At 63.9% G+C, this 56348-nt stretch carries 55 protein-coding genes, 1 tRNA gene and 1 pseudogene (1 of these 57 running past the window's edge); 13 read left to right on the forward strand and 44 right to left on the reverse strand.

Going from position 1 to position 56348, the window contains the following annotated elements:
- From AABA84_RS17485 to AABA84_RS17505, 5 genes and pseudogenes are all read right to left on the reverse strand, one after another.
- A pseudogene (locus tag AABA84_RS17485) lies at window positions 1–305 on the reverse strand (hypothetical protein); the annotation flags it as partial.
- A gap of 86 nt (window positions 306–391) precedes the next feature.
- On the reverse strand, window positions 392–1216 hold the full coding sequence (locus tag AABA84_RS17490) for an AfsR/SARP family transcriptional regulator (RefSeq protein ID WP_212248865.1): 825 nt from the start codon (window positions 1214–1216) through the stop codon (window positions 392–394).
- Window positions 1217–1878: 662 nt separating this feature from the next.
- A complete protein-coding gene (locus tag AABA84_RS17495) occupies window positions 1879–2166 on the reverse strand; it encodes a DUF2934 domain-containing protein (protein ID WP_212248864.1) in 288 nt (95 codons plus the stop codon).
- Between the two features lie 202 nt (window positions 2167–2368).
- On the reverse strand, window positions 2369–2554 hold the full coding sequence (locus tag AABA84_RS17500; protein ID WP_338312603.1) for a hypothetical protein: 186 nt from the start codon (window positions 2552–2554) through the stop codon (window positions 2369–2371).
- Window positions 2551–2712 (reverse strand): DUF2934 domain-containing protein, encoded by a 162-nt coding sequence (locus AABA84_RS17505; RefSeq protein ID WP_212248862.1) that lies wholly within the window; start codon window positions 2710–2712, stop codon window positions 2551–2553. The genes AABA84_RS17500 and AABA84_RS17505 overlap by 4 nt, the downstream gene beginning before the upstream one ends.
- Window positions 2713–3262: 550 nt before the next feature.
- Between AABA84_RS17505 and AABA84_RS17510 the strand changes: the two genes are divergently transcribed.
- Window positions 3263–3466, forward strand: a complete 204-nt coding sequence (locus tag AABA84_RS17510) for a hypothetical protein (RefSeq protein WP_246550346.1) — start codon at window positions 3263–3265, stop codon at window positions 3464–3466.
- 31 nt (window positions 3467–3497) lie between these two features.
- On the opposite strand, the gene AABA84_RS17515 is transcribed toward AABA84_RS17510, so the two are convergent.
- From AABA84_RS17515 to AABA84_RS17560, 10 genes are all read right to left on the reverse strand, one after another.
- Entirely contained in the window at window positions 3498–4499 is a 1002-nt protein-coding gene (locus AABA84_RS17515; protein WP_338312604.1) for a formate dehydrogenase subunit gamma, read from the reverse strand.
- A 39-nt stretch (window positions 4500–4538) separates the two neighbouring features.
- Window positions 4539–5135, reverse strand: coding sequence for a formate dehydrogenase FDH3 subunit beta (fdh3B, locus tag AABA84_RS17520; RefSeq protein ID WP_007592757.1), 597 nt, complete (start codon window positions 5133–5135; stop codon window positions 4539–4541).
- Window positions 5136–5147: 12 nt separating this feature from the next.
- On the reverse strand, window positions 5148–8090 hold the full coding sequence (locus tag AABA84_RS17525) for a formate dehydrogenase subunit alpha (protein WP_338312605.1): 2943 nt from the start codon (window positions 8088–8090) through the stop codon (window positions 5148–5150).
- Window positions 8091–8104: 14 nt separating this feature from the next.
- The gene (locus tag AABA84_RS17530; protein ID WP_212248858.1) at window positions 8105–8314 is read right to left on the reverse strand and encodes a twin-arginine translocation signal domain-containing protein; all 210 of its coding nucleotides are present in this window, start codon (window positions 8312–8314) and stop codon (window positions 8105–8107) included.
- Window positions 8315–8343: 29 nt separating this feature from the next.
- On the reverse strand, window positions 8344–9123 hold the full coding sequence (locus AABA84_RS17535) for a molecular chaperone TorD family protein (protein WP_338312606.1): 780 nt from the start codon (window positions 9121–9123) through the stop codon (window positions 8344–8346).
- A 137-nt stretch (window positions 9124–9260) separates the two neighbouring features.
- Window positions 9261–9872: a DUF3306 domain-containing protein gene (locus AABA84_RS17540; RefSeq protein WP_338312607.1), complete on the reverse strand. Its 612-nt coding sequence runs from the start codon at window positions 9870–9872 to the stop codon at window positions 9261–9263.
- Window positions 9869–10384, reverse strand: a complete 516-nt coding sequence (locus AABA84_RS17545) for a DUF3305 domain-containing protein (RefSeq protein ID WP_338312608.1) — start codon at window positions 10382–10384, stop codon at window positions 9869–9871. Before AABA84_RS17545 ends, AABA84_RS17540 begins: the two co-directional genes overlap by 4 nt.
- On the reverse strand, window positions 10381–11388 hold the full coding sequence (locus AABA84_RS17550) for a DUF6352 family protein (protein ID WP_338312609.1): 1008 nt from the start codon (window positions 11386–11388) through the stop codon (window positions 10381–10383). The genes AABA84_RS17545 and AABA84_RS17550 overlap by 4 nt, the downstream gene beginning before the upstream one ends.
- On the reverse strand, window positions 11385–11924 hold the full coding sequence (locus AABA84_RS17555; protein ID WP_212248853.1) for a DUF6505 family protein: 540 nt from the start codon (window positions 11922–11924) through the stop codon (window positions 11385–11387). The genes AABA84_RS17550 and AABA84_RS17555 overlap by 4 nt, the downstream gene beginning before the upstream one ends.
- The gene (locus tag AABA84_RS17560) at window positions 11921–12607 is read right to left on the reverse strand and encodes a biotin/lipoate--protein ligase family protein (protein ID WP_338312610.1); all 687 of its coding nucleotides are present in this window, start codon (window positions 12605–12607) and stop codon (window positions 11921–11923) included. Before AABA84_RS17560 ends, AABA84_RS17555 begins: the two co-directional genes overlap by 4 nt.
- A gap of 218 nt (window positions 12608–12825) precedes the next feature.
- Here AABA84_RS17560 and AABA84_RS17565 point away from each other — a divergent pair, with 218 nt between their 5' ends.
- Window positions 12826–14796, forward strand: a complete 1971-nt coding sequence (locus AABA84_RS17565; RefSeq protein WP_338312611.1) for a 4Fe-4S binding protein — start codon at window positions 12826–12828, stop codon at window positions 14794–14796.
- A 64-nt stretch (window positions 14797–14860) separates the two neighbouring features.
- On the forward strand, window positions 14861–15160 hold the full coding sequence (locus AABA84_RS17570) for a hypothetical protein (RefSeq protein WP_246550342.1): 300 nt from the start codon (window positions 14861–14863) through the stop codon (window positions 15158–15160).
- 5 nt (window positions 15161–15165) lie between these two features.
- On the opposite strand, the gene AABA84_RS17575 is transcribed toward AABA84_RS17570, so the two are convergent.
- From AABA84_RS17575 to mnmA, 20 genes are all read right to left on the reverse strand, one after another.
- Window positions 15166–16455: a c-type cytochrome gene (locus AABA84_RS17575; RefSeq protein WP_338312684.1), complete on the reverse strand. Its 1290-nt coding sequence runs from the start codon at window positions 16453–16455 to the stop codon at window positions 15166–15168.
- 468 nt (window positions 16456–16923) lie between these two features.
- A complete protein-coding gene (locus AABA84_RS17580; protein WP_338312612.1) occupies window positions 16924–17301 on the reverse strand; it encodes a hypothetical protein in 378 nt (125 codons plus the stop codon).
- A gap of 357 nt (window positions 17302–17658) precedes the next feature.
- Window positions 17659–17841 (reverse strand): hypothetical protein, encoded by a 183-nt coding sequence (locus AABA84_RS17585; RefSeq protein WP_338312613.1) that lies wholly within the window; start codon window positions 17839–17841, stop codon window positions 17659–17661.
- Between the two features lie 47 nt (window positions 17842–17888).
- Window positions 17889–19004, reverse strand: coding sequence for a WD40 repeat domain-containing protein (locus AABA84_RS17590; protein WP_338312614.1), 1116 nt, complete (start codon window positions 19002–19004; stop codon window positions 17889–17891).
- An 8-nt stretch (window positions 19005–19012) separates the two neighbouring features.
- Window positions 19013–19321 carry a hypothetical protein gene (locus AABA84_RS17595; protein ID WP_338312615.1) on the reverse strand — a complete coding sequence of 103 codons (309 nt, stop codon included), beginning with the start codon at window positions 19319–19321 and terminating at the stop codon, window positions 19013–19015.
- Window positions 19318–19767 carry a hypothetical protein gene (locus tag AABA84_RS17600; RefSeq protein ID WP_338312616.1) on the reverse strand — a complete coding sequence of 150 codons (450 nt, stop codon included), beginning with the start codon at window positions 19765–19767 and terminating at the stop codon, window positions 19318–19320. Before AABA84_RS17600 ends, AABA84_RS17595 begins: the two co-directional genes overlap by 4 nt.
- 15 nt (window positions 19768–19782) lie before the next feature.
- Window positions 19783–21837: a sigma-54-dependent Fis family transcriptional regulator gene (locus AABA84_RS17605; protein ID WP_338312617.1), complete on the reverse strand. Its 2055-nt coding sequence runs from the start codon at window positions 21835–21837 to the stop codon at window positions 19783–19785.
- 100 nt (window positions 21838–21937) lie between these two features.
- A complete protein-coding gene (locus tag AABA84_RS17610) occupies window positions 21938–22432 on the reverse strand; it encodes a hypothetical protein (RefSeq protein WP_338312618.1) in 495 nt (164 codons plus the stop codon).
- A gap of 212 nt (window positions 22433–22644) precedes the next feature.
- The gene (locus AABA84_RS17615; RefSeq protein WP_338312619.1) at window positions 22645–24276 is read right to left on the reverse strand and encodes a molecular chaperone GroEL; all 1632 of its coding nucleotides are present in this window, start codon (window positions 24274–24276) and stop codon (window positions 22645–22647) included.
- Between the two features lie 106 nt (window positions 24277–24382).
- Window positions 24383–25216 carry an iron-sulfur cluster assembly protein gene (locus AABA84_RS17620; protein ID WP_338312620.1) on the reverse strand — a complete coding sequence of 278 codons (834 nt, stop codon included), beginning with the start codon at window positions 25214–25216 and terminating at the stop codon, window positions 24383–24385.
- Window positions 25217–25221: 5 nt separating this feature from the next.
- The gene (locus AABA84_RS17625) at window positions 25222–26244 is read right to left on the reverse strand and encodes an amidohydrolase family protein (protein WP_338305478.1); all 1023 of its coding nucleotides are present in this window, start codon (window positions 26242–26244) and stop codon (window positions 25222–25224) included.
- 135 nt (window positions 26245–26379) lie between these two features.
- The gene (locus AABA84_RS17630) at window positions 26380–26751 is read right to left on the reverse strand and encodes an MmoB/DmpM family protein (RefSeq protein ID WP_212248840.1); all 372 of its coding nucleotides are present in this window, start codon (window positions 26749–26751) and stop codon (window positions 26380–26382) included.
- Between the two features lie 6 nt (window positions 26752–26757).
- A complete protein-coding gene (locus AABA84_RS17635) occupies window positions 26758–27828 on the reverse strand; it encodes an aromatic/alkene monooxygenase hydroxylase subunit beta (protein WP_212248839.1) in 1071 nt (356 codons plus the stop codon).
- Window positions 27829–27883: 55 nt separating this feature from the next.
- Entirely contained in the window at window positions 27884–28924 is a 1041-nt protein-coding gene (locus AABA84_RS17640; RefSeq protein ID WP_338305481.1) for a 2Fe-2S iron-sulfur cluster-binding protein, read from the reverse strand.
- Between the two features lie 84 nt (window positions 28925–29008).
- Window positions 29009–30679, reverse strand: coding sequence for an aromatic/alkene/methane monooxygenase hydroxylase/oxygenase subunit alpha (locus AABA84_RS17645; RefSeq protein WP_338312621.1), 1671 nt, complete (start codon window positions 30677–30679; stop codon window positions 29009–29011).
- A 1152-nt stretch (window positions 30680–31831) separates the two neighbouring features.
- Window positions 31832–32884, reverse strand: coding sequence for an NAD(P)-dependent alcohol dehydrogenase (locus AABA84_RS17650; protein ID WP_338312685.1), 1053 nt, complete (start codon window positions 32882–32884; stop codon window positions 31832–31834).
- Between the two features lie 917 nt (window positions 32885–33801).
- Window positions 33802–33878 (reverse strand) — tRNA-Met (locus AABA84_RS17655).
- Between the two features lie 194 nt (window positions 33879–34072).
- A complete protein-coding gene (locus tag AABA84_RS17660; protein WP_338305482.1) occupies window positions 34073–34429 on the reverse strand; it encodes a hypothetical protein in 357 nt (118 codons plus the stop codon).
- A 44-nt stretch (window positions 34430–34473) separates the two neighbouring features.
- Window positions 34474–35112, reverse strand: coding sequence for a class I SAM-dependent methyltransferase (locus tag AABA84_RS17665; protein WP_212248834.1), 639 nt, complete (start codon window positions 35110–35112; stop codon window positions 34474–34476).
- 19 nt (window positions 35113–35131) lie between these two features.
- Window positions 35132–36313, reverse strand: a complete 1182-nt coding sequence (mnmA, locus tag AABA84_RS17670) for a tRNA 2-thiouridine(34) synthase MnmA (RefSeq protein WP_338312622.1) — start codon at window positions 36311–36313, stop codon at window positions 35132–35134.
- A gap of 347 nt (window positions 36314–36660) precedes the next feature.
- On the opposite strand from mnmA, the gene AABA84_RS17675 reads away from it, so the two are divergent.
- The 10 genes from AABA84_RS17675 (at window position 36661) to AABA84_RS17720 (ending at window position 48179) form a co-directional block, all read left to right on the forward strand.
- Window positions 36661–38289, forward strand: coding sequence for a flagellar hook-length control protein FliK (locus AABA84_RS17675; RefSeq protein WP_338312623.1), 1629 nt, complete (start codon window positions 36661–36663; stop codon window positions 38287–38289).
- A 13-nt stretch (window positions 38290–38302) separates the two neighbouring features.
- Window positions 38303–39010, forward strand: coding sequence for a flagellar hook assembly protein FlgD (locus AABA84_RS17680; protein WP_212248831.1), 708 nt, complete (start codon window positions 38303–38305; stop codon window positions 39008–39010).
- 407 nt (window positions 39011–39417) lie between these two features.
- Complete coding sequence (gene sciP, locus AABA84_RS17685) at window positions 39418–39693, forward strand: CtrA inhibitor SciP (RefSeq protein ID WP_002714638.1); 276 nt, start codon at window positions 39418–39420, stop codon at window positions 39691–39693.
- Between the two features lie 192 nt (window positions 39694–39885).
- Window positions 39886–41496, forward strand: coding sequence for a flagellar basal-body MS-ring/collar protein FliF (fliF, locus tag AABA84_RS17690; protein ID WP_212248830.1), 1611 nt, complete (start codon window positions 39886–39888; stop codon window positions 41494–41496).
- Between the two features lie 46 nt (window positions 41497–41542).
- Window positions 41543–42634, forward strand: a complete 1092-nt coding sequence (gene fliG / locus AABA84_RS17695) for a flagellar motor switch protein FliG (RefSeq protein ID WP_212248829.1) — start codon at window positions 41543–41545, stop codon at window positions 42632–42634.
- Window positions 42634–43257, forward strand: a complete 624-nt coding sequence (locus AABA84_RS17700; protein WP_212248828.1) for a FliH/SctL family protein — start codon at window positions 42634–42636, stop codon at window positions 43255–43257. Before fliG ends, AABA84_RS17700 begins: the two co-directional genes overlap by 1 nt.
- 3 nt (window positions 43258–43260) lie before the next feature.
- The gene (gene fliN, locus AABA84_RS17705; protein WP_212248827.1) at window positions 43261–43611 is read left to right on the forward strand and encodes a flagellar motor switch protein FliN; all 351 of its coding nucleotides are present in this window, start codon (window positions 43261–43263) and stop codon (window positions 43609–43611) included.
- 33 nt (window positions 43612–43644) lie between these two features.
- Complete coding sequence (flbD, locus tag AABA84_RS17710) at window positions 43645–45030, forward strand: sigma-54-dependent transcriptional regulator FlbD (protein WP_338312624.1); 1386 nt, start codon at window positions 43645–43647, stop codon at window positions 45028–45030.
- Window positions 45031–45495: 465 nt separating this feature from the next.
- On the forward strand, window positions 45496–46746 hold the full coding sequence (locus AABA84_RS17715) for a vanadium-dependent haloperoxidase (RefSeq protein WP_212248825.1): 1251 nt from the start codon (window positions 45496–45498) through the stop codon (window positions 46744–46746).
- 284 nt (window positions 46747–47030) lie between these two features.
- Window positions 47031–48179: a M20 family metallopeptidase gene (locus AABA84_RS17720; RefSeq protein ID WP_212248824.1), complete on the forward strand. Its 1149-nt coding sequence runs from the start codon at window positions 47031–47033 to the stop codon at window positions 48177–48179.
- A 149-nt stretch (window positions 48180–48328) separates the two neighbouring features.
- Here AABA84_RS17720 and AABA84_RS17725 read toward each other — a convergent pair whose 3' ends face one another.
- The 9 genes from AABA84_RS17725 to AABA84_RS17765 all read right to left on the reverse strand — a co-directional run.
- Window positions 48329–48487 carry a hypothetical protein gene (locus AABA84_RS17725; RefSeq protein WP_212248823.1) on the reverse strand — a complete coding sequence of 53 codons (159 nt, stop codon included), beginning with the start codon at window positions 48485–48487 and terminating at the stop codon, window positions 48329–48331.
- Window positions 48488–48581: 94 nt separating this feature from the next.
- Window positions 48582–49163 (reverse strand): flavin reductase family protein, encoded by a 582-nt coding sequence (locus AABA84_RS17730; RefSeq protein WP_212248822.1) that lies wholly within the window; start codon window positions 49161–49163, stop codon window positions 48582–48584.
- Between the two features lie 32 nt (window positions 49164–49195).
- Window positions 49196–50059, reverse strand: a complete 864-nt coding sequence (locus AABA84_RS17735; protein ID WP_338312625.1) for an ATP-binding cassette domain-containing protein — start codon at window positions 50057–50059, stop codon at window positions 49196–49198.
- A 20-nt stretch (window positions 50060–50079) separates the two neighbouring features.
- Window positions 50080–50886: an ABC transporter permease subunit gene (locus tag AABA84_RS17740; protein WP_212248820.1), complete on the reverse strand. Its 807-nt coding sequence runs from the start codon at window positions 50884–50886 to the stop codon at window positions 50080–50082.
- Window positions 50883–52049: an FMNH2-dependent alkanesulfonate monooxygenase gene (ssuD, locus tag AABA84_RS17745; RefSeq protein ID WP_338312626.1), complete on the reverse strand. Its 1167-nt coding sequence runs from the start codon at window positions 52047–52049 to the stop codon at window positions 50883–50885. Before ssuD ends, AABA84_RS17740 begins: the two co-directional genes overlap by 4 nt.
- An 8-nt stretch (window positions 52050–52057) precedes the next feature.
- Window positions 52058–53011: a sulfonate ABC transporter substrate-binding protein gene (locus AABA84_RS17750; protein ID WP_338312627.1), complete on the reverse strand. Its 954-nt coding sequence runs from the start codon at window positions 53009–53011 to the stop codon at window positions 52058–52060.
- A 38-nt stretch (window positions 53012–53049) separates the two neighbouring features.
- Window positions 53050–54000 carry a sulfonate ABC transporter substrate-binding protein gene (locus tag AABA84_RS17755; protein ID WP_338312628.1) on the reverse strand — a complete coding sequence of 317 codons (951 nt, stop codon included), beginning with the start codon at window positions 53998–54000 and terminating at the stop codon, window positions 53050–53052.
- A gap of 317 nt (window positions 54001–54317) precedes the next feature.
- Window positions 54318–55481, reverse strand: a complete 1164-nt coding sequence (locus tag AABA84_RS17760) for a cytochrome P450 (RefSeq protein WP_212248816.1) — start codon at window positions 55479–55481, stop codon at window positions 54318–54320.
- Window positions 55482–55569: 88 nt separating this feature from the next.
- Window positions 55570–56348, reverse strand: partial view of a L,D-transpeptidase gene (locus tag AABA84_RS17765; RefSeq protein ID WP_338305498.1) — the 3' portion only. The gene runs 106 nt beyond the window's last position; 779 of the gene's 885 nt are visible here — the last part of the coding sequence; the start codon falls outside the window, past its right edge; its stop codon occupies window positions 55570–55572.

Here is a 56348-nt window from a genome sequence, read left to right on the forward strand (position 1 = left end):
ACGCCGAGCTGGTGACCGATGTTCACACCGGTCTGCACGCCCTGGCCGATCTTCTTCAGCACGCTCCAGAAGCTCTGCAGCTCCATCTCGGAGACCTGCGCCGCCCCTTGCGGCATGTCCGGACCGGCGGAAAACGGCAGGAAACCTCCGCCGATATTGCCGACGACACCGCCGATGGTCTTTCCCTTCTTGCCGCCGAGCAGACCACCGATAACGCGTCCGGCCGCACCGCCGAGGATGGAGCCGAAAATCCCCTGCGGGTCCAGTTGGCCGTAATCCTCGTACTGCTGCTGTGTTCCAGTCATGATCAAAATCTCCTGATGAAGTGCCTGACCCGCGAGCGACACGCGCTTCCCGAAGGGAGTCGGGATCACTGTGCGGGCGGCTAGAGCTACGACAGGGATCGTGATGCAGGCGTCACGTCGAGCGTGAAAGTTGCGTCAAAGTTCTTGGCGCGGGGCAATTTGAGTGAGGCAGATCGCGGGGACGCGCAGAACATGCGGCGAATCTCGCGCTGCAGCTGTTCGGTCTCCTGCTCCGGCACTGCGCGAACGTCCCGCCACAGCACGGAGCGGCACAGGTCATACTGGCGCAACGCGTCGGCACGGCGACCTTGCTGCGCATAACAGCGCATCAATATGCGATGGACCCCCTCCTGAAGCGGGTCGATCGCGAGAATGCGCAGCGCGAGCGCGATCGCGATATCCATGTGTTCGCGCTCGTCGGCGTCCAGCAGGCCCGCAAGCGCCTGCATCGCTAGTGTTCTCAGTCGCTGGCGCTCGGCAGACAGCCAGGCCTCGAATTGGCAAGACGTCGAGCCGAGGCCCTCGAGAAGGTCGCCTCGATAAAGCGCCGCCGCACGGGCCAACCGCTCGGGATGGCCCTCCCTCAGCAGGCGCTCGAATTCCCAGACATCGGTACTTATCGTGGTCGGGCAGATACGGATGTCGTCGCGATCGGCCGAGATCACATCGGAATATTGCGGCAGCACGCGCCGCAATGTGAGCAGAGCTTGTCGAAGGCTGGCGCGCGCGCGATCGCTGAAGTGACCGTCCCATAACAGGGTGGCGAGCTTGCCGCGTGAAATGGCCCGTGGGGAACTGAGGGCGACATAGCCCAGAAGAGTCGCAGCCTTGCGGCTGGGGATCGATACCGATTCACCGGAAGCAGAAACTACTTCGACACCGCCGAAGAGATTGATCTGGAGCAGCGACATTGTCCTAATCCTTCGGTCATTGTCCTCTGTCCCTCATTTCATCCACTGGCAAACATTTTTTTCTGATCTTCTGATCTTCCGATCTTCTGATCACGATCACCAACGATGTGGACAGCACCCACCGCCCACACGTCATCGACCAAGTCGAAATGCTCTCGCGGCCACCATACAACCTGAATTAGACAAAGCAACGGATGACGCCTGGCATCGTGTCAGCAAATTGTGAGACCGCTCATTTTCAATGTGTGAGGTAGCCCATAGGCAGAATGGGAATTGTAGGCGCGGCGATTGCTCGCATTTGATGCGTTCGGTGATTGCGAACACGGAACAGCTGCGCGAGCTTGCATGATATGTCACGCCAAACGTTGTGCAAATGTCGTCCCGTCGCTGCGAAGGTTGCGTCAATCGTTCCACAAATGCGTGTGTCGTGCACTTGGCCGCGCTCAAAGCCGGAACCGCAGGGACGCAACCTCGCACCAGGGCGTGCGTCAGAGAGTCGCTGCGTGTGCGTCAGCCACAGTCACCGATTTCTTCTGGATGGAAATTCGGACGACGGCGGAGAGGGAGGGGTTCCCCCTCGCGCTGCGCCGCAGGCGGGACACGAGCCCGGGCATGACGGCCTTGCAAAGGCCCGGATGGGTGCCCCTCCATCGCGCCGGCAGCTATCGTTTCGAGGACGTATCGGAGCCCCTCCGCTCCTCGCGCTCCTCCTCGAACTGCCGCTCCGCTTCGAGCCAGAACTCCAGCTCGCGATGGCTTGGCCGTCCCGCCTGCTCCCAGAGCTCGTAGGCGCGTGCGCGTACCTGGCCGCGGCGCATCATGCGGCGGAGCTTTCGTTTCAGCTCCTCGGCAAAACTCCGGAAGCGCTGGCCGGTGGTTTCGTCCCTGACGAGCGCGGCCGCTCGCGTGGCGAGTTCGATCTGGTGCTCTATCTTTTTCTGCTCGTCCACCACCGACACTGCCGTGGGAAAGGATTGTTGTCAGAGCCCGTACTGTTCGGAGATTGAATTCCTTTCGGGGATAGTCTGTTCCCAACGCAGCAGCGCGTCGGATGGCTCGGGCTGGCAGGAGGGTCGAGCGAAGCGGCAGCCGTCTGGTTTCGCAAGGGCTCACCCATCCTGCGCACCATCACGTCGAGAACGCCGACGCAGCTCAATGCCACGTCGTGTCGGCTTCGACGATCACCACGCGCGTTTCCGGATCCTCGGTCGTGTTGCAGGTGCAGGGCATGCCCTCACCGCAGCGGCAGCCGCCGAGCTTCTCGCTCCAGGCCCGGAGCGGATGGTTCTCACAGACCCATCCCAGGCCCTGGCAAAATGGGCACTTCTTGTCGGTCACAGCGTATCCGGCGTCCGCAACGTGTTCGACTTATCCTCGTTGCGCAGCTCTTGCTCGGCCGCGTTCCAAAATTCCTCTTCACGGCCTTCGGGCTTGCCGTCTTGCTCCCACAAGCGGTGCGCGCGTTCTCTGATCTCTTGCTCGGTCGGCTCGGACAATTGCATCTCCTCTCGTGAAGCACGGCCCCACCCTGGGGGGTATGGGGGGCTTGGAGGCGGGGCCGTGCAGGCCAGCGATCGGCGGCGAGGCTGGTCCGCGGATTCAAGCTTTGATCGTGCCCGGGAGTTCCTAGTCGCGCGCGCCAGGCGACGCGGCGCGCCAGCGCGGCGTGGGCCCAAACCTTGTGGTCCAAGCCTTGTGGTCGAAGCCTTGTGGTCGAAGCCTTGCGTCGAAGCCTTGCGCGACAGATATCGGGAGCGGGTTGAAATTGTTGGTAGCGGGAGAGCGCGACTGCCTTTCCCCACACCCATCGGAGCTGCGATACCCTATTCAGTCTTCGGCGTGAGGGCCCTCTCAAGGTTGAGCCGAGTTTTGCGCTGGAGGGGTCTGCTCCGAGGCCAGGCCTGAGCTGACGCCGGCATTCGGCGCCCATCCACCGCCGGGTTCCTTCAACAATTGTGGAACCGCCGGCTGTGAAGTGGCTCACATCGCGCGCGACAATCCAGGTGTATCCGTTGTGCCGGGTGGAAATGGCAGACGGAGATGCGCATGAAACGCCTCATGCTCTCGCTCATTGCAGCCTTGTTTCTCGCCGGCACCGCCACGGGCGTGCTCAGATCGCACGCATTGCTCCATTTCGGTCAAAGCGGCATGCCATCCATCCAGGACATGCAGACGGCTCAGTCCGGCAAGCTCCCCGAACAGGAGATGCAGGACCGCTCCGTCCTGTTTGCGAGAGAACCGGCTCAGTAGAGCGCACCGTCCGCTCTCAGGCTGTCCCGCTCTACTCCGCCGCCGCGGTTGCGGGGTGCGGCCGTCCGTCGTTCGGTCCCGTTCGCGCCCTCTGCTCGTCGAGCCAGAGGCTGTGGTGTTCGCGCGCCCAGTTGACGTCGACCTCGCCTGAGCCCATCGCCTCGAACGCACCTTCCATTCCGATGGTGCCAATATAGATGTGCCCGATCATCGCCGCGACAAACAGGACGGCCACAATGGAGTGGACGATCTGGGCCATCTGCATGGCCTCGATCCCGGTCATATAGAACGGGAACATCAGCGCGTACCCCGTGGTTGCAACCAGACCGCCGCCGATCACGACGATCCAGTAGATCATCTTCTGGCCGGCATTGAAGCGATAGGCCGGCGGATGATCGTGACCGATCAGGCCGCCGCCGCGCCTGGCCCAATCGACATCCACCTTGTTCGGGATATTGCCGCCGACCCACATCAGGAAGATCAGGACGACGCCGATGGTGAACGGGAAGCTCAGATAGTTGTGGGCGTACTTTGCCCATTGCGACCATTCGGAGAAGGCTTCGAAGCCGATCAGCGGCAGCAGCAATGGCCGGCCGAACGTGATGTTCAGCCCGGAAATGGCCAGAACGATGAAGCAGGTTGCCGTCATCCAGTGCACGAACCGTTCAAACATGTTGAAGCGCACGATGGTGCGGCCCGACCGTCCGGCTTCGAGACGGACCATCCCGACGGAGAGATAGAAGATGACGATGGCCGCGATCATGCCGAGGATGGCAATGCCGCCAATCCAGCGCAATGTCACGTTGCGGAATTCCCGCCATTCCCGACCCTGCGGCTGCTCGAGAACGCCCGACCGCTGATCGGGAATGCTGACGCGACCCTGGATCCGGTTGAGCTCCTGCAAAAGCTGCTGCTCCTTGACCGCACTCGCGGTCGGATTGACCTGCTGGGCACTTGCGGGCGCCGCCATGACCAAGAGGAGCAGCGCGCACGCGCCGAAAGCCAGGCGAATGATCCTTTCAAATGACGCCATCACGTCCTCCCGGTGTTGTGCGCCCTTCGGCCGTCCATTTCAGGACTCGATCGTTTCGCGATACGCGGTTTTCCAGCCCCACGCGCCCGAGCCGTAGCCGCGCTTCATGACGCGCTCCTTGTAGATCTGGGCAATGATCTCGCCGTCGCCCGCAAGCAACGACTTGGTCGAGCACATTTCGGCACACAGCGGCAGCTTGCCCTCGGCCAGGCGGTTGGCGCCGTACTTCTCGTATTCCTCCTTGCTTCCGTCGGCCTCCGGGCCGCCGGCGCAATAGGTGCATTTGTCCATCTTGCCGCGCGAGCCGAAGTTTCCGACCTTCGGATATTGCGGCGCGCCGAACGGACAGGCGTAGAAGCAATACCCGCAGCCGATGCAGAGATCCTTGGAATGCAGCACCACGCCATCGGCGGTGGTGTAGAAGCAGTTCACCGGGCACACCGCCGCGCAAGGCGCGTCGGTGCAATGCATGCAGGCCATCGAGATCGAGCGCTCGCCCGGCTTGCCGTCATTGATGGTGACCACGCGGCGCCGATTGATGCCCCAGGGCACCTCATGCTCGTTCTTGCAGGCAGTGACGCAGGCATTGCATTCGATGCAACGGTCGGCGTCGCAGAGGAATTTCATACGTGCCATCGTCGTTGCTCCTTATGCCGCTGCGATCTGGCAAAGCGTGACCTTGGGCTCCTGCATACCGGTCGCGGGATCGTATCCGTAGGTTGTGATGGTGTTCGCGCTTTCGCCAAGAACGATCGGATCGGTCCCCTTCGGGTAGGCGCTGCGAAGATCCTTGCCTCCCAGCCAGCCGCCGAAATGGAAAGGCATCCAGGCGACGCCCTTGCCGACGCGCTCGGTGACGAGCGCCTTCATCCTCGCCCTGGAATTGTTCTCCGCGCCCGTGACCCAGACCCAGCCGCCGTCCTTGACGCCGCGATCGGCAGCATCGGCCGGATTGATCTCGATGAACATGTCCTGCTGCAGTTCGGCAAGCCACGGATTGGTACGCGTCTCCTCGCCACCGCCCTCATACTCGACCAGACGGCCCGAGGAGAGGATGAGCGGGAACTGCTTGGCAATCCCCTTCTCCACGGCGGCCTTCTGCACCGAGAAGCCGATATTGGGCATGCGGAACTGCTTGGCGTCGGGCAGCGTCGGATATTTCTCGACGAGGTCGACGCGTGGCGTGTAGATCGGCTCGCGATGGACCGGAATCGGATCAGGCAGGCCGAATGCGTTCATGCGAGCCTTGCCATTGCCATAAGGCACGCAGCCATGCTTGAGCGCAACCCGCTGGATGCCGCCCGAGAGATCGAGCGACCACGACACCGAATCCGGATTGGTCGGATTGACCTTCATGATCGTGGCCATCTCCGCTTCGGTGAGATCAGTGTCCCAGCCGAGCTTCTTCAGGCTCGCCAGCGTGAATTCGGGGTAGCCGTCCTGGATCTCGGAATCCTTTGAATAGGATTTGTCGGCCAGCATGCTGACCTTGCGCGTGGTTCCGTCCGGCAGCTTCTCCTCGCGCTCGATACCGAAGCGTGGTCGGAACGTGCCGCCGCCGTCCATCACCGCGAGATTGGTGTTGTAGAGCAGCGGCGTGCCGGGATGCTTGACCTCCGGCGAGCCCCAGCACGGCCACGGCAGGCCGTAATAATCGCCGCCGACCTCGGGATCGTCCTTGGGCGCGCGCATCGTCAGCATGTCGAACTTCGCCTGGTTCTTCATGTGCGCCTTGAGCCGCTCCGGCGACTGGCCGCAATAGCCGGTCGACCAGCTGCCGCGGTTCATCTCGCGCAGCACATCTTCCGCTTCAGGCAGGTTGTTTTCGACCTTGATCTTCTTGAACATCTGGTCGGCGAAGCCGAGCTTCCTGGCCACCAGATAGATGACCTCGAGGTCGTCCTTGGATTCGAAGATCGGCTTCACGATCTGCTCGCCCCATTGCAGCGAGCGGTTCGAGGCGACGCGAGATCCCTTGCACTCGAATTGCGTGGCCACCGGGAGAATGTAGATGCCATCGTTGCGGCCAGCCTCCACCGCCAGCGACGCCCAGGTCGTGGGATGCGGGTCGGCAATGACGAGCAGGTCCAGCGCCTTCAGGCCCTTGAGAGACTCCGGAATGCGCGTGATGCTGTTGCTGGCGTGGCCCTGAACGAACACGGCCCGCACGTTGTCCTTCTGGGCGATTTGATCTTTCGGCAGCGTCACCGCCTCGAACCAGCGCGTCAGCGGAATGCCGGGAGTTTCCATGATCTGCTTGGAATCAAAGCGCGACTTCAGGAACTCGTAGTCGACTTCCCAGACCCGCGACCAGTGCTTCCAGGCGCCCTCGGCAAGGCCGTAGTAGAACGGTAACGTCACGATATCGAGCCCGACATCGGTCGCGCCCTGCACGTTGTCGTGGCCGCGGAAGATGTTGGCGCCCATGCCCCGTCCGCCGACATTGCCGGTCATGAGCAGCAGGATGCAGCTCGCCCGCACATTGGCGGTGCCGACGGTCTTCTGGGTCTGGCCCATGGCCCAGATCAGCGTCGACGGCTTCTCGGTGGCGAACATCTTGGCCACCCGCTTGAGCTGTTCGCCGGGAATGCCGGTGACGCGCTCGACCTCTTGCGGATTCCATTTCTCCACTTCCTTGCGGAGATCGTCGAAGCCGTAGACGCGCTGCTTGATGAATTCCTTGTCCTCCCAGCCGTTCTGGAGGATGTGCCACATGATGCCATAGAGCACCGGAATGTCGGTGCCCGGACGCATCCGCACGAATTCCGTCGCGTGCGCGGCGGTGCGCGTCATGCGCGGATCAATGACGATGAAGTTGGCCTTTTGCAGCTCCTTGCCCTCGAGCAGATGCTGCAACGAAACCGGATGCGCCTCCGCCGGATTGCCACCCATGATCATCTGGGTCTTGGCATTGCGAATATCGTTGTAGCTATTGGTCATCGCGCCGTAGCCCCAGGTGTTGGCGACGCCGGTGACGGTGGTGGAATGGCAGATGCGGGCCTGATGATCGGTGTTATTGGTGCCCCAGAACGCCCCGAGCTTGCGGAACAGATACGAGCCTTCATTGGTCATCTTGGCCGAGCCGAGCCAATAGACGGAATCCGGTCCCGATTTTTCGCGAATCTCGAGGATCTTGTCGCCGATCTCGTTGATCGCGGTGTCCCAGGAGACGCGCGTCCATTGCCCGTTCACGAGCTTCATCGGATAGCGCAGACGCCGCTCGCTGTGCACCAGCTCGCGCACGGAAGCGCCCTTCGCGCAATGAGATCCGCGATTGATGGGGGACTCCCAGCTCGGCTCCTGGCCGATCCAGACCCCGTTCAAGACCTCCGCGGTCACGGTGCATCCGACCGAGCAATGCGTGCAGATGCTCTTCTTGACGGCGGCGCCGACGGTCAGCGGCCCCGCAGCGGCCGCTTCCGCCTTGCGCACGCCTGAAACCGGCATGGTGCCGAGTGCTGCGAGCGCGCCACCCGCAAGACCGGACCGAAGGAGGAAGGTGCGGCGATCGAGACCGGTGGTCTGGCCTGCCAGGGTGTTCGCGACGGAGCCGCGGCGATCGGAACGCTGGTGTGTTCGCTTGATAAGCACGGGCGGCCTCCCTCTCAAGCCGGGTAGCGATTGACGCGGTAATAGGCCTTCACGTGGTCGGATTCCTTGTAGCGCGCCTTGCGCTTCTCATCGTCCTTCTCGCTGTCCGCTTGCGCGGAGCCGACCAGCGGCGTCGCGAGCGTCGCGCCGGCGCCGACCGTGCCGACGCCGACCTTGCGCAAGAAATCGCGGCGTCCGACCTTGGCTTTGGTTTCCTCACTCATCGCATCTCTCCCGGACCGACGCGCGTCGATCAGTTGGCGAATGTGAATGCTTCCGTCTCGATCCCGATGAAGGTGCGACCGAGCGCGCCGACCGCCCGATAGAAACGGGCGGTCCCGGCACTCTCGATGTCGGCGAACAGCCGCCCCATCCAGGGCGACACATGTTTTTCGAAGAAGGCGCGCTGGGCATCGGGCGAGACGCCGAAATGCCCGCCGGCAAGGCCCGACATGATCTCGCACAGGATGGCGGCGGAATCCTCGGGCTCGGGATTGTTGGCAACCCGCTCGATGCCGAGCCCCGCCAGGTCCGCACGCAGGCGCGACAATGGCCGTTCGTTGAGGAAGCCGGTGAGATAATAGGAGGCGTAAGGCAGCAATTCGCCGCGACCGAGCCCCACGAACAGATCGAAATATTCGCGCTCGACCTTCGCTGCGACGGCGCTCGAGGCGGCGTCGGCCAGCATCGCGTGCGCGCGCCCGAGCGGCGTCGCGTCACCGGTCAATGCGGCGAGCTGGTCGAGCAATCGTCTCGACGGCGGCGCGGACAGCAGCATTGCCAGCAGCGCGTATTCCTGTGCACGCGCAGCATCGACGGGATCGACGAGCTCCGAGGAAACGGCTTGTTCGCTGTAGAGATCGGGCCGCAGGTCGTTGCGAGGAACGCCAGTGGCGGTTTCGACTGCAATCACCCGTTGTGCGGGCACGCGAGTCCAGTTCGAGACGGACGGCTGGCTGATACCTATTTTGCGCGCAAGCGGAGCGATGCCGCCTGCGGCATCGATCGCGCGATCAAGCCCGTCATCACGCACGTGGACCTCCCATCCAAGAGTCCCGTCTGCTTGATTTTTGCTTTTCTAACAAAGCACTAAGGAGAAGCGTAATCCCGGTTCCACGAACCGTCAATCGCCCGCCCATAGCCCCGGCCTATAGTCTTTGGTCGTGCTACTCAGTGCGGCAGTGCACCACCGTGCGTACGCGGCCTGACGGGCTCGGCAAAATCCGCAGATCTGTCCGCCACCGTCGGTTGCGCTGCAGCAGGGATCGCCTTGTATTCCGCCTCGACCGGCGGCTCGACGATATCGGATACGGCGGTCGCATCGGCCTGATGCAATTGCGCTGAAGAATCCGCGGTTTCAATCGTCGCCTCGGGGAGAGACCGGACTGCCTCACGCACCCCGCCGACGATGCGATCGACGAGCGCGGCCAGTTCCTCCGAGGAGCAATCGAGCGGCCCAAAACCCGGCATCGCGGTCGGATCGTTGAAGTCCCACGCATTCTCCGCGAGCCCGACGAAGTCGCGAATGGCGGGATCGGCCGCCCAGGCGCGGCGAAGCGCCGCACGGCTCAACTCCTGCGGAATACCCTTGCTCAGGAAGGCGGTGACGTCGGTCGTAGCGTTGATCTCGTCGATCGACGGCAGGCTCGAGAGACCGACCTCGCTCTCGTCGTCCTTTGCCTCGGACGGAGGCGTGGGCTGCGCCCCGACAGGCTTCGCCGGTTCCGCCTGCGACTCACGCTTGCGGCGTGACCAGCGTGCAAGGAACTCCTCGTCGCTCATTCCTGTCCGCCTTCATGTTCGCGGCGCGCCAGCGCCTCCGGGTCGGCGCGGCGCCGCTTGCGCTTGACGAATTCCCGCTCGACATGGTGCTCGGCCACGAACCTTTCAATGATTTCGCGCAGCACCTCCGGCATCGGCACGGCCTCGACGAGATTGTCGGCGGCTTCGGTAAAACCCTCGCCCTCCGCGGGATCGGCGGTCACCGCGGTGATGGCATAGGGCCAGGCGCCTTCCGAGGGCGATAGCACGGTCCAGATGCTCGGACTGCCGGAGGCGAGATTGTCGCGATAGCGCGCCGTCTCGGACGGATAGAGATCGACGGCCGCGCTTCCGGCATAGAACAGCGTCGTGCCGTCCTGCTCGCGAAGCACGGTCCAGGGTCTCGTGGCCGGCTCGTCCGGCAGGACGGCGATCCCGCGCCAGACGAAATCGACCCAGGGCGAGTCAGCCTTGCGCCGCTCGACCACGACGCCGATCGCAATGGACAGCAATGGCAGCGCTGCAGGGCTCATGTCACCATCTCCAGGCGTTTCACCGGCAGCCCGGTCAGCAGATTCTGCGGCTTCAACCGCAGCTTCTGATCCGCCGTCATCGACAAGATCAGGTAGACCGGCTCGTCCCTGACATCGTCGAGCGCGCGGCTTGCATCCGCAAGGGTCAGCCGGAACAATGCGAGTAATCGATCGGCGCTGGGCTGATCGAGTTCCTCGCCATGCCAAAGGCGGTCGCCGAGCCTGGTGGCGTCGGCATCGAGCCCGACATACCAGCTGAGCTTAGCATCCTGCAACGCGCGCAGTGGCTCGATCACGACGTCGATGCCAAGCAGATGGGAGATCCAGCGCGTCATCGCCTGCGCCAGCGCGGCTGGTCCGCGTCCGCCGGCCGTGAGGTCGAGGGCCATGTCGAACTGGTCGCTGCGCTGCCAATAGGTCCCGAGATTCTCCTCGCTCAACACGTCGACCACCGCATCGGTCGTGGCGCCCAGCATCGACATCAGCGAGAGCACCGGGGTCGGGTTCCGGCCGCCGACGATCTCCTCGTCTCCGAGCAGCAGGGCCTGCTCATGCGGCAGGATCCGCTGCATCCGGAAGAACAGCTCGGCCGCACGCAGCACGAACGGGTCGTCGCAACCATCAAGCGCATTGCGCAGGATGACATGCACGAGCTGATTGACGAACAGCGGCGGCAGATCGTTTGCGCCCGATCGCACCGATGCAAGATAGGCGGCTTCGAGCGTCGGGTGCCGCAACAGGAGATCGCGAAAGGCCAGCACGAACTGCCAGTTCTCCCGGGCGTCGGGATCGGCAATTCCGGCGATGTCGCCGACGCCGACCGGTTGGCGCGGGTCGGCGAGCAATTCACGGTGCAGCCTGCGTTCGACCGGGCACGCATCCTCCGGCGGCATCAGTTCGGGACGGGCAATATAGGCCTTGAGGAATTCGTCGGTGACGCACAGTCCACCGCCCTCGCCGCGCTCGAGCAGATGATGGCCGCAGGCGATCCAGAAATCGTTCATCCGACGGTTGGCCCCCGACCCAGATGCGCAAGCTTGAGATTGCTGTCGGGCTCGATGTCATCCTCCATTTCCATGAACGAGAACGCCTTGCCATGCCTATCCCCTTCGCGGAGCTGCAGTCGGCGGAAGGACTCGCGGACCTCGCCGTCGTTTGCCGTCCGGTGCACTGCAATAAGTGAGCTGATCGGATGACTGCAGAGCGACTGCGAAAATGCCACCTCTTCTTCCGCGGCCGTCTTCGCGGTCGCCACGTCCGGCGCTCCGAAACGATCGACGAGTTGCCTGGCAAGGAGATCGACCAGGCTGCGGCAATCCTCCTCGGTCGCCGGAACGATCTGCGCCAGTGTCGACCAGCCCCAGGATTGCACCCCGAGGAAACCGCCGCGAAACGCCGCGCGCTCCTTGCCTTCGAGCTCTCCTCCACCGCGATCCCAGAAGCGAAAAGCGCCGGAGACGGCCCATTCGCCCGGCTCCGCCGCCACGTCGAACACGAAGGTGTCGGAGGGATCGAGCGCGATGGTACGCAGAAGCTTCACAGCCGCGGCCCTCCGCGTACCGGATCGAGCCAGGATGGCGCCGCGAGCGCCTGCACGAGGTCGCCACGTTCGATCGCGCCCATCCCGATCCGGCGCGTGAGGAGATCGCCGCGATCGTCGATCCGCCGCACGGTCTGCCGTTCACGGGGCATGCGGGAAAGATATTCGCGCGCGACGCCGTCAAAACCGTCCGCCTGCCAGCCATCGAATGCCAGCATCAGGTGCCGGGCAAAGCTCTCCGTGACCTGCGCCGCGCCGGCCTCGCCAAAGCCTTCCTGGTCGAGCGCCGAGGCGAGCGGATGAACCCCCGGCTCATCGTCATTCATGGCAATCGTCCGGATCATCGCTCCGAACACCAGCCACGGCGGCGGCTCCTCCTCAACGGCCGCGAGAGGCCATCCCATGCGGCCGCCGCCGACCAGACCTCCGTTGATCCTGACGGCGTCCGGCCAGCCGATCGCGATCGGCTTGCTCGGCGGCGCGCAGGCGCGCAGGGCATCGGTGAGCGCGACCATGCCGGCGTAGAACGCGCGCCGCGCGCTATGCAGCGGCTCGGCCGGCTCGAGCACCACGGCGAACTCCGCCAGGTCAAAGCGCCCAACATAGACGAGCGTGCCGGCGCCACTCTCCGGTGCAATGCGGCATGCGTGGGCAAAAGCGTCGCCACTCTCGCGCAACCGCACCAATGTGAACGGCGGCGGGAGCTGGATCGGTTCTGCCAGGGAAACGTGGCTCACTGGGATCGACGGCAGGCCGTCCTCCGCTTTCCTTTTCTTCCCGATGGATAATGTCTATACGAGGCGAGGGGCCGGCGCGAGTCCGTCGTCGGCGCCCGAATGGCGGAGGGGTCAACCTGGAACAGCCATCGAAGACCGTCCTGATCTGCTCGTGCGAAGACACGATGCGTCTCGACGTGGCCACGATCCGGCGAGGATGCCCCAACAGCGAGATCAAGGGCTTTCGCCATCTCTGCGGCGCCGAGCTCGATCACTTCCGCACGGCGGCCGCCGCTGGCGGCGCGCTGACGGTGGCTTGCACGCAGCAGGCGGCGCAGTTTGCTGAGGAGGCCGGCGAACGGCCTGATGCGATCAGCTTCGTCAACATTCGCGAAACGGCCGGATGGTCGCGAGACGGCGTACGGGCCGGTGCGAAAATGGCCGCCCTGCTCGCATCCGCCTCCATCCCGGCCCCGGACTATCCGCTCGTCACCTTGTCGAGCGAGGGCGTGGTCCTGGTCTACGGGCGCGATGAGGCTGCGATCGAGGCAGGCCGCCTGCTTGCGGATCACCTCGACGTCACGGTGATGCTGAAGCAACTCGATGAGATGGTGCCACCCGTTGCAACGGCCTTCCCGATCGTGAAGGGGACGATCCGCTCCGCGAAGGGACATTTCGGCGCCTTCGAGCTTGCGATCGACGATTATGCGCGTCCCCGCCCGTCTTCGCGCGATCGCTTCGTGCTGGACGCGCCGAGAAGCGGGGTCACCTCGCGCTGCGACATCGTGCTCGACCTTTCCGGCGGAATGCCGCTGTTTCCTGCACATGAGTTACGCGACGGCTATCTTCGCGCAGATCCGAACGATCCCGCCGCGGTGCTTCGCGCCGTGCTGACCGCGCGTGATCTCGTCGGCAGCTTCGACAAGCCGAGATATGTTGACGTTACGCCCGGTCTTTGCGCCCATTCGCGCTCGAACCGCACGGGGTGCCATCGCTGCCTCGATCTCTGCCCGACCGGGGCGATCACGCCCGTCGGCAATCACGTCGAAATCGATCCGAACATCTGCGCGGGCTGCGGCCAATGCGCCGCCGCCTGCCCGACCGGCGCGGCATCCTATGCGCTTCCGCCCGCCGATACGCAGCTACAGAGAATTCGAGCCATGCTGCTCACGTACCACAATGCCGGTGGCACGAATGCAGTTCTGCTCTTTCATGACAGCCCGCACGGCACACCGTTGATCGAGGCCCTGGCGCGTCATGGCGACGGTTTGCCGGCGAACGTGCTTCCCTTTGCCGTCAACGAACTCACGCAACTCGGGCTGGAGGCGATCGTCGGCGCCCTTGCCTATGGCGCATCGGCGGTACGGTTCCTGCTGCGCGCAAGACCACGCCATGACGTAACCGGACTGACGCAGACGATCGGCATGGCCGAAGCGATCGTTGGCGGCCTCGGCTTCGAGGGCCGCCGCCTCGCCACCATCGAAACGGATGATCCCGATGCCCTCGGCGAGCATTTGGCAGGTATCGGCGCGCTCGCAGCGGTCGCGACGCCCGCGACCTTCAGGACCGTCGGCAAGCGGCGCGACCTTTTGCGGTTCGCCCTGAGCGAGCTGCACCGCCTGGCGCCGAAGCCGGTCGACGTGATTGCCCTGCCGCCCGGTGCGCCGGTCGGCGCAGTCAGCGTTGATACCAGCGGCTGTACGCTGTGCCTCTCTTGCGTCTCGGCGTGCCCGACCGGCGCGCTGCGCGACGATCCCGAGCGGCCCGTGCTGAAGTTCGTGGAGGATGCCTGCGTGCAATGCGGCCTGTGCCAGAGCACCTGTCCGGAAAGCGTCATCAGCCTCAAGCCGCAGATCGATTTCCGGGCGGCCCGCGCTCCCGCCGCGATTATCAAGGAGGAGGAGCCCGCGCTCTGTGTCCGCTGCGGCACCGCCTTCGGCGTCAAAAGCACGATCGACCGCATAGCGGCCAAGCTCGAGGGACGGCACTGGATGTATCCGGCCGGCGACAAGCGGCTCGAGGCACTCAGGATGTGCGCAGACTGCCGCGTCATCGTCATGAGTGAACAGCAATTCGATCCGTTCAAGGGCGCTTCCGAACGAACGCCGCCGCGGACGACGGATGACTATCTGCGCCAGCGCGATGGCACGGACTAGACGAAACTAACGGACATCTTCGCAGGGTCGGAAACCAAGGAAGCATCACCAAGGAAGCATCACCATGTCTCGTTTGATCACAGCTCTGTCGACGTGCATGATCTCCATCGCTCTCGCCGGCGGAGTTGCCGAAGCTGCCGCTCCTCCCCTCACCAAGGCGCAGAAGACCGCCGTGAAGCAGGCGATCGCCGCCTGCAAGGCCGAAGCCAAGGGTAAGAAGGTCGCGTGGCTGTCGCGCCGGAAATACGTCAATCACTGCGTTGCGGAAGCTCTAAAGGAGCACCCCAACATCGACGTCATTCAGATCCTCAAGCTGCATCCGGAGATGAGAGATCTCCCGATGGACAATTGGGACTCGATCTGAGGTCGCTATCGCGACGTCGCACGGCCGAGGAAGTCGGTCAGCGCGCGGCGGTCCTCGGCCGAACCGATGCGCTGCTCCGGCATCTTGGTGCCGGGGGTGTAGGCGTTCGGTCCAACCTCGAACAGCTTTGCGACCGTCTCCGGCGACCAGACGATATCCATGGTCTTCAGCGCCTCGGAGAAGCGATAGCCCGGGAGCGATGCGATCTTGCGGCCGTATAGTCCCGCAAGCGTCGGGCCCGCGCGCTGCGCCTCCTTGTCCGACAGCGTGTGACAGGCAACGCACGCCCGAAATACATCCGCGCCCTGATCGCCCGCATAGGCGACGAGCGGATCGGCCGGCGTTCCCACATGGTTCGAACCCATGGGATCACCGGTGCGCGCGTTCCAGCGCCTGATCCTGCCGTCCGCGCCTCCCGTCATCAGCGTCTCGCCATCCGGCAGGAAGGCGACCGACCACACCGGGGCCCCCGGCCCGACCAGCGTTCGCAGCAGGCTGCGCGACTTGCGATCGATGATCGCCACCGTGCCGCCGATGCTGGCCGCGGCAATCAGCCTGCCGTCCGCCGACATCGTCAAGGCCACCACCGGTGCAGGACTGGCCGCGACCTCGCCGCTGACCTTGCCGTCAGTGGTCAGCATCCGCAGCATGCCATCGACTGCGCCTGTGACGATTTCACCATCCGGCGCCACGGCCACGGCGTTGAGCGGCGCCGGCAACGTCACAACGTCGGGCTTGCCATCCGGCAAACGCCAGATGCGCAACGTAAGATCATAACCGACGCTGACAATCGACCCGCCGTCCGGCGTGAAAGCGACGCCGTTGACGTTCTGCGAATGCCCTTCGAGCACGCGCGATGCGCCGTCCGACCGCGACCAGAGCCGCACCGTCCGATCCCATGAAGCCGACGCGAGAAGCGTCCCCTCCGGAGAGACCGCGAGCGCGGCAATCGGACCGACATGTCCCTCGAATACCCGGTCCGGCTGCTGGCGGCCTGCCGTCCAGACCGCAATTCGCGCATCGGCACCGGCCGTGACCATGGCCCCGTCCTTCAGAAAGGCGACCGCGTTGACGGCATCAGCATGATACCGCAGCACTTGCTCTGCCGTATCAGTCTTCAGCGACCAGCGAATGGCTGCTGTGTCGAAGCTGCCCGACAAAAGACCGTCCCCATCGGGGGAGATGGCCAGCGCCCGAACGGGGCCGCCGTGTCCAGCCATGTCGGCTTGCACGGATGATACGGCAAAGAGGGCCCACAAGGCTGCGGCGCTCCCCACGCGAAAAGGTAGTCTCATTGACCCTCGCCGCGTCACGTTCACGCTCTCAAGATTGGCAGAAGAGCCGACGGAGATGAATACCCGAACCGATCTATTTGGCTGGTGCCGTCGTGGTCTTGGACGATCCTTGAGGCGCGGCCTGCATTCCAGGCGGACTCTGGCCTTGGGGGCTTTCGGCGGGCGCGCCACCCGAACCTGTATTGATGGGGCCCGTCCAGCCTTGCGGCTGTAGTTGGCCCTTCTCCTCGGGAGGGGTTGGTGCCGCAGATGAGTTGGTTTGCGCGGGTTGGGCGGAGGCGCTCTGGAAGAAGCAGAGTGCCGCGAAGCACAAGATCGTTGTTGGCAATTTCACGTCGGATCCTCCGGTGCGTGTACTAAACCGGGCAACGCTGCCTTCCGTTCCGGAGCGTGCAATGCAATAACCCGACTTCGCGCATCCTCCGCTTGAACGCCGGTGGTCCGAAGACTAGTCTCTGGCTGGTCACGTCAAGGACGACTGACATGCAGGGGCCAACGCGGCCATTTCTGCGGATGATGGCGCGGCTGCGCGCTCTGCGCGCGCTTGATGGGCCGCAAGATCCCATTTCCCGAGAAGCCTCGCCCTTCCTGATCCTCGTTGCCATCGTGCTGGCGCTTCTTTTTGCGATATTGGAAGTCGACGTGAATAGCGCGGCGCTTCGGTCCCTGGGCTTGATGGGCGATGGATTTTCCGTCGATCCCATCTTCAAGAGCCCATAAGATCGCTTGTGTCTCGGTGCGATCAACGAGTTTGCTCGCGGCAAGCCATGTCGTATAAACACCTCGACGGTTCGATCGAAGGAGGCTGCGGATGAAGGCTTTTCTTCTTGGCTGCGTCGCGGCCATGGTGATCGCGATAGCGGGAATGGTGGTCTTGAATCGGGTCCAGGAGCCCGTCGCCCAGGCGTTTGCTACGACCGGGGTGCGTCTCTGAGGCACTTGATTCCGGCAAGATACAATCGCCCCACCGCTTCGACATGGGTGAGACGGGCATATGGGGCGGCCTCTACACGTTCATCGATTGGGCCATTCAGTCGAAGCACTATGTCGGCCCCCGGCCCACGTTCGAGTGCATCGATCCCGACAAGCTGGCTCCGCTGCCGCGCGATGCATTGTGGACGAGCTCATTGTCCCGAATAAGTCGCTTCGATATATTGCCCCCTTGACCCTTCGCTCAGATTTCGCGTGCAGTTAGACGACACGTCACTGTGTTGTTGCACTCCGCTCGAACGGCTTGTTTTCGGCGATGAACCTCGCCGCCAGCACCAAGGCGCCCATCGAGAACTCTTTTCCGTGCGCGGCAATCATGCGCTCGGTGAGCTCCGCCAGCTCCTTGAAGAACTGATCCTTGCTTGCGGCTTCGTTCGACGCTTCAGTGACTGTCATGCATTCTCTCCTGGAGCTCGCGGCAAGGCTCGTCGCCCAGCTCGCCGTTATTTGAAGATTTGCGGCGGAAACGTCACGATCGCCGCCTCGCCGCCGTGTGTTCCGACGACAAGGTACTGGCCGTCGTCGGACCAGCGGACGGCTTGGACCGCGCTCTGGCCCGGCGGTTTGACGACCAGCTCGTCGGGGTCGCCAATCCTGGCGATTACGACCCTGCCGTCGGTGTATCCTGCCGCGACCAACGGACGCCCCGGATGCATATCCACCGCCTCGACGAGGACGAATCCGCCGCGGCCGGTGCCCAGGCTCGTCGGCTGTTCGCGACCGTCGTCGAGACTGGAAACGTCCCACGCGATGATGCGGTAGGCCCCGCTCGTCACAAGAACGCGGGAGTCCGCGCTCCACGAAAGAGACCCGACGCTTGCGGGATAGCTTGGAATCCGAACGGCCCGCGCGTCGGAAAGGCGCAGCAACACGATGCCGGCTTCTGCGACGGACATCGCCAACCAGCTTCCGTCGGGACTCCACGACAAGCTCGAGATTGAGCCCAAGGTCATTGAGATGGTGGGCTCAGGCCGTGGTCCGAAGGCACGCACAAGCAGGCAACCGTCAGCTCCTGTCGCGAAGCTCCGGCCGTCTGGCGAGACGGCCATCGCGGATGAACGCCCTCCCGCACGCTCCTGAAGCCATCCGACCTCGCCGTTGGAATCGCAGTATATGACCGACCCGCCAGAAGCGGCCAGAACACCGCCGGCGTGCACCGGGGCGACGAGATCGATCGGGGCCCCGAACTTCGCGGCTTGTCGGGTGACGCCGGATGCCGACACATGCAATAGCTGGCTGCCATCGCTTGCGATGAAGCCCTCAGGCTCGATCGAGGCGAGATGAAGCGAAGCATCGCTGATGACGACTTTCGTAACCGGCGGGACCGGCTTCCGCCGCGGGGAGATCGTCGATCGGCCGCCGTCCAAGGCCATACGATAGCGATCCTTCGGCGGTTCGCTGTCGGCCAGCGGAGCGATGGCCAGAGAGCCGTCGGCAAGCGCGAACGCCACTGCCTCTCCCGCAGCGTCGAACGCCACGTTGGTAACGGGCGCCCCCATGGTCCAATGCCGACCAAGCAGTTCATAGAGCGTAGCGGTTTCGGCTTCCATCGTGTCCATCGGTCATCTCACCTGCCGGTCGCAATACACCTGTCGAGTTCTTCAAGGCGTCGTTCCAGCGCGGCGCATTGGGCGTCGCATGTTGCCATTCCGGCCTTTGCTTCTTTCAAGCGCTCGTGCGCTTCCTCGATCGCGTAGGCGAACGCATGCGAACCGCCTGTCGCCGCAATCTCCTGCTCAATCCTCTGAATCTCGAATTCTGCTCCACCAGCAAGCTGACGGTTCAGAAGGCTCCACGATTGAGCGGCCGATATCTGCTGAACAACGAACAACCGCTCCTTCAGCATTTCGACAAGGACTTCCGGATCGACATTCATGCGCTCGGCTCGATTTTATCCAGGATCCGCTGGAGGCCCCGGGCATCGGATACGAAGTGTTGCTGCGCGTCATTGACGTGAGATTGCAGCGAGTCCCACAAATCGACTCTCAGCAACCGTGCCGGATCGCCCGCCATCGTCTCGATGGTCTGGAGGCCGAACTGATGCCGCAAGCCGATACCCTGCAATACGAAATCCGACAGCTCGCGTGCATGCGTTTCGATGAAGGGTCGCAGCAGCGGATGCACGCCGTAGCTCATGCCGCGCTTTGCGAGTTCGGCTTCGATAAACACGATGAAGTGTCGCACGAGCAAATCCTGGCTTTCGCCGACCAGGTGCACCACGAAGGTGACGTCGCGGTCGGCGCGCGCAAGGATCTGCGAGGCCAGCGTCGCCGCACCGACCGGCCCTTCCCCGCCCGTTTGTTCATCCCAGACAGCCGCCATGCCAGCCCCCGATCGCTAGGTCCGGGAACGGTATTGGTGCAGTTTGCGGTACAGCGTGGCGCGCGAAAGCCCCAGCTTTTCCGCGGCAGCGGCAATATTGCCGCCGGCGTTTGCGACGGCCCTCTCGATGGCACGACGCTCCATCTCGTCAAAGCGCGCGATCTCGTCACTCTCCGATCCCGTCGCGCTATTGTCCGACCGCACGGAGATCGAGGGAGGTTGAGCCGGCGCCACCTCCACGAAATCCTCCGGCAAGTCCCTGGGAGTGACGATGCCGGTGATCGTCATCAGCACGAGGTTTTCGATCAGATTGCGCAGCTCGCGAATGTTTCCCGGCCAGGAATAGCGGCGCAGCAATTCCATCGTGGCCGCCTCGAAGCGCAGCGGCTGGGTGCTGTAGATCGTCGCGAATTGTCCGTTGAAGTGATCGATCAGGATCTCGACATCGCCCAGCCGCTCGCGGAGCGGCGGGATGGTGAACTTGACGACGCCGATCCGGAAGTACAGGTCCTTGCGGAAGCGCCCCTCGGCCACTTCCTGCTTCAGATTTCGATTGGTTGACGCCACAAGCCGCACGTCCACCGAGCGCGCCTTGCTGTCACCGAGCCTGTAGACCGCGCGCTCTTCCAATACGCGGAGCAGGTAAGGTTGCAGGTCCATCGGCATCTCGCCGATCTCGTCAAGGCTGAGCACGCCGCCATTGGCAAATTCGAACCGCCCGGGCCTTCCCTCGCGCGTAGCGCCGGTATAGGCGCCCGGCGCATGCCCGAATAATTCGCCGCCGAGCAACTCTTTGGAAACCGCACCGCAATTGAAGGCAACGAACGGCTCCTTGCCCGTCTTCAGGCTGGCGGCATGAACCAGGCGGGCGAACAGTTCCTTGCCGACGCCCGTCTCGCCCTCGAGCAGAATCGCGGTTCGGCCGAGGGCCGCCCGCTCGACTTTCTGCACCACGTCCAGCAACGCCTCGCTGCATCCGACGATCGCTTCCTTTGCCGACATCAGGGCTGTGCGGGCCGTCGGCGACATCTCGGATGCAGCAGGATGTGTCCGCGGCTTCGAAGCGAGCACGAGCATCGCGCCCTTCACCACCCCGTCGACGACCAGCGGCTCGATCCGCTGCTCGCGCAGCTCCTCGGCCAAGTCCTTGCCCAACAGACCTTCACGACTCGGGAGAATCTGTGACCCAATGCTCAACTCACGAGACTGCGCGATCCGTCGCCAGCGAGCCGACGCCATGTCGTTGTGATGGACGACCCGACCGAAGCGATCCAGGATCACTACGCCGTCAGTGCTGCCCATCCCCGGCATTTGAGAAATGCCTGCCTCGAGCAGGCGTATTCGTTCGAGCCGGATCTTTTCCGAGAGGGCGAGCTCGATATGGTTGGCCGCGATCACGGCCAGCGCGACATTGTGACGATGAAAGATCGCCTGGGGTCCCGAAAAATCGATGATGCCTATGATGCTGCCGTCAATCGGGCTACGAATGGGGCTACCGACGCAGGTCCAGGCTTTGATGCCCTCGGAAAAATGCTCCGCGGCGTGGACATGAACCGGTTTTCCCGTGACGAGCGCCGTGCCAATGCCGTTGGTGCCGGTCACCGTCTCTCCCCAGGCGGCGCCGACTTCGAGGCGAATATCGTGCCCGGCATCGATCGTCCTCTGATCGCCCCCGACATCAAGCACGACGCCATTCCTGTCGGTGATGACCAGCATGGTGGCCGCATCGCCGAGTACTTCCGCAACGCGGCGGAAGGTCTGGGCGCTGGAGCCAAGCAGATCATCGTTCTTCAGGCGCAGCTCATAGAGATCGTCCGGCGAAGTCACGAAGCTGCTGCCCTTGCAATGGGCATTCACTCCCGACTTGACGCTGCGCTGCCATGATTCTTCGATGACGCCTCGCACCAGAGCGCTCTCGCGCTTTGCATCTCCGAACGTCAGGAAGTTTTCCCACGCCTTGTTGGTCTCACGTTCATCGTACGGCCGTCCCTGCTCCGCATCCGCGGCCTCCGGCATTTTGTAGCCTTCCAGGGAAAACGGCGGCTTAGCCATGAAGGTTTCCGTCAGCATTGGAGCACCAAACCTATATTGGCAAACAGCAGCTTGATCGGCAGAAACGACATCAGCCGGGCCAATGAGATCGTGCTCTCACCGGCTCGGCTTACGCAGGTCATTCGACCGTTCTGGCGATCGCGTCCAAACCGAGACGGCCCGAGATGATCTGCTCCAGGCGCGCTTCCGACGCCTCATCGGGCACTCTCACTCCCTCGAGGTCCATCAGAACCTTGTGCAATTCGTCATCGAGCGGCTCGAAGATTCCATTCTCTCGCGTCGCCAGAGCGAAGTGCCGCGATTGCCCGCCGCCGCGCAATTCGCCGACAAAATGGAGTTGCCGCCCCGAGGCGAGATCGGCAATCACAACGCGGCCGTTATAGCTGATCCGCACATAGGGCTCGATCTCCTTCGGGCGAGCCCGAGGCGTGGACCAGAGCTTGCCCGACGGCTGAGGCTCAGAGGGAGGCGCCGGATTGCGCAACTCCTGCCAGCGCCCAAGCGTCAGATGATTGGCGAGCGAATTGATCGTCGTGCGGTTCTTCTGAAGGAAGTCCTTCGCCTTGAGCTCTTCGCGGTGCGGACCGTCGCGCTTGGAGATGATGTAGGCCATGTCCCGTTTCCTCCTGCCCCGGTTTGTCGAATGACCGCGGAGGCTTATGATTTGCCTCCTTCGGGCTCACGCCGAACCTTGCAAGATTGTAGCTGTTTCCAGATCGTTGTCACCGGCCAATCATTCGACCGTGACGGTCAAGCCATCGCCGCATTTGGCGCGTCACGTCGGTCATTGTCGCCTTGGCGGAACGCGAACCGCGTTCATGTGCTTCAGGCCCGCCCAAGCTTTTCTGCCCCGCCGCCCAGTGCAGCTCCCTGCGTCGGATCAACATACTCCGGCACATCGGCAACCAGCGTGTTGGTCGTCAGCACCAGCGTGGCCACGGAAGCGGCATTTCGGAGCGCGGTATACGTCACCCTGACCGGGTCGACGATGCCGGCAGATACCATGTCGATGAACACGCCGTTTGCAGCGTCGAACCCGACCCCGGCCCGCGAGCTTTGCAGCTCGGCCACAACCTTCGCCGCATCATGGCCGGCATTTCGGGCAATGAAAGCGGCGGGACGCGACAGGGTTTCGCGCACCAGCTTGATGCCTTCACCGAGGTCTCCATTGATATTGCCGAGCGTGCGCGCCACCACCGGCGCGCACTGCGCCAATGCTGTCCCGCCCCCCGGCACGATGCCCTCCTCGGCCGCAGCCCGCGCCGCGTTGAGCGCATCGTCGATCAACTGGATCGTGCGCTTCTGCTCGACCGGCGTGACGCCGCCCGCAAAGATCACCGCGGTCCCGCCCGAGAGCTTGGCCAGGCGTTCCTTGAGCTTGTCCTGCTCGATGTTCGGCGGCGCCAGATCGTGCTGCTTGGCCACCTGCTGTCGGCGCGCGGCGATCGCCGCATCGTCCCCGCCGCCCCGGATGATCACCGTTTCGCGCGCACTGGCCCGAACCTGCCGCGCAGTGCCGAGGTCGGCAAGGCCGGCCTCTTCCAGCATGCCCCCGAGTTCGCGGGCGATGACCCGCCCTCCGGTGATGATGGCGAGGTCATCCATCATGGCCTTGCGCCAGTGGCCGTAGTCGGGCGGATTGACCACCAGAACCTTGCCGCGGTTGCCTTCGCCGAGCAGCGTGACGACCACTTCCGGGGCGATCTCTTCGGCGACGATGACAAGCGGTTTCCCGGTCTCCGCGACCCTCGCGCGCAGCGCTGCCAGCTCGCCCGGCGCCTTGATCTTCAGATCGGTCAGGAGAATGTAGGGCTGATCCAGCACCACCTCCATCTTCTCGACATCCGTCACCATGTGGTGGGAAATGTAGCCGCGATCGAACGACATGCCTTCGACCACCTCGAGCGTCGTGTTCGTCGTCAGTCCGTATTCCGAACTGATGATGCCGTCCTTGCCGACGCGCTCCACCGCCTCCGCGATCAGACCGCCGAGATGGGAGTCGGTCGACGCAATCGTTGCCACGGCCTGTAGCGTCTTGCGGTCCGACACCGGAATTGCCGCACTCTTCAGGCTCTCGACCACGATTTCGACGGCGCGGTCGATCCCCTTGCAGAGATCGACCGCCTTGGCGCCGCGCTCGAGGGCCGCAACGCCGCCTTGAATGAGACCGTTCGCCAGCACCATCGCCGTCGTCGTACCGTCGCCGGCGACTTCGTTGGTCTGCATCGAGACTTCGCGCACCACCTGGGCGCCCATGTTCTCGAAGCGATCCGGCAATTCGATCTCGGAGGCGATGGTAACGCCGTCGCGCGACACGATGGGCGTGCCGATCGGCCTGTCGACCATCGCGTTCATGCCCTTGGGACCGAGCGTCGATTCGATCGCGGCGGCCAGCTTCTGGACGCCGCGCGCAAGAGCGCGACGAGCCTCTATGTCATGCAGCAAGACTTTTGGCATTGCGTTTCACTCCCACGTGGTCGTTTCTCGGTCATCAGGACGGGCGCACTTGATGTCCGCTCCGTTGTTGTCGGCACCCACAGATCGCGCGCGTATCATCGCGACCTCACGCAAGGGCCGCGGAATGCTTGTTCGTTGCAGGCGATCCGAAAGACCGCGCGGCGCAGCCACTGCCGCAACCTCCGCACGGAGCTGGCGTCTGCTCCGCGCGATCCGCGTCCGGCTCGAGATAGCGCACCGCAAGAAGGCCCCGGCATAACGAGCTGTTGAACTCCATGTTGATGCGCACGCCTCGCAAGCGCTGCAGATACGAAGCCATTTCGTGGCGCCTGATGGGGGCCCCATCGAAGGTAACGAAGGCGGGGTCGGCCGGGAGAGCGGCGAGGCGCCGCCCAACCAGAAACTCGCGATAGCGCGGCTTCTGGCGCGCAACTTCTTCCGAGCCGAAGTCGATCGCGTCGAACGCGCCCAGACTCATGCGGCAGATCGCGTGATCCTCATAACCCAGCCCGCGCAATGCCAGGATCATGACCTCCTGGCGCCGCTCGAACGCCTTGCGGCGGAATTTCTCCCGCAGATCGTCAAGTGAACCGCCGCTTGCGAAATCCTTGAGCGCCTCGCCAAACGACCTGCCCTCGCGGACGCCCCGGTTGATCTCCTCGGCGACCATATGATCACGAAGCTGCGGGCGGGTCTCGCGAACCCAAGGCAGCGAGGACACCGCCCGACGCATATCGTCGGCCATGAGGAACGCGAAGTTCGCCGAGCACCAGTAAGTCGGCAGGCGAAAGACGATGTCGACTCCATCAACATGATCGACTGTGACCCGTTCGACGAATCCAAGCTCGGTGACCGGTTCGTCCAGCTCGGGATCCGTGACCAGCGCGAGGCGCTCCCACACCTCGTTGGTCCTGCGATCATGCTGATGGAGCGCGTTCATCGGCTCTACTCCGCTGCCGTCGCGTGGATTTTCTGCCCGAGCTTCGCCTTCTGCGCCTCGACGTCGACTCCATAGAGACGTGCGGCGTTGAGGCCCAGAATCTTCCTCTTTGCCTGCTGGGTGAGGTCGACGCCGTGCTCCTGCTTCAGATCCTCCGGCAGCTCGAAGTTCCAGAACTTCTCGACCAGCCAGCGCGGCGTCCAGATCGCGTAGTCGCTGCCGAAAAGCAGCTTGTCCTCGCCGACCCAGAACAGCAGTTCGCTGATCACTTCGGCGAAATAGCGCGGACGTCCGTGTATGAACGGCAGCGCCACCGCGAGGCCGCCGTAGACGTTCGTCTCCTGCACCGCGATCCAGCAAAAATCATCGAGGCGCGGCAGACCGCAATGTTCAATGATGAAGTTCAACCCCTGGAAGTCGGTCGCGGCATGGTCGACGTCGTGAACGTCGAACGCATCCTTGTCCAACGGAATGATCGTCGGCCCCTTGTGGACATGGATGTTGGTGATGCCAAGCTTCTGGCAGAGCTCGAGGCAGCGATAGGCGTTGGGATCCGTGAGCTTCCACCCACGCGAGTCGCCCTTCCACTCGGCGGTATAGAGCTTGACACCCTTGATGCCGAACGTCTCCTTCATGTAGTGGATGTACTCGAGTGCCTTCTCACCATCGCGCGGATCGAAGGCGCCGTTGACGATGAAGCGGTCCTTGTACTTCTTCGCCATCTCGGCGTTGCGATCGATGGTATTGAACCCGTTCTTGTAAAACTCCGTGAGGTAGGTCGACTGAACGACGGCCATGTCGTCAGGACCGTCGACGAACAGATCGTGGTACATCTGGTCGGCGCTGTATTTCTCGAACTGCTCCTTCGGCCAGAGCTTGTCCTTCGGGCTGAGCGAGGTGTGGTAGGCGTAGAAACAGTCGATGAACTGCTTGCCGTGGACGTTGAGCTGATTCGCCGGACTTCCGTCCCAAAAATGGGTATGACCGTCGATAACGAACACTTCCTCGCCGCTGGGAGTTATGAACATGATGCTCTCCGGAAATTCCTGGTTGGCTCTGGTCGATCAAACGAAGCGCAGTGGTCGGGCGGGACCACATCGAGAAGCGGCGGGGCTACAGCCGCTGGGGATGCGGCCCCGCCCAGTCAGGGAGGCGATGGAGACTCATTCGATGTATTCGAAGACCTCGTCCATGTTGCCGAACAGCGTCACCGTGTTGTCGTCGATGCGCACCATCCGTCCGTAGTGGGTCGAGGTATTCACTTCGAAGATCTCGGCCGTCATGTCCTTCCCGAGGATTTCGCTGATTTCATCCATCTTGAAAGTCAGCTTTCCCTCGCCGTCGATGCGGATCAGGGCCGGCTGATAGGTCACCGTCACGTTCGGCTTCTTCGCCATGAACTCGGCGATGGCGCGCGCCTCGACGCTGTCATTCATGGTGACGCCGCACTGATGGGAAATCGTCTGCTCGAAACGAAGGTCCCCCATCTTCTGGAAGATATTCTGGTTGGTCGCAGATCTGGAAACGACGGACATTGCAATTTACTCCTTGGGAAGGGTGAGGCCGAGCTCGCCGAGAATCTTCTTGATGCGTTCGACCGACTGCGCACGCGCGTCGGCGTACTGCACCGGCTTCGAATGCGGCTGCGACCAGATCGGCTGCAGGCCGGCGGCCGCCTTGTTGGCGAGCGCGACATGCTTGTTCACCCACCCCTGGAACAGCTTCTTGTTGTGGGCGCCATGCTGATTGTCGGTCACCAGAAGGTGCATCAGGTCGATCGTGTTCGCCAGATTGCGCTCGTAGTCCGCTTCGGCGGACGAAATCACCGGCGGCGTGATGAAGTCGCCGTTCGACGAGGCTACCTGCATCAGGAAGCCGCTGCGAAACAGTTCGCCGACCAGCGGCTCGAACACGATGTTGGTGGCGAAATACTGCTCGAGATAGTCGGCCGAGCCCATGATCGACTCGATCGCTTCGCGCGTTCCTTGCCAACCCTTGTCTTCCAGCCAGACGCGCTTGCCGGCCGTGTCGTCGAAACCCGGAATGTCCATTCCGATCTCGGCGAGATACAGCGTAATATCCTGTGAAAGGCGAAGCTTGTAGGACGAGTTCGTCAGCGTCGCATTGTTGATCATCTGGGTGTAGCCGTAGCGCTGAGCCTGCATCAGCGACGTGCCGAGACCGAACTCGGCGTGCTTCCACGCACCGAGATGGTTCTGCAGGATCTTGATCCAGGCCTTGTCGAAGCTCTTCGGTGCCCCGGACTTGCGACCGTTGGCGATCACGGCCTGGACCATGGCTTCGATCTTGGACTGGCGCTGGTAGTGAGTGCGCTCCCACTCCTGGTCGGGAGCACGGAACGCATGCCAATTCGAGCTGAGGGCCGCCGTGTTGTCCTTGGTGTATGCACCCTTGCCGTTGGGGAAGGAGATGATCCAGTCCTGCAACAGGTATCGTTCCGGATCCGGTTGCACGTCGACCGTCACGTCTTCGTAGTGCGTGGCTCGCTTGCTGCGGGGCTCGAAATAGCGGTATCTGCGGCTATCCGAATCCGGAAACACCGCAGAACCTGCTGCACCGGATTTGGCTGATACGGTTTGAACGGCAGTCATGGTCGTCTTCCTCCTCCTGTTGTTGGGCTCTAGCTCGTTGGGCGGTCGAGGCGTCTTAGTTGTTCGCCGGCGTGAACTTGTCGAAGAAGATGCGGTCCGACTCGACATCGCTCATCTGCAACACTGGCGTCAGCGCCTCGATCATTGGCGATGGACCGCAGGCATAGACGTCGACGTCTTCGCCATAGTCCGCACCGCGAAGGTGCTCTCCGACTGCCTCATGCACGAAGCCCTTTGCTCCGCCCCAGGCCGTGTCGTCGGCCGCATGGGAGAGAACCGGGACGAACGTGAACTCCGGATGCCTGGCGGCGAGCTCCGCGAAATGGTCGAGATAGAAGAGATCGTTCTGCGTCCTGGCTCCGTAGAAGAAGCGCACCGGACGAACTTCCCCGGAGCTGATGTGATCATGCAGGATGGACCACAGCGGCGACATTCCGGATCCGCCGCCGACCAGGATCATGGCTCCGGTTTTGTTTTCTCGTCGGAAGCAGGTCCCGTAGGGTCCTTTGATTCCAACTTCGGTTCCGACGGCGAGATCTCCGTCGAGTCGTGAGGAGAAACGCCCGTTGGGGTACTTCTTGATGATGAACGCGAGTTTTTGGCTTTCGCCCGGCGAATTTGCCATGGAAAACGAGCGCGTAATCGTCTCTGGTCCCGGGAGCGTGATGTCGACATATTGACCCGCCCAGAACTTCAGAGGTTGCTCCAGTGTGATTTCGAGGCGGCGGATGTCATGGGTCAGCGCAGAGACGCTGGTAACGGTGCCCGTGAAATCCTTGACGGGGATCGATTTCGACAGCACTTCCTCGTCATAGTTGAGGAGTTCCACCTCGAGATCCGAGTACGCCAAGGTCCGACAGAGCAGGATGTAGTCCTGGCCTCGCTCCATCTCGTTGAGGGCAAACGTCGAGTATTTCTTCAGCTCCACGTCGCCCCCGGTGAGGACGCATTTGCACGCCGAGCACTGCCCTTCCTTGCAACCATGCGGCAGCGCGATCCCTTGGCGAAACGCGGCGTCGAGAACAGTTTCGTTCTCCTCGACCTCGAACTCTATGCCTACCGGTTGCAGGCGAACGACATTGGCCGGCGCGCCCATAGGGGCCTCCTCAAACGAACGCTTTGATATCTTCCGGGGAGCGATCGGGAAGGAGCCGGCTGAAGCCGGCCCCTTCCGTTTCACCTAGTTGCAGGGATTGATGGTGAATCCCTTGCGATAGTCGGCGAGATGTTTCTCGCGGTCGGCCGGGCTCATCTCCCGCAGCGTCTGCAGCGGGCTCTTGAGGATGTGGCCGCGGACATCGTCGAGCGTCCACATTTCCTTCTGGTCGAAGCGGAGGTGCGGCTGCGCGACCAGGGTCTTGCCGTCCGTGCGGACGAAGCCGAGATCCTTGATGGCGTCGGCGATATCGACATTGTGGTAGACGCTTTCCCACTCGCGACGGCCGCTGAACCGCCCCATCGCCGGGGTCGGACGCCCCTGGTACTCGCCGGCGAAGGCTTCGACGGCCGTCCAGCGATCGAGCTCATGGGCGAAGGTGTGCAGCTTGCCGTCGATCTCGTCAGTGACCATGTCCTCGCGGATGAGGCATGGAACCAGGCACGACCAGCAGCGATGCGGATAGACGTAGCCAACATCGCCGTTGAAGAGAATGTTGGTCTGACCGCGATGCGACAGCTTCTCGTACCACTTCCAGAATTCGCCGAACTGGGCATACCAGCCCGGATATTTGTGCTCGAACCACTCGAAGTCCTTGTCGGTCTGGGCTTCGATGCGCCAGAAATTCGCCGACCAGCCGACCGCGAAGAACTGGGCGACCTTGTGGACGTAGTGCTTCTCGGTCAGCCGCTTCCAGGCGGTTTGCACGTCGTCATGATGGATCTTGATGCCGTACTTCTCGAGCGGCAGCATATAGGTGCGATAATAGTCCTCGAAGATCCAGCGGTGCCACATCTCCGCATAGGACTCCTTGTTCTTGTCGCGGTTGGTGGTGCCGTACTCGATGAACGTCCCGATCGCCGCGTCGACGATGGCGTGGTTCTGCCAGAAGGCATAGCGCATGTCGCGCTCGAGCAGCAGGTGATTCTCCGGCTCCTTCAGCATTGACATCAGCATCGAGTGGCCGTTGCCGATGTGGCGGCTCTCGTCCGACTGAACCGAGAGGAACACCGTTGGCAGCGCATAGTCGCCGTTGCGCGCCGCCTCCGACGGCATTGCGACGAACAGCGTGTTGGTGAACGCCGTCTCGGCGACGACGGTCAGGTAGACGTTCGCCGACGTGATGGCGTCACCGGTGATGAAGCCTTCACCGAATTGGCGACCGATGGTGGTGGCGTAGCACTTGCCGAACGCCTCCTCCGTGATGTCGAAGCCGGCCGGGTCGATGTAGTTCTCCATGTACCATTTCTTCAGGTTCATCTGGATGGTCGAGTGACGGAACTCGTCGACCATCTGCATGGTGAAACCGGTGCGGAGATCTTCGCCGGGTGCAAGGCGCCCGACCATCGCCATGGAACGTGCCGCCGAGATTTCCGGGAACGGGATGATCGCCAGGAACAGCTTCATCCACTCGACCCAACGCGGCTCGACGTTGCGAAACATGTCGCCGCGCAGCGCGGCGTCGAGCGCGCCGTAAACGCGATTGTCCTTTTCCTCCTGCATCGGGAAGTAAGAGCGAAGGACCTGCTTCATCGGATCCTTCGGCGCCTTCGTGATCTTGTAGTCGGTGGGGAAGGTCATCGCTTCCTGGACGTAGGACGGATTCCAGCCGAGATCTGCAATCTTCTTTGCAGCCTCACCGACGGAAATGCCGCGCTGGGCGGTGATCTTGTTGAGCGTTAGCGTTCCAGACATCTCGTCTTTCCTCCTGATCGGGTCAGAAACCACATCGATATTCCGCCTGCCTGGACCTTCGCGGACCGAGCAGTGCTTACCCGTGCGTTACGGGCCACCTCGCGACCGTTTGCACGGCCGGACGTTTGATATCGGCAAGGGTCTCAGGATGACTGTGGAACGCCTCAGGGATGATCAGGAGCGATCTTCGGACCCAGCCGTCTTCCGATCGCAATTGCGTCACCCCCATGCGAGGTTCGCCCTCAGCTTGACATCCCCTTCCCTCGTTCTTGTCGCGGCTCGCCCCGGACGGAGCAGTCAGCGTTGTTGTGCCAAACAGCTTTGCAATGGCCGTGCCAGCGCACACTCGTCTCGCCGGATCGATTTCCGGCTGCCGGAAGCAAGGATCGGCGCTGACAACGACGTCACGGCTTTGCAGCTCGCGACCTGCGGAAATGCAAACTGCGACAAGAGTTGCAGAATGAGAATCGGCGCAACGCGAAGACCGTCACTTCGCAGCGCAATGTTTGCGCCGCAGCAGTGTCGCCCCCAGGCAAAGGTTTTGGCGCTTTCGGGATCGAGCGCGGTTCCGCCCGATGCGACAGGCTTCTTTCGCGTTGAAGGCCACGCATGCCGAGACTGTTTCGTTGCCCGCCCACTCGGACTAGCGATAGTCGTCGAAGCCGGCCGACCGCTTTGATTGCCGAACGTTCTCGATCCAGAGCTCGGTGTACCGGGCGTAGCAATCATGATCGCAGAAAGGGAGCCCGGTACTGAATTCTCTCAGATAGTGAGCGTGAATCGGCTCACAGCAAGACATGCAGAACGTCTTCAGCCACGGTGTTCTGCCATTGACGAGGATGAACCTCATGCGGCGTTCCTAAGCGATCTTATCGATCTGAGACCGATAGCGATGCAAATTGAGACGACGGCGCGCAATGAGACTCGGGGAATCAGACCATTCCTCCACCTTGCGGTGTTTGCACTGCGATATGAACTTGTGTGAAACCGATCCGGTTGAACTGCTGCAGCGCGCGGCCTGCAGAAGATCCCGATCGAATTCCAGGGGGCTTCGGTGACGACGTCCGAAGAGTCCGAGCGGGCATGACGATGGACGGTCGCTCGATCCATCGCGAGGAAATGCATGCTCGCGATGGATGACGCAGCTACGGTTCAAGGGATCAAGACAGCCCGTCCATGAATTTTCCCGGCATTGAGATCGCGCAAGGCCTTGTTGGCATCCGCAAGGCGATACTCCGCCGTCGCGAGTTCAACCAGACCTCGGTCTGCAAGGGCCATCAACTCGGTCAGTTCGGCCCACGTGCCGACCAGATTTCCGATGATGTTCTTCTCGGTGATCACCATGTCGACGGTCGGCACCCGGATGTCCTCGCCGTAGCCAACGACGTAGTAGCTGCCCATCGGGCGTGTCATTGCCAGGCCCTTCGAGGTCGTGCCCTTCTCGCCGACGAAATCGATCACCGCTTCCGCACCATTTCCAGCGGTCAGGCTTAGAACGGCTTCCACTTCGTTGCCGTCGGCCTTCACGAGGTGATCGGCGCCGGATTTTTCGGCCAGTTTCAGCGATGCTTCGGACTTGTCGACGACAATGATGTCGGCCGCACACATCGCTTTGAGGCACTGGATTCCAATGTGGCCCAGGCCGCCCGCACCGATGACGACGCAAAATTCGCCTGGCAGAAGGTGACGCGTGGCTTTCTTGGCGGCGCGATACGCGGTGAGGCCGGCGTCCGCGTATGGAGCGACTTCCTTCGGCGCGAGCGTCCGCGGCAACGGGACAATGTTGCGCTCCGAGGTGCAGAGGAATTCCGCATATCCGCCGTTGCAGTCGAGGCCTGGAAATGTACCAGGACCATGCATGTCGAAGCCGCGGCGACAGGCGAGACACGTTCCGCCGGTGATCTTCGGATGGACGATCACGGGATCACCCTTCTTCAATCCCTCGACTTCCTTGCCAACCTCTTCGACCCACCCTGCATTCTCGTGTCCCATGATGAGCGGAAGCAGCTTGTCGCCGGTCGGATCCATATGCGGCTTCCACACGCCCTCGATGATATGGAGATCGGTTCTGCATACGCCGGCTCCACCGATGCGGACGATAACGTCCGTCGATTTCGTCAGCTTCGGATCAGGCACTTTCTCTTCCCCGACCCACTGGTCGCCGGAAAGCTTCTCGTCATAGGCTCGCAATACCTGGGCTCTCATCATTTCCTCCGTCTCCCCGCGGCGAACTTCGGTGCGCCATCGGCTCAGCCTCAGCATTTTTTGTGCCAGTGGATTGGTGTCGCGGCGCCATCAGCGACGACTGGAAGCGCGCCAACAACCTGCTGCGGTGCAGCGCAGAGGTACGGTTCATCCATGCGGAAACAGCCCGATACTACCAAGCATGGATCAGCGTCATCTAAAGTCCTCCACGCTCGGAAGGATCGATGGTCAGGCTAAGTGCGGCAAACAGGATGGCAGCTCGACTTTGCTGCGCATCGCTTGTCGCGCAAGGAGCTCAACCGGACGGCCAAACCAATCCACGCGTTGGTCTACGTGCCCGATGAGCGCGAAGGCTTGACTGTTATCCGCACCGATGAAGATCGCGTTCGCTCTGGTGGTTCGGTCATGGGACGCGAAGGCCCTCCTGCGGATGTTGGACCAGGCGCGGGAGAGATTCTTCGACGTCGTGATCGTCGAAGCGCTCGATTGCCCTTATCGCAACGTGGACGATCTCGCAGGCATCGATGAGAGGCTATCTTTTCTCGGAATCGAGATCCGGGCCGTTCACGAGGGCGTCGTTGACACGGTGCTGGTCGGCTATCCAGGGAACGGAGGCGCCTCGCAGCAACATCACGTGCAAGACGGCAGCGCCTTGAGCAGCAGCTCGGTCAATCGAACAGGGAAATCGAACAGCCGGTGGATGCGATCACGAAAGGTCATGGCGATCCCTCCCTTCTCGGACCTCGGTCGACGGCCGTTGGATGCCGCAGAAGCCATCCGAGACCTTGTCGATACGGTCACGGTGTTCCGGGATCCAACCAGACCAGGTAGAGTCGCGGCGGAGATAGCCGGCCGGCCAAATGCCCTGCTTGGCGAATCCGCCTACCCCAATCGGGCCACGGGAGTGTGGGGAAAGATGGTAGCGGGAGAGGGACTCGAACCCCCGACCCCAGGATTATGATTCCCGTGCTCTAACCAGCTGAGCTACCCCGCCACAGGGCCCGCGAACGGCGGCTACGGCCGATCTCGCGAACGCGCGGCATATAAAGAAGGGGGCGGCGGGAAGTCAAGCAAAGGTCGGGCGATTGGCGGGGGTGAATTCAGCGTCGGAATCGACCGGTTTGTCGTGAAATCCGTCATGGCCGGGCTTGTCCCGGTCATGACGGAGATTGGGATCGGGAAACCAGCCTATTTCGGCCTCACATTGGGGTCGCCGCCGGGGCTGCCGGGGGGCGGGATCACCGGGGTGTTGCCGCCGGTGTCCGGGGCCGGGGCGTGCATCTCGGGGTCGACGCCCGCGGGCGGGCAGAGCACGCCGTCGGATTTTGCCAGCTTGTCGCCGAGCGGTTCCCGGGACTGGCCGGTGGTGGTGCCATCGGCCTGGCGATTGGGCCGGTCCTGCGGCATGCAGTTGGCGGCATGTTGCGGGGATGGCGGCGCGGTCGCTTGCGGCGGCGTCGCAGGTAGCGGCGGGGCCTGCGCGATCGCTGGCCCGGAGGTGGCGATCACGAGGCTGGCCAGAATGATGTTTGATGTCGTGCGCATGGGAGCAAAACGCGCCGATCACGGCGCGTGTTCCCTCGGCACGATCACGATTTGTGGTAGCGGATCAGCGAGAAGTGCCCCATCGGCGGCATGGGCCTGCGCTCGGCGAGCGTGACGCCGCCGTGTTTTGCGGCCCAGCCCTCGAGGCGGGCCCACGGGAATTCCGGGCGCCAGCCGAGGCGGCGGGCGATGGGGGCGAAGGCGAGCTCGAACAGTTTGCGCGGACCGCTTTCGGCGCCGATGTGGTTGACCAGGATCAGCTCGCCGCCGGGCTTGAGCACGCGCACGAACTCGTCGAGCGTGCCTTCGGGATCGGGCACCGCGGTGATGACATATTGCGCCACCACCGCGTCGAAGAAGTTTTCGTGGAAGGCGAGGTTCTTCGCGTCCATCACCGAGAGCACTTCGACATTGGAGAGGCGAAGCGCACGCACCCGCGCCTGCGCCTTGCGCAGCATCGGCTCGGAGATGTCGACACCGCAGATTTTCGTGGTGCGCGAATAATCGGACAGCGACAGGCCGGTGCCGACGCCGACGTCGAGGATGCGGCCGCCGATGCGGTCGGCCTCCGCGATGGTCGACTGCCTTCCGGCGTCGAACACCTTGCCGAACACGAGATCATAGACCGGCGCCCAGCGGCCATAGGCCTTCTCGACCCCGGCCCGCGAGATGTCTGCTGCCATGCCCCTGCCCTGAATTCTCTTAACCGCGCACCGCTTCGACAAGCGGCCTCGCCGTGCCTGTCGCGACTTTCGCGGCAGCGCTTTGAATGAAGCCGCCGCCGAGCACGCGCGCCTGCCCACTGGGCGCGTCGTAGAACACGCAGGCCTGGCCGGGCGAGACGCCCTCCTCGCCGCCGACGAGCTCGACCTCATAATGGCCGTTCGCGCCGCGCAGCCATGCGGGCTGCGGCGCGCGGGTCGAGCGCACGCGCACGAACAGCTCGAGGCCGGCGCCGATGGCGCGGTCGATGTCGCCGCCGCCGATCCAGTTGACGTCGCGCAAGGAGATGCGGTGCATCTTCAGGGCCTCGCGCGGGCCGACGACGACGCGGCGGGTGGCGGCCTCCAGCCGCACCACGAACAGCGGCGCGTGAGCTGCGATGCCGAGGCCGCGGCGCTGGCCGACGGTGAAATTGGCGATGCCGTTGTGCCGGCCGAGCACGCGTCCCGAGAGATCGACGATGTCGCCGGGGTCCATCGCGTTGGGACGCAGGCGCGTGATGATGTCGGTGTAGCGCCCCGTCGGCACGAAGCAGATGTCCTGGCTGTCGTGCTTGTCGGCAACGGACAGGCCAAAGCGGCGCGCGAGCTCGCGCGTCTCGGGCTTGGTCATGTCGCCGAGCGGGAAGCGCAGGAAGTCGAGCTGTTCCTGCGTCGTCGCGAACAGGAAATAGCTCTGGTCGCGGTCGGAATCGGCCGCGCAGACCAGCGCGCGCGAGCCGTCCTCGCGGCGGCGCGAGGCGACGTAATGGCCGGTGGCGAGCGCCTGCGCGCCGAGCTCGCGCGCGGTCTTGAGGAGGTCGCGGAATTTGACGCTGCGGTTGCACTCGATGCACGGCACCGGTGTCTCGCCGAGCGCGTAGCTGTCGGCGAAATTGTCGATGACGGATTCGCGAAAACGATCCTCGTAGTCGAGCACGTAATGGGGAATGCCGAGTTTTGCCGCGACGTCGCGGGCGTCGTGGATGTCCTGGCCGGCGCAGCAGGCGCCCTTGCGGTGGGTCGCCGCGCCATGGTCGTAGAGCTGCAGCGTGATGCCGACGACGTCGTAGCCTTCCGCCTTCAGAAGCGCAGCCGTCGTCGAGGAATCGACGCCGCCCGACATGGCGACGACGACCCTGGTGTCCTCAGGACGGCCTTCGAGATCCAGACTGTTGAGCATGGGCCTTTGAGGGTTGTGACGGCGGCGTGCGGCGATCCGCGATTTCATGCTTCTCGCGGGACGCCGTCGATCCCCGGGAACTTTAGTTCCCGCAAGGCACGACTGCCCGGTCGAAAGCGGCTGAGAGCAACCTCTTTAATATAGGCGGCATTCCGGTGAAGCAATCACGGGGGCGGCCAGCTTAGGGCAATTCTTGCCGGGGAGGCAGAAATGGCGGGGTCGCGGCCGTCCCCGCGGCAATGGCCATCAACTTATAAGTTATTGATTTTTATATATAAACTTACGAAAGCCGGCGCTGGCCCGCTCCTTGCTCCCTTGATGCCGAAGATGTTTCCAAGGGGTCGCCTGTGGTCAGTCGTACGTCAGATGTCGTGGCCAGCGTGCAAGTTTCGAGCGCGCAGCAAAAGCCTGCGCGGTCGCAGAGCGCCAAGGAGGCGTCCGCGAGCGACTCCTTCGGGTCGCTGGTCGACAGCAACACCCAGGCGATCAACACCAATGCGGCCTCGCAGGCCCAGGATAGCGCGCCGCGGCGGAGCGATTCGTCCTCCGCGGACAAGGGCCCGCGCGACACCTCGTCCACGGATCAATCCTCACAGAGCAGGGCGAGCGACGACACCGACACCTCCGCGCCTGCCAGGAACGACAAGACGGACGACAAGACGAACGATACGACCACCGATCCGGCCAAGGACGCCAGCAAGGTCAAGGACAAGTCCGAGGCGTCAGACGCCAAATCGACTGATACATCCGAGAAAACCAAGGACGACAAGACCGAGGGCACCGACACGCTCACCGCCGCGGTCGATGCCGCAGCAACCGCGCCGGCCGACGCGGCGCAGCCCGCCGTGCCCGATCCGAACGCGATCGCGGTTGCCGCGCCGGTCGTCCCGTCCGATCCGAACGCGGCCGCAGACCAGGCCGCCACCGCCTCGCCGCTGGCGATCGCCGCCGCCGGCATCGCCGCCAGCGCTTCGACCGCGGCGCAGATCGCGGGCGGCAAGACCGACACTGCCACGCCGGCCGACAAGAGCGCCAAGACCGCCGGCGCCAAGGTCGACGCCGACACCTCCGCGACGCTGGCCGATGCCACGGCCGGGGCAACCGACGCGGCCGCGACCGACGCCAAGGCGAACGGCGGGCTGATCCCCGTCAATCAGGGCACACCGAAGACCTCGTTCCAGGCCGCCGTCGCCACCGCGCAAGGGCAGTCCGACGTCTCCAATATCGGCCAGGACACCGGCAAGGCGAACGCCGCCCCGACGCAAACGCCGGGCACTGCGACCGCCAACGCCGCCACCCATCCGCAAGGCGCCAAGCCGCAGGCAGATGGCGCGGTGACCGAGGCCAAGGCCGGAGCCTCGGACCGCACCGCCGATGCGAGCCAGGGCACGCCGACCACGCTCGCTCATGCGGGCGCGCAAGCCACCGTCACTCCGACCGACACCAGCGCGCAGGCCGCTTCCGCCGTGCAGGCGCCGCTGACCAATACGACCTCGACCGCGTCCGCTTCGACCGCGACGCTGACCGCGACCACGGCCAGTGCGACGGCGGTGCCGGTCAACGGCATCCCGATCGAGATCGCGGCCGCCATCCGCTCCGGCAAGTCCCGCTTCGACATCAGCCTCGACCCGGCCGAGCTCGGCCGCATCGACGTCCGCATCAATGTCGACCGCAACGGCAACGTCACCTCGCATCTCACCGTGGAGAAGCCGGAGACGCTGCAGATGCTGCGCCAGGACGCGCCGCAATTGCAGCGCGCGCTCGACGATGCCGGCCTCAAGTCCGGCAGCAACGGGCTGTCCTTCAGCCTGCGCGACCAGAATTCATCGGGCCAGAACTCCGGCCAGGACAACGACAATGGCGGCAATGCCCGCCGGCTGATCATCAGCGAGGACGACACCGTTGTTGCCGCACCCGTCGGGCGCGGCTATGGCCGCATGTACGGGCCGAGCAGCGGCGTCGACATCAGAGTGTAAAGGAGTATTCGACATGACCACCACGACTGGCGCTACCGCTCCTGCTGTCGTCTCCGGGACGACCGACCTCCCCAAATCCTCCTCGTCGAGCTCGCTGGGCTCGACCACGGGATCGACGCTTGCCGGCAACTTCCAGACCTTCCTGACGCTGCTGACCACGCAGCTGCAGAACCAGAACCCGCTCGATCCGCTCGACACCAACCAATTCACCCAGCAGCTGGTGCAGTTCGCCGGCGTCGAGCAGCAGCTCAAGACCAACGATTCGCTGGCCCAGCTCGTCACCCTGCAGCAGACCACGCAGGCGACCCAGGCGCTGGGTTTCGTCGGCAAGACCGCCCTGGTCGACGGCTCGACCGCGACCATGACGAAGTCGTCGGCCACTTGGCATCTCAACGTGCCGACCGACTCCACCGTCGACATCACCGTCGCCAATTCCACCGGCCAGACCGTGTTCACCGGCAAATATACCGCCGCCGCCGGCACCGACATTCCCTTCACCTGGAACGGCATGGGCAATGACGGCACGCAATGGCCCGACGGCAAATACACGATCTCGGCGACGGGCAAGGACGTGGCCAACAACAACGTCGGCATCGCAGCCCAGGTGCAGGGCGTCGTGTCGTCGGTCGACCTGACCCAGTCGCCGCCCCTGCTCACCATCGACGGCGCCAGCTACACCCTGAGCCAGGTGAAGAGCATCATCGCGACGAGCAGCAATTAAGGGCGGGCACCACGAGCCACATATTCAGTGTCATCCCCGCGGACGCGGGGATCCATAGCCACAGCAAGTCGTTTTCGCGTGAAATCGTAACCCCGAATCGTCGTCAACCTACGCCCTGGGCTTATGGGTCCTCAGATGCGCAATTGCGCATCATAGCTCGCGCTCCGCGCGCCCCGGGACGACAGTTGGAGCCTCCGCGACACCGCGCTCCGGCTCCATTCGTTAGTAAAGTATTTACGAAGTCCCCCTCGACCGGTCCGGATTCCACCGTTTCGCCGGCCGACACGGCGCCGTTCCAGCCATTTTCAACGAGAATTGTATTGAAGCCTTAGGCTTAGCGGATTTTTAAGCCGCCGGGCGTAGGGTTACGGGCGTGAGTTCAGTGGTTGAGAGTTTGTGAGTACGCCATGACAGAACCCCATCGCCCGAGGGTAAAATACGTCATCGGGCCGGACGGCAGTCCGTTGACGATCGCGGATCTGCCTGCACCCGGCACCAAACGCTGGGTCATCCGCCGCAAGGCCGAAGTCGTCGCCGCCGTCCGTGGTGGACTTCTCTCGCTCGAGGAGGCCTGTAGCCGTTATACCCTAACGGTCGACGAATTCCTCTCCTGGCAGTTTTCCATCGACCAGCATGGTCTGGCGGGTCTTCGCACCACCCGCATCCAGCAATATCGCCAGTAGGCGATCCGGAAATCTGCGGCTTTTGACGAAAATCGGCCTCGCCCTGCGAGGCCGATTTTTTTCATATCCGTCCTTTGCGCGACTTTTGTCCGACCTCTTAACCTTCGTTAACCATATCGAAACCATCACCTAGGCAATAATTGCCCAGTCGGCCTTTCCTGTGAAAGCGGCCGAATCTGTTGGGGCGGTTGCTTGCAAGGTCTTGCGGACTTCTTGAAGAGTATCGGCGCCGCCCGGTTCGGGGCGATGATCGCGGTCACCGCCGCGCTCATCGGCTTTTTCGCGTTCGTCATCATGCGCGTCACCACGCCGCAGATGACGACGCTGTTCACCGACCTCAGCGTCGAGGATTCCTCCGGCATTATCAAGGACCTGGAACGCCAGGGCATCCAGTTCGAGATCCGCAACGAGGGCAGCATCATCATGGTGCCCAAGGACAAGGTCACGCGGCTGCGGATGAAGCTCGCGGAGGGCGGCCTGCCCAAGGGCGGCGGCGTCGGTTACGAGGTGTTCGACAAGTCGGACGCGCTCGGCACCACCTCCTTCGTCCAGAACATCAATCACCTTCGCGCGCTGGAAGGCGAGCTCGCCCGCACCATCCGCGCCATCGACCGTATCCAGGCCGCCCGCGTCCATCTGGTGCTGCCCGAGCGCCCGCTGTTTGCGCGCGAGGCGCCGGAGCCGTCGGCCTCGATCGTGGTCCGCGTCCGCGGCTCGCTGGAAGCCCAGCAGATCCGCGCCATCCGCCACCTCGTCGCCTCCGCCGTCAACGGGCTGAAGCCGCAGCGGGTCTCGATCGTCGACGAGGCCGGCCAGCTGCTCGCCGACGGCGCCGCCACCGATCCGGAGCAGGCCGTCGGCGACGAGCGCCGCATCTCCTTCGAGAAGCGGATGCGCAAGCAGGTCGAGGACATCGTCTCCTCCGTGGTCGGCTCGGGCCGCGCCCGCGTCCAGCTCTCCGCCGATTTCGACTTCAACAAGATCACCCAGACCTCGGACAAGTTCGACCCCGAGGGCCGCGTGCTGCGCTCGAGCCAGACCCGCGAAGAGCAGAGCATGACCGCCGACAACAACGGCCAGGTCACCGTCAACAACGAGCTGCCCGGCAACCAGCAGAACAACGGCGTCGCGGCCAAGGACCAGAGCAAGAAGTCCGAAGAGACCAACAATTACGAGATCTCCCGCACCACCAAGACCGAAGTGACCGAGGCTGGCCGGGTCAACCGCATCTCGGTCGCGGTGCTGGTCGACGGCATCTACTCCAAGAACGACAAGGGCGAGCTGGCCTATCAGGATCGCACCAAGGAGCAGCTCGACCGCATCGCCACGCTGGTGCGCTCGGCGATCGGCTTCGACCAGAAGCGCGGCGACCAGGTCGAGGTCGTCAATCTGCGCTTTGCGGATGCGCCCTCCACGGCCCCGATCGGCGAGCCCGGCGGCTTCCTCGGCATGCTCCAGTTCACCAAGGACGACGTCATGTACTTCGTCGAGCTCGGCGTGATGATGCTGCTCGGCCTGATCGTGCTGTTCCTGGTGGTCCGCCCGCTGGTCAAGCGCATCCTGGCCTCCGACGAAGTCGCCGCCGCCATCTCTGGCGTCCTCAGCGGCCCGGCGGCCTCGGAAGAGAGCGCGCCGGCCGGCCAGGCACTGCTGCCGAGCGGCGCCGCGAGCGCGATCGACGTCGCCACCATCCAGGGCCAGGTCCACGCCCAGTCCGTTCATCGCGTCGGCGAGCTCGCCGAGCGCAACCCCAACGAAACCGTCGCCATCATCCGCCAGTGGCTGACCGAACCAGCCAAGTAATCCCTAGCCAAGCAATCCTAGCCAGTGAATCAAGAAGTGATCTGACATGGCCGCCAATCTGCAAAACGCCAATTCGAACGACATCACCAGCGTGATCTCGACACTCGGCCAGCGTGCCGGCAGCCGCGCGGGCGCGCCGGTCGAAGCGGTGTCGGGGCCGAAGCGCGCCGCGATCCTGATGCTGGCGCTCGGCGAGCAGTATGGCGGCAAGATCTGGGGACTGCTCGACGACGACGAGGTGCGCCAGCTCTCGCTGGAGATGTCGACGCTCGGCACCGTCGAGGTCGACACGGTCGAGGACATGCTGCTCGAATTCGTCTCGCGCATGTCGGCATCGGGCGCGCTGATGGGCAATTTCGACGCCACCGAGCGGCTGCTCCAGCAATATCTGGCACCGGAGCGCGTCAACGGCATCATGGACGAGATCCGCGGCCCCGCGGGGCGCAACATGTGGGAGAAGCTCTCCAACGTGCAGGAAGAGGTGCTCGCCAACTATCTGAAGAACGAATATCCGCAGACCATCGCGGTGGTGCTCTCGAAGCTGAAACCGGAACACGCTGCGCGCGTGCTCGGCATCTTCCCCGAGGAGCTTGCGCTCGACGTCGTCAATCGCATGTTGAAGATGGAGGCGGTGCAGAAGGAGGTGATCGAGAGCGTGGAGAAGACCCTGCGCACCGAATTCATGTCCAACCTGTCCCAGACCCGCCGCCGCGACGCCCACGAGGTGATGGCGGAGATCTTCAACAATTTCGACCGCCAGACCGAAACCCGCTTCATCACCTCGCTGGAAGAGGACAACCGCGAATCGGCCGAGCGCATCAAGGCGCTGATGTTCACCTTCGACGACCTCGTGAAGCTGGATTCCGGCTCGGCCCAGACGTTGATGCGCAACGTCGACAAGGACAAGCTCGGCGTCGCGCTCAAGAGCGCCAACGAGGACGTCCGCAACTTCTTCTTCGGCAACATGTCCTCGCGCGCCGCCAAGATGCTCCAGGACGACATGGCGGCGATGGGACCGGTCCGGCTGCGCGACGTCGACGAGGCCCAGGCGCTGCTGGTCAACCTCGCCAAGGACCTCGCCGCCAAGGGCGAGATCATGCTGACCAAGAACCGCGCCGACGACGAGCTGGTGTATTGATGGCCGCTCCGGCAAAATTCCTGTTCGATACCGACTTCGCGGCACCCGAGCGGACGACGCGCGAGAAGGCCGCGACCGCTGCGGAGATCGCCCAGAAGGTCGCCGAAGCCGAGGCGCGCGCCTATCAGGACGGCTTTGCGGCCGGCCAGCAGGAGGCCAAGGCCGAGAGCGACCGCCGCGTCGCGCTTGCCATGGAAGAGATCAACATCGGCATCCGCGGTATCGCATCCGGCATCGGCAACATCGAATCCAAGATGGAAACCGAGGCGGTCGACGTCGCGGTGGCGGTCGCGCGCAAGCTGTGCGCCGACCTGGTCGCCGCCGAGCCGCTCGGCGAGATCGTCGCACTGGTCAAGGACTGCTTCTCCCATCTGGTCGCGACGCCGCATCTGGTGGTCCGCATCAACGACGCGCTCTACGACAGCGCACGCGAGAAGATCGATCGGCTCGCCAAGCAGAGCGGCTTCGAGGGACGGTTGGTGATCCTGGCCGAGCCGGAGATTGCGACCGGCGACTGCCGGATCGAATGGGCCGATGGCGGTGTCGTGCTGGAGCGCGGCGCCATCGCGGCCAAGATCGACGAAATGGTCGGACGCTATGTCGCGTCCCGCAGGGGGAGCTAAGCCATGAGCGACACCGACGGACAGGTCCCGCTGCCCGATCTCAACGGCCCGTTGCCGGCCACCGGCACGGACGTCGGCTACAACGAGGACGAATACGCGGCGCGTGCCGCCGCCGACCTCGAGGCCGTGTTCGACGTTCCCGTGCAGGTCTCGGCCGTGCTCGGCCGCTCGAAGATGGACGTCAGCGAGCTCTTGAAGCTCGGACCCGGCACCGTGCTTGAGCTCGACCGACGCGTCGGCGAGGCCATCGACATCTACGTCAACAACAAGCTGGTCGCCCGCGGCGAAGTCGTCCTGGTCGAGGACAAGCTCGGCGTGACCATGACCGAAATCATCAAGACCGAACGCAGCTGATAGCGCGCGCGACCAGACGGACAGGAGACTGACATGCGGCTTCTCATCGTTGGCACATTGAAGGGCCAGCTCACCACCGCCACCAAGATCGCGATGGACAACGGCGCCACCGTGACCCACGCCGAGGATCACGAGCAGGCCATGCGCGTGCTGCGCGGCGGCAAGGGCGCCGACCTCCTGCTGGTCGACGTCGCCCTCGACATCCGCGACCTCGTGATGCGGCTCGAGGCCGAGCACATCCATGCCCCGATCGTCGCCTGCGGCATCACCAACGACGCCCGCGCCGCGGTCGCCGCGATCCACGCCGGCGCCAAGGAATACATCCCGCTGCCGCCCGACCCCGAGCTGATCGCCGCCGTGCTGGCCGCGGTCGCCAACGATTCCCGCGAGCTGGTCTATCGCGACGAGGCGATGGCGAAGGTGATCAAGCTCGCCCAGCAGATCGCAGGTTCAGACGCCTCGGTGATGATCACCGGCGAGTCCGGAACGGGCAAGGAAGTGTTGGCCCGCTACGTCCACACCCGCTCGGCGCGCGCCAAGCGCCCCTTCATCTCCATCAACTGCGCCGCTATTCCCGAGCATCTCCTGGAATCCGAGCTGTTCGGCCACGAGAAGGGCGCCTTCACCGGCGCGATCGCGCGCCGCATCGGCAAGTTCGAGGAGGCGACCGGCGGCACGCTGCTGCTGGACGAAATCTCCGAGATGGACGTCCGCCTGCAATCGAAACTGCTGCGCGCCATCCAGGAGCGCGTGATCGACCGCGTCGGCGGCACCAAGCCGGTGCCGGTCGACATCCGTATCATCGCGACCTCGAACCGTAATCTGGCCGAGGCCGTGCGCGAAGGCACGTTCCGCGAGGACCTGCTGTTCCGCCTCAACGTCGTCAACCTGAAGATCCCGCCGCTGCGAGAGCGTCCTCTCGACATCCTCGAGCTCGCCCAGCACTTCGTGAAGAAGTACGCCGATGCCAACGGTGTGCCGGTGCGCCCGATCTCGGCGGACGCGCGCCGCGTGCTCTCGGCCAACCGCTGGCAGGGCAACGTCCGCGAGCTCGAAAACACCATGCACCGCTCCGTGCTGATGGCGCAGGGCGACGAGATCGGACCCGACGCGATCCTCACCCCGGACGGCGACCGCCTCGACCTCGCGAAAACCGTGCCGGCCGTGGTGCATGCCACGATGGCCGCCGAGCAGGTGACGCGCGCGCTGGTGGGGCGCACCGTCGCCGATGTCGAGCGCGACCTGATCCTGGAGACGCTGAAGCACTGCCTCGGCAACCGGACCCATGCCGCCAACATCCTGGGCATCTCGATCCGCACGCTGCGCAACAAGCTCAACGAATATTCCGACGGCGGCATCCCGATCACCCCCGCGGGAACGCCGGGCGAGTATCCGCGGATGCCGATGATGGGGGCGTAATCCCTCGTAGGCCACAAGCTGACGACCGAATGCCCGGGCCAAGTCCCGGGCATTTTGTTTTATCAAGCGCGCTGGTACCTGCTCCGTCATCCTGAGGTGCGATGCACGCGATGCGAATGCATCGCGTGCGGAGCCTCGAAGGATGAATTGCCACAGCCCGACCGTCGCCCTTCGAGGGCCGCTGAAGAAGCGGCCACCTCAGGATGACGGACAATAAGAGAGGCCCGGAACCTGCGCACACAGCGAGATTCTGCGCGCCATCTCCGCAATCACCTCCCGGATATCGCTTCGCTCATCCGGGCTACGGGACTATTGTGCCGGCCCGGACCAACCCGGCCGCCAGCGGAGTGAAGCAGTTCACAAGCAGGATGCGCCGGGAGGGCTAGTGTTCGCCAATAGCGTGGCGTGATGTCCGCCCGGGCGGCCATCCGCTTTGCGAGCGTCCTTCAACAGAAAGGGCAAGCCATGAACCGCTTTTCGTGGACGATTTCCCGCTCATCGCTGATTGTAACGCTGATCGTGGCCGCGGCACCGCTTGCGCGCGCTGACGTGATCATGGACTGGAACGCCAAAGCCGATGCGATCGCCGCCGAGAAACAGATTCTTCCGGCGCCGCACAGCCGCGCCTTGTCCATGATGCACGTTGCAATGTTCGAGGCCGTCAATGCGATCGACCGCCGCTACGCGCCTTACAAGATCTCGTTGTCCGCGGAGCGTTCGAGCTCGCGGGAAGCCGCGGGGGCAGTTGCGGCTCACGACGTGCTGCTGTCGATCTATCCGGACCTCAAGCCGGACCTGGATGCGACACTGACGAACGCGCTGACGCCGATTGCCGAGGGCGAGTCCAAGAGCGCCGGCATCGCGCTCGGGAAAGAAGCTGCGGCGCAGATCATCCAGCTTCGCGCGAACGATGGCAGCGCCGCCGTGGAAACGTACCGGCCCCGGACCACACCGGGCGCCTATGTCCCAACCGTCGTCCCGCTTTTCTCGACCAGCGGTGCGACAGCGCCGTGGGTCATGGCGTCCGGATCGCAGTTTCGCCCCGGACCGCCGCCAGCGCTCGATTCAGAGGTTTGGACCAGGGACGTCAACGAAATCCGCGAGGTCGGCGGCAGAGGCAGCCCGACCCGGACACCCGAGCAAACGACGATCGGCCGCTTCTGGTTCTTTGTCGGCGCCCGCACCTACAATCCCATCGTGAGGCAGGCCGCCTTGGCCAAGGGAATGGATCTCGTCGACTGCGCCCGCCTGTTCGCCTTGACGTCGATTGCCGGGAACGATGCCATCGTTGCCGTGTTCGACGCCAAGTACCATTACAATTTCTGGCGCCCGATCACGGCCATACGCAATGCCGATCTGACCTCGAATGCCGCAACGCCTCGCGATCCCTCCTGGCTGCCGCTTGGGGACACGCCGATGCATCCTGAATATCCCTGCGCTCACTGCATCGTCTCGGCGGCGATTTCGACCGTGCTCCAGACCGTCGTTGGAGATTTTGGCGAGTTCTCACTGACCAGCCCGACGGCGCCAGGGGTCACGCGCAAATGGTCGCGGCTCCAGGACTATAGTGACGAAGTCTCCAATGCGCGCATCTGGGCCGGCTTCCACTACCGGTTCTCGACCGAAGTCGGCAAGGACATGGGCCGAAAGATCGGTGCGCTGGTGGTCGCGACGCAGCTTCGCGGTGTGGAGGCAATGGCGGAACCGAAGCGTTAGAATGTCCGGGGCGGGTCCCGGGCATTTTTCTTTGCGTGCGGGGCTCACACCACCGCCTCACCCTCCGCCGTCGTCCCGGCGAAAGCCAGGACCCATTACCCCAGGGAGGGGTTTGGCAAAGATTCGTCGATCGGTACTTCTATCGCCTTCAGTCGATAGATTCCGCGGCATGAGTCCCCGCGTTCGCGGGGACGACAGCGGTGGACATGGCCGCACCGCGTTCTCCGACTAGGTCGCACGCATGCGAAGCCCTATAACCCCGCGTGAGAACCACGAGGGTAAACATGTCTCAATCTCAAATCACGGACTGGCTGGCATCGCAGCGGCAGGCGATGATCGATCTGCTTCGCGATGTCGTGAACATCGATTCCGGCTCCTATGACAAGGAGGGCGTCGATGCGGTCGGTGCGCGGTTCGAGCGGCATTTTGCCGAGCATGGCATTCCGTTCCGGCGCGAGGCCAGCGCCAGCTTCGGCGACGCGATCCATGCCGACGTGGCAAAACCCGGCAGCAACGAGAAGCCGGTGCTGTTGATGGGACATCGCGACACCGTGTTCGGCAAGGGCGAGGCCGGGCGCCGTCCGTTCACCATCAAGGATGGCCGCGCCTATGGGCCTGGCGTCGCCGACATGAAGTCCGGTGTCGTCATGAACATCTTCGTCGCAACCGCCTTCCACAAGTTCGGCGGCAACCCGCATCCGATCAAGCTGCTGATCACCTCGGACGAGGAGATCGGCTCGCCCTCCTCCCGGCCCGTGATCGAGCGCGAAGGCCGCACCGCCCGCGCCGTGTTCAATTCCGAGCCGGGCCGCCCCACCGGCAACGTGGTCACGGGGCGCAAGGGCGGCATCTTCATGCATCTCGCCATCACCGGCAAAGCCGCGCATTCCGGCGCCAATTTCGCCGCGGGCGTCAGCGCGATCGGCGAGCTCGCGCACAAGATCGTGCATATCCACGCGCTGACGGATCTCGACAAGGGCATCACGCTCAATGTCGGCCTGGTCTCGGGCGGGCAGTCCGTCAACACCACGGCGCCTTCCGCCGAGGGCCAGATCGACCTGCGCTATGTCGATCCGGCGGATCGTGCGCGGGTGATGGACGCGATCGAGACCATCGTCGCAACGTCTTACGTGCCAGGCACGAGTGCGACGCTGACCATCAAGGGCGAGTTCGTGCCCGTGGTGCAGAGCGCGGATTCGAAGGCGCTGTTCGAGAACTACCAGGCGGCTGCAAGGGAGGCCGGCCTCACCACGCTCCAGGGCGAGTTCTCCGGCGGCTGCGCCGATTCCGGCTTCACCGCCGCGGTCGGGACGCCGACCATCTGCGGCCTCGGCCCGGTCGGCGGGCTCGCGCACACGCCGGAGGAGTATCTCGATATCGACAGCATCGTGCCGCGCGCGCAAGCGCTGGCGCTGGCGATTTTGCGGGGGTGAATGCAGGTGCCATAGGGTGGGCAAAGCGACTTGTCCGCCGAAGCTCGTAGAGCGAAGGCGGAAGCATGCCCACGATTTGACGGCAATTGGAACGAGATGGTGGGCACGGCAAGTGCGCCTTTGCCCACCCTACGAAACCTCCCGAGTGTCTACGAATAACTCGGCGCGTCCGGCTTGCGGAAGATGTGGATGGGATCGCCCGGGATGATCACGGGCTGGCCTGAGAACATCGCGTAGGCGTAGAGCGCGAGATAGGCGATCGCCAGCGCGCCGATGGCATAGAACGCGAAGGTCGCGACGCGCTTCATCGATCCGCTCCGTTGCCGTCCCGGCGGGAGGCTCAAGCGCTTCTAGAGCGATGAGGGGAAAAAGGCCAGCCTTCCGCGCCGGCTGCCCGCGCGATCAAAGGCCGCGCCGGCCGTGCGCGGGGACGCTTACTTCCGCAAGCCTGGCGGCGTCCTCGTCCTGATCGACCGCCACGTACTGGCCGTGCCAATAGGCCAGCGCCGCGTTGCGGGTGGAATTCCTGACGTTCCTGACACGGCCGATGACGATGCCGTGCGAATGTCGCTCCACGATCTCCTCGACCTCGCAATCGAAGGCCGACAGCGCGTCGACGAGCAGCGGAACGCCCGAGACCGCCGTCACCCATTTGGCGCCTTTGAAACGGTCGGCGCCCTTCAGCCCGCCCTTGCCGGCAAAGCGTTCGGCGACATCGAGCTGGTCGGCGTTGAGGATGTTCACGCCGAAAGCGCCGTGGCGCCGGATCAAGGGGAAAGACGAGGCATCGCGGTTGATGCTGACCAGCAGCGTCGGCGGCTCGACCGACAGCGAGGTCACCGAGGTCACCGTCATGCCGGTGATGTCCTTGCCCCGCCCGGCGGTGATGACGCTGACGCCGCCGGTGAGATGGCGCATGGCGCCGCGGAAATCGGCGGGCGAGACGGGGATTTCAGTCATGAGATCGCGAGGCACTACATTCATGGCATGGTCCCCGAGGCGGGGTTCCCTTGTATTTAGGTACGATCGTCCGCCGACAACAGGTGGCTCAGGATCGAGCCTTCCAAACCCGCAAGCTCGGCCGAGCCGCGCTGGCGCGGCCGGCTCGCGTGAACCACGACATCATGGGCGATGCGACCCTCCTCGATCACCAGCACCCGGTCGGCCAGCGCCACGGCTTCGGCGACGTCATGGGTCACCAAAATCGCGGTAAAGCCCTGGTCGCGCCAGACACGCTCCAAAAGGCGCTGCATCGAGATCCGGGTCAGCGCATCCAGCGCACCGAGCGGCTCGTCGAATGCCAGCACACGCGGACGCGAGACCAGCGCACGGCCGAGCGCGACGCGCTGCTTCTGTCCGCCCGACAGCACCGAGGGCCATTGGTCGCGCTTGTCGGCAAGCCCGACCTCGGTCAGCGCCTTCTCGGCGCGTGCATGGGCATCTTGCGAAGCACGATCGCGGCCGAGGCCGACCTCGACATTGGCGAGCACGCGGGCCCAGGGCAGCAGCCGCGGCTCCTGGAACATGACGCGGATGTCCTCGGGCTGGATGTCTTTTGGCGGGAAGTCTTGGCCGAAGCTGATGCTGCCGGCGTCGATCTTGTCGAGGCCCGCGATCAAGCGCAGCAGCGTGCTCTTGCCGCAGCCGCTCTTGCCCACGATGGCGACGAACTGGCCGGCGGGGATGTGCAAATCGATGCCGCGCAGCACCTCGTTGTCGCCGAAGGATTTGCGCAAGCCCCGGATGCTGAGCGGCAGGCCGCTGCTCTGCACCTGGCCGTCTCCTCTCCGCTCCTCGCGCACGACGCGGGCGTGAGGCGCAAAGCTGGCGCGGCTGGCGAGCTCGGTTTCCGGAAGGGAGGTACGAACGGCTGTCTGCATGTGATTCCCAGTATCTCTGCTCAATTTTTCTGGAAGGCGGGGTGCCAGGAGAGCGTCGCCCGCTCCAGCACGCGGGAGGCGCTGTCGGCGAGCTTGCCGAGCAGGGCATAGATCAGGATCGAGAGCACGACGACGTCGATCAGCATGAACTCGCGCGCCTGCATCGCCATGTAGCCAAGCCCTGAGGACGCCGCGATGGTCTCGGCTACGATCAGGGTCAGCCACATGATGCCGAGCGCGAAGCGGATGCCGACGAAGATCGACGGCAGCGCGCCCGGAAAGATCACGCGGCGGAACAACTCCCCGTCGGTCATGCCGTAGATGCGGCCCATCTCGATCAGCTGCGGATCGACGGTGCGGATGCCGTGCAGCGTGTTGAGGTAGATCGGGAAGAACACGCCGAGCGCCACCAGGAACAGCTTCGCGCTCTCGTCGATGCCGAACCAGAGGATGACGAGCGGGATCAGCGCCAGATGCGGCACGTTTCGCACCATCTGCAACGTGGTGTCGGTCAGCTTCGCCGAAAGTTCCGACAGGCCGTTGGCGAGGCCGAACGCGAAGCCGATGCCACCGCCGATCAGGAAACCGATCGAAGCACGCCAGAACGAGACCCAGATGTTGCGGACGAGCTCGCCGGAAAGCAGCAGCTTCCAGCCGGCGAGCACGACGTCGCTCGGGGCCGGCAGCACCCGCGTCGGCACGAAGCCCGTCACGCTGGCGACCTGCCAGAGCGCGATGATGGCGAGCGGCACGATCCACTGGATCAGGCCATCGACCCGCGGCAGACGGAAGCTGCGCGGGAGTGAAACGCTGTCGATCACGCTCATGACTGCGACACCCTGTGTTGCGGGCGGAAGTCGCTGCCGACCGTCTCGCCGAACGGACCGCCGTTGAAGTGCAGCTTCGTCACGTTGGAGGGCTGCTCCAGCGAGAGCAGCGGGAACACCAACTCGGCGAAGCGATAGGCCTCCTCCAGATGCGGATAGCCCGACATGATGAAAGTATCGATGCCGATCTCCTGATACTCCCTGATGCGGGCCGCGACGGTCTCGGCGTCGCCGACCAGCGCCGTGCCGGCACCGCCGCGCACGAGGCCGACGCCGGCCCAGAGGTTCGGGGCGATCTCCAGCTTGTCGCGCTTGCCGCCGTGGAGCTGCGCCATGCGCTGCTGGCCGACGGAATCCATGCGGGAAAAGTTCTTCTGCGCCAGCGCGATGGTGTCGTCGCTGACATGCCTGATCAGCTCGTTGGCGGCGCGCCAGGCTTCCTCATTGGTCTCGCGAACAATGACATGAAGGCGGATGCCGAACGAGAGCTTGCGGCCGCGCGCAGCTGCAACCGCCCTCACCTTCGCGATCTTCTCGGCGACCAGGGCCGGCGGCTCGCCCCAGGTGAGATATTTGTCGACGGTGTCGACGGCGACGTCGATGCCGGCGTCCGAGGAGCCGCCGAAATAGAGCGGCGGGCGCGGCGACTGTACCGGCGGGAACAGCAGCTTGCCGCCCTCGACGTGGATGTGCTTGCCCTCGACGTTGACCGTCTTGCCGGCGAGCAGGTCGCTATAGACGCCCAGGAACTCGCGGGTGACCTCGTAGCGTTCGTCATGGCCGAGGAAGACGCCGTCGCCCTTGTTCTCGACGGGATCTCCGCCGGTGACGACGTTGACGAGCAGCCGGCCACCCGTGACGCGATCGAGCGTCGCGGTCATGCGCGCGGCGACACTCGGCGATTGCAGGCCGGGGCGGACGGCGACGAGATAGCGCAGCCGCTCGGTGAACGGTGCGACTGCGGAGGCGACGATCCAGGAATCCTCGCAGGACCGCCCGGTCGGCAGCAGCACGCCGAAATAGCCGAGCTGGTCGGCCGCCTGCGCAATCTGGCGCAGATAGTTGAAGCTGACCTCGCGGCCGCCTATGCCGGTGCCAAGATAGCGGCCGTCGCCGTGGGTCGGCAGGAACCAGAGGATGTTGGTGTTGGGTTGCTTACTCATGACCTTGCTCACGAACCGGACTTCCGAGCCACATCGGAGATCTTGATGGATTTGGGGATCAGGCCCAGCGCGAAGAACGCATCGGCCACCTGCTGCTGATCGGCGATGACGGCATCGGTGATGGGCTTGATGCCGTAGGACTGCCGCTTCAAGGCCACCTCGACGACTGGAACGGACAGACCGATCGCGGGCGCGAGTTGCTCGGCCACCGCGTGGATATCGCCCTTGGCCCAATCGTCGACCGTGCTGAGCTCGGCGAGCACGACGTCGACGATCTTCGGATTGGTATCGAGGAATTTCTTCGAGGCAAAGTAGAACTGGTAGTTGGCGACGATGCCGGTGCCGTCCGCGAGCGTGCGCGCGCCGGTCGCCGCTTCCGCGGCGGCCTGGAACGGATCCCAGATCACCCAGGCATCGACCGCGCCGCGCTCGAAGGCGGCGCGCGCATCGGCCGGCGCCAGGAATACCGGCTCGATCTCGGAATACTTCACGCCGGCCTTCTCCAGCGCCTTGACCAGGAGATAGTGGACGTTGGAGCCCTTGTTGAGCGCCACCTTCCTGCCTTTGAGGTCGGCGACCGACTTCAGCGGACTGTCCTTCGGCACCAGGATCGCCTCGCCCTTCGGCGCCGGCGGCTCATAGGCGACGTACTGGATCGGCGCACCGGCGGCCTGCGCGAAGATCGGCGGGGCCTCGCCGGTGTTGCCGAAATCGATCGCGCCGACATTGAGGGCTTCGAGCAGCGGCGGGCCGGAGGGGAATTCAGTCCACACCACCTTGTAACCGTCCGCGGCGAGCTTCGGCTCGAGCGTGCCCTTGCTCTTGAGCGGCACCAGCTTGCCGTATTTCTGGTAGCCGATGCGGACCACCTTGTCCTGACCGTAGGAGGTGCCGACCGCGGCGGCGACGATGCCGATCGACAGCATGATGGCCGCGATCAGACGCTGGATGATACGCCTCATGTTCAAACCCCTGTGTGTGGGAAGGCTGGTCGGCACGATCAAGCTGCCGGATTGCGCCAGACGATGTCGCGGATCGCGATCGGCTTGGGGATCAGGCCGAGCTTGTAGAAGCGATCGGCGACGCCCTGCTGGGTCGCGACGATGTCGTCGGTGACGGGGCCGACCACGAAGGACGAGCGGTTGGCCGCGATAGTCTGGATCTCCAGCGGAATGCCGGTCACCGCGGCGAGAGACTTCGCGACCTCGTCACGGTGCTGCTCGGCCCATCTGGCGGTCGCGGTGGTGACGTCGACGATCTGCTGCAGGATCGCGCCGTGGTTCTTCGCGAAGTCGCGGTTGGCGATGTAGAAGGAATTGGTCTTGGTGACCTCGCGCGCGTTGATCAGGATGCGGCCATTCTGTTTGGTCTCGCCGATCGCGAAGTACGGATCCCAGATCGCCCAGGCCTCGATGCTGCCATTGGCAAAGGCGGGGCCTGCGTCCGGCGGCGTCAGATAGACCGGCGTGATGTCGGCATAGGTCAGGCCCGCCTTCTCCAGCGTCTGCACCACGATGTTGTGGGCGCTGGAGCCCTTGGTGAAACCGACGCGCCTGCCTTTCAGCTGGGTGACGTCGCGGATCGGCGAATCCTTCGGCACCAGAATGCCCTGGCCGTTGGTGATGGGCTGGCCGGCGGCATAGACGATCGCCGCGCCCGCGGCCTGCGCGAAAACCGGCGGGGAATCGCCGACCGCGCCGTAATCGACGCTGCCGACATTCATCGCCTCCATCATCGGCGGGCCCGAGGAGAACTCGACCCATTTCACCTCGATGCCCAGGGGCGTGAAATGTTTTTCCAGGGCGGCCTGCTGGCGCGTGATGACCAGCACGCCGTTCTTCTGGTAGCCGACACGAATTTCCTTCACCGCGCCTTGCGCGATCGCGGGCGAAGCGAACGCAGCGACGGCCGCGGTTCCGATGGAGAGCTTGAGAAAGTCACGACGCTGCATTCCACACTCCGGGCCGCACGCGGCCGTCATCATTCACGTTTCAGGAATGATGGTGCGGGTTGTCGGAGCTGTCGAGACGTGCGGAAAAATAGCGATGCGAACACTGCGCGCGCGGCAGCGCGCATGATTAATCTTTCAAGCGGCGGCGATGATGCAGACGGATTCTTTTCGCACGCGAATGTGAGATGCGCGGGCCTTGCGCTGGCGCGGCAGGGCGCGGGACCTCAAAATGTCGAAAACAACCCCATGCACAGTAGCCGGCGATAGCCGGATCAATGGCTTACGTGGCAGGCTGTGGCGAGGGCGCGTCCTCTAAGCTAATGCCATGTCACCGGCAAATTCTGCAGCCCGCGAAACGCCCAGCCGCCGATCCGCACCGGCTCGTCGTCGGCGATCTCGAGTTGCCTGGCGCGCGCGAACACCGTCGGCAGCGCGACGTCGGCGATCATGGCGCGCGACGCCCAGGCGCCGGCACAGAAATGCGGGCCGGCGCCGAACGCGACGCTCTTGGTCGTATCACGCCGCACGTCGAATTGATCGGCGCGATCAAAATGGGTCTCATCGCGATTGGCCGAGCCGAACATCAGGAACACGCGCTCGTCGAGCTCGAACGAGACGTCGCGGATGCTCCACGGCTTGGCGATACGCCGTGGCGACATGCCGATCGGCGAGATCCAGCGGGCATATTCCTCGAACGCCTCGAGCCAGGTCACCTCACCCTTGCGCACCAGATCGAGCTGCTCGGGATGGGTCAGGAGCGCCCACACCGTGCCGGCGATGGCCTTGCGCGGCTCATTCTGGCCGCCTGATATCGCGAGTTTGACATTTGCGCGCACGCTGTCCATCGGCATGCCGGAGGCCACGAGCACGCCGAGGATGCTCTGGTCCGGGTTCTTCGTGATCGCCGGCAGGATGTCGTCGATCGCAGCGTCGATGCCCGACGTCGCGGCATGGCAGCGCGCCTCGACCGCGGGATCGCCGGCGTAATTGGCAATGCCCTCGATCATGCCTTGCGACCACGCGTCCATATCGCCAAAGCCGATATTGGTGAGGCCGGTGATCGACTTCAGGCATTCACCGGAGAACGGCAGCGCGAAGTCGCGCATGAAGTCGATCCGACCCGGCTCGATCGCGTCGAGGATGCGGTCGGCATGGGCCTGGAATAGCGCGGTCCAATGCGCCTTCACCGTCTTCGGCGACACCGTCGGAAACATCGCGCGGCGCTCGAGCTGGTGCGCCTCACCGTCCTTGCGCATCATGTTGTGACCCATCAGCCGGTTCATCAGGCCCGCAGGCTGGTGCGAGGAGAACACGTCGATCTGCTTCTCGGAGATCGAGATGTCGTCGCGGCTGGTCAGCAGCGTCGAGCCGAGCTGCGGCACGAACGCGATCGGCGCCTCTTTCCGCATTGTCGCGAGCATCGGATAGGGATCGGCCCAGAACGCGACAGGGTCGATGTCGATGCGCGGCGCGGTGCTCAAAGCGGCCTCCCCGGATTGTCTTATCCTTCAGGCCAGACTAGCGAACTCCGCGGCCGGCGTCTGTCCCTAGCGATAGGGACGGACTGAGCTATCGCGCCTCGGCGATCTTCGGTCCAGATGGGAGCATCTGCGCGTTGGCTGCCGAGGGGCGGCTCGACGGCGGCGCCGGGTCCGGCGACCGGGACGCGGCGTCGGGCGCGCCCGGGGACGGCCGGCGGGCACCATTTGCCGGAAGCACGATCACTTTCGCGCCGACCTTCACCCGTTCATAGAGGTCCGTGACGTCGTCATTGGTGAGCCGGATACAGCCGGACGACACCCGCTTGCCGATCGTAGCGGGGTTGTTGGTGCCGTGAATCCGATATTCGGTCTCGCCGAGATACATCGCCCGAGCACCGAGCGGGTTGCCGGGACCGCCTGCCATGAACCGCGGCAGATAAGGCTGACGCGAGACCATCTCCACGGGCGGATGCCAATCCGGCCATTCGGCTTTGCGCGCCACGGTCTGCTCGCCGGACCACGTGAAACCTTCGCGGCCGACACCGATGCCGTAGCGCATCGCCTGCCTGTCGTTCAGGACGAAATAGAGGAATGTGTTTCCGGTATCGATGATGACCGTGCCCGGCGCCTGGCGGCTGGCATAGTCGACCACCTGCCGCACCAATGCTCCAGGAGCATCAGCGTCGGCTTTGGGCGGTTCGGCCAGAGGCGCCGGAACCGGTGCCGGAATCGGAGCTGCAGCCGGGGCCGGAACCGCCGCTGCGGCATGAACTGGAGGCGCCACGTAGACAGGAGAGGACGATGCCCGGACGTCCTGCGCGGCCGGCTTCCGTGCCGGTTGCACGCTCGCCTGGCCGGACAGCAAAC

It is taken from the genome of Bradyrhizobium sp. TM239 (assembly GCF_036247985.1).
GTDB classification, from domain to species: domain Bacteria; phylum Pseudomonadota; class Alphaproteobacteria; order Rhizobiales; family Xanthobacteraceae; genus Bradyrhizobium; species Bradyrhizobium ottawaense.

What these genes read in the sequence shown, in the direction of transcription:
- AABA84_RS17615 (WP_338312619.1), bottom strand. Translation starts at nt 24,276, where the DNA reads ATGCCAAAAGTCTTGCTGCATGACATAGAGGCTCGTCGCGCTCTTGCG.
- AABA84_RS17720 (WP_212248824.1), top strand. Translation starts at nt 47,031, where the DNA reads ATGTCTCAATCTCAAATCACGGACTGGCTGGCATCGCAGCGGCAGGCG.
- AABA84_RS17700 (WP_212248828.1), top strand. Translation starts at nt 42,634, where the DNA reads ATGGCCGCTCCGGCAAAATTCCTGTTCGATACCGACTTCGCGGCACCC.
- AABA84_RS17725 (WP_212248823.1), bottom strand. Translation starts at nt 48,487, where the DNA reads ATGAAGCGCGTCGCGACCTTCGCGTTCTATGCCATCGGCGCGCTGGCG.
- AABA84_RS17510 (WP_246550346.1), top strand. Translation starts at nt 3,263, where the DNA reads ATGAAACGCCTCATGCTCTCGCTCATTGCAGCCTTGTTTCTCGCCGGC.
- AABA84_RS17665 (WP_212248834.1), bottom strand. Translation starts at nt 35,112, where the DNA reads ATGGCAGCAGACATCTCGCGGGCCGGGGTCGAGAAGGCCTATGGCCGC.
- AABA84_RS17530 (WP_212248858.1), bottom strand. Translation starts at nt 8,314, where the DNA reads ATGAGTGAGGAAACCAAAGCCAAGGTCGGACGCCGCGATTTCTTGCGC.
- AABA84_RS17660 (WP_338305482.1), bottom strand. Translation starts at nt 34,429, where the DNA reads ATGCGCACGACATCAAACATCATTCTGGCCAGCCTCGTGATCGCCACC.
- AABA84_RS17680 (WP_212248831.1), top strand. Translation starts at nt 38,303, where the DNA reads ATGACCACCACGACTGGCGCTACCGCTCCTGCTGTCGTCTCCGGGACG.
- AABA84_RS17570 (WP_246550342.1), top strand. Translation starts at nt 14,861, where the DNA reads ATGTCTCGTTTGATCACAGCTCTGTCGACGTGCATGATCTCCATCGCT.
- AABA84_RS17540 (WP_338312607.1), bottom strand. Translation starts at nt 9,872, where the DNA reads ATGAGCGACGAGGAGTTCCTTGCACGCTGGTCACGCCGCAAGCGTGAG.
- AABA84_RS17620 (WP_338312620.1), bottom strand. Translation starts at nt 25,216, where the DNA reads ATGAACGCGCTCCATCAGCATGATCGCAGGACCAACGAGGTGTGGGAG.
- AABA84_RS17580 (WP_338312612.1), bottom strand. Translation starts at nt 17,301, where the DNA reads ATGGCCGCGACGCAGCCAAGAAGAAAAGCCTTCATCCGCAGCCTCCTT.
- AABA84_RS17730 (WP_212248822.1), bottom strand. Translation starts at nt 49,163, where the DNA reads ATGAATGTAGTGCCTCGCGATCTCATGACTGAAATCCCCGTCTCGCCC.
- AABA84_RS17625 (WP_338305478.1), bottom strand. Translation starts at nt 26,244, where the DNA reads ATGTTCATAACTCCCAGCGGCGAGGAAGTGTTCGTTATCGACGGTCAT.
- AABA84_RS17490 (WP_212248865.1), bottom strand. Translation starts at nt 1,216, where the DNA reads ATGTCGCTGCTCCAGATCAATCTCTTCGGCGGTGTCGAAGTAGTTTCT.
- sciP (WP_002714638.1), top strand. Translation starts at nt 39,418, where the DNA reads ATGACAGAACCCCATCGCCCGAGGGTAAAATACGTCATCGGGCCGGAC.
- ssuD (WP_338312626.1), bottom strand. Translation starts at nt 52,049, where the DNA reads ATGAGTAAGCAACCCAACACCAACATCCTCTGGTTCCTGCCGACCCAC.
- AABA84_RS17750 (WP_338312627.1), bottom strand. Translation starts at nt 53,011, where the DNA reads ATGAGGCGTATCATCCAGCGTCTGATCGCGGCCATCATGCTGTCGATC.
- fliN (WP_212248827.1), top strand. Translation starts at nt 43,261, where the DNA reads ATGAGCGACACCGACGGACAGGTCCCGCTGCCCGATCTCAACGGCCCG.
- fdh3B (WP_007592757.1), bottom strand. Translation starts at nt 5,135, where the DNA reads ATGGCACGTATGAAATTCCTCTGCGACGCCGACCGTTGCATCGAATGC.
- AABA84_RS17650 (WP_338312685.1), bottom strand. Translation starts at nt 32,884, where the DNA reads ATGAGAGCCCAGGTATTGCGAGCCTATGACGAGAAGCTTTCCGGCGAC.
- AABA84_RS17590 (WP_338312614.1), bottom strand. Translation starts at nt 19,004, where the DNA reads ATGGACACGATGGAAGCCGAAACCGCTACGCTCTATGAACTGCTTGGT.
- AABA84_RS17640 (WP_338305481.1), bottom strand. Translation starts at nt 28,924, where the DNA reads ATGGGCGCGCCGGCCAATGTCGTTCGCCTGCAACCGGTAGGCATAGAG.
- AABA84_RS17610 (WP_338312618.1), bottom strand. Translation starts at nt 22,432, where the DNA reads ATGGCCTACATCATCTCCAAGCGCGACGGTCCGCACCGCGAAGAGCTC.
- AABA84_RS17575 (WP_338312684.1), bottom strand. Translation starts at nt 16,455, where the DNA reads ATGAGACTACCTTTTCGCGTGGGGAGCGCCGCAGCCTTGTGGGCCCTC.
- AABA84_RS17545 (WP_338312608.1), bottom strand. Translation starts at nt 10,384, where the DNA reads ATGAGCCCTGCAGCGCTGCCATTGCTGTCCATTGCGATCGGCGTCGTG.
- AABA84_RS17740 (WP_212248820.1), bottom strand. Translation starts at nt 50,886, where the DNA reads ATGAGCGTGATCGACAGCGTTTCACTCCCGCGCAGCTTCCGTCTGCCG.
- AABA84_RS17585 (WP_338312613.1), bottom strand. Translation starts at nt 17,841, where the DNA reads ATGACAGTCACTGAAGCGTCGAACGAAGCCGCAAGCAAGGATCAGTTC.
- AABA84_RS17550 (WP_338312609.1), bottom strand. Translation starts at nt 11,388, where the DNA reads ATGAACGATTTCTGGATCGCCTGCGGCCATCATCTGCTCGAGCGCGGC.
- AABA84_RS17605 (WP_338312617.1), bottom strand. Translation starts at nt 21,837, where the DNA reads ATGCTGACGGAAACCTTCATGGCTAAGCCGCCGTTTTCCCTGGAAGGC.
- AABA84_RS17515 (WP_338312604.1), bottom strand. Translation starts at nt 4,499, where the DNA reads ATGGCGTCATTTGAAAGGATCATTCGCCTGGCTTTCGGCGCGTGCGCG.
- AABA84_RS17755 (WP_338312628.1), bottom strand. Translation starts at nt 54,000, where the DNA reads ATGCAGCGTCGTGACTTTCTCAAGCTCTCCATCGGAACCGCGGCCGTC.
- AABA84_RS17715 (WP_212248825.1), top strand. Translation starts at nt 45,496, where the DNA reads ATGAACCGCTTTTCGTGGACGATTTCCCGCTCATCGCTGATTGTAACG.
- AABA84_RS17735 (WP_338312625.1), bottom strand. Translation starts at nt 50,059, where the DNA reads ATGCAGACAGCCGTTCGTACCTCCCTTCCGGAAACCGAGCTCGCCAGC.
- flbD (WP_338312624.1), top strand. Translation starts at nt 43,645, where the DNA reads ATGCGGCTTCTCATCGTTGGCACATTGAAGGGCCAGCTCACCACCGCC.
- AABA84_RS17645 (WP_338312621.1), bottom strand. Translation starts at nt 30,679, where the DNA reads ATGTCTGGAACGCTAACGCTCAACAAGATCACCGCCCAGCGCGGCATT.
- AABA84_RS17565 (WP_338312611.1), top strand. Translation starts at nt 12,826, where the DNA reads ATGCGTCTCGACGTGGCCACGATCCGGCGAGGATGCCCCAACAGCGAG.
- fliG (WP_212248829.1), top strand. Translation starts at nt 41,543, where the DNA reads ATGGCCGCCAATCTGCAAAACGCCAATTCGAACGACATCACCAGCGTG.
- AABA84_RS17595 (WP_338312615.1), bottom strand. Translation starts at nt 19,321, where the DNA reads ATGAATGTCGATCCGGAAGTCCTTGTCGAAATGCTGAAGGAGCGGTTG.
- AABA84_RS17630 (WP_212248840.1), bottom strand. Translation starts at nt 26,751, where the DNA reads ATGTCCGTCGTTTCCAGATCTGCGACCAACCAGAATATCTTCCAGAAG.
- AABA84_RS17635 (WP_212248839.1), bottom strand. Translation starts at nt 27,828, where the DNA reads ATGACTGCCGTTCAAACCGTATCAGCCAAATCCGGTGCAGCAGGTTCT.
- mnmA (WP_338312622.1), bottom strand. Translation starts at nt 36,313, where the DNA reads ATGCTCAACAGTCTGGATCTCGAAGGCCGTCCTGAGGACACCAGGGTC.
- AABA84_RS17600 (WP_338312616.1), bottom strand. Translation starts at nt 19,767, where the DNA reads ATGGCGGCTGTCTGGGATGAACAAACGGGCGGGGAAGGGCCGGTCGGT.